Annotated in this window: 60 protein-coding genes and 1 rRNA gene (1 of these 61 only partly in view); 33 read left to right on the forward strand and 28 right to left on the reverse strand. The window is 71.5% G+C overall.

What is annotated here, in order from left to right; genetic code table 11:
- Nucleotides 1–85, forward strand: a 5S ribosomal RNA gene (gene rrf, locus PV410_RS37670); the annotation flags it as partial.
- A gap of 68 nt (nt 86–153) precedes the next feature.
- A complete protein-coding gene (locus tag PV410_RS37675; protein ID WP_500330695.1) occupies nt 154–663 on the forward strand; it encodes a GNAT family N-acetyltransferase in 510 nt (169 codons plus the stop codon).
- Between the two features lie 8 nt (nt 664–671).
- Here the strand turns inward: PV410_RS37675 and PV410_RS37680 are convergent, their stop codons facing one another.
- The 6 genes from PV410_RS37680 to PV410_RS37705 all read right to left on the reverse strand — a co-directional run bounded on the left by PV410_RS37680 (nt 672) and on the right by PV410_RS37705 (nt 7,878).
- Nucleotides 672–2,240: a type IV secretory system conjugative DNA transfer family protein gene (locus PV410_RS37680; RefSeq protein WP_500330697.1), complete on the reverse strand. Its 1,569-nt coding sequence runs from the start codon at nt 2,238–2,240 to the stop codon at nt 672–674.
- A 14-nt stretch (nt 2,241–2,254) separates the two neighbouring features.
- Entirely contained in the window at nt 2,255–3,640 is a 1,386-nt protein-coding gene (locus PV410_RS37685) for an ATP-binding protein (RefSeq protein WP_500330819.1), read from the reverse strand.
- Between the two features lie 157 nt (nt 3,641–3,797).
- Nucleotides 3,798–5,348 (reverse strand): SCO6880 family protein, encoded by a 1,551-nt coding sequence (locus PV410_RS37690; RefSeq protein ID WP_500330699.1) that lies wholly within the window; start codon nt 5,346–5,348, stop codon nt 3,798–3,800.
- The gene (locus PV410_RS37695; RefSeq protein WP_500330701.1) at nt 5,345–6,628 is read right to left on the reverse strand and encodes a hypothetical protein; all 1,284 of its coding nucleotides are present in this window, start codon (nt 6,626–6,628) and stop codon (nt 5,345–5,347) included. The genes PV410_RS37690 and PV410_RS37695 overlap by 4 nt, the downstream gene beginning before the upstream one ends.
- A complete protein-coding gene (locus PV410_RS37700) occupies nt 6,618–7,439 on the reverse strand; it encodes a DUF8175 domain-containg protein (protein ID WP_500330703.1) in 822 nt (273 codons plus the stop codon). The genes PV410_RS37695 and PV410_RS37700 overlap by 11 nt, the downstream gene beginning before the upstream one ends.
- A 130-nt stretch (nt 7,440–7,569) precedes the next feature.
- On the reverse strand, nt 7,570–7,878 hold the full coding sequence (locus tag PV410_RS37705; RefSeq protein WP_319140882.1) for a DUF8827 family protein: 309 nt from the start codon (nt 7,876–7,878) through the stop codon (nt 7,570–7,572).
- Between the two features lie 391 nt (nt 7,879–8,269).
- On the opposite strand from PV410_RS37705, the gene PV410_RS37710 reads away from it, so the two are divergent.
- Both PV410_RS37710 and PV410_RS37715 read left to right on the forward strand, forming a co-directional pair.
- Nucleotides 8,270–9,208, forward strand: a complete 939-nt coding sequence (locus PV410_RS37710; RefSeq protein WP_500330705.1) for a C40 family peptidase — start codon at nt 8,270–8,272, stop codon at nt 9,206–9,208.
- 199 nt (nt 9,209–9,407) lie between these two features.
- Nucleotides 9,408–10,103 (forward strand): phosphatase PAP2 family protein, encoded by a 696-nt coding sequence (locus PV410_RS37715; RefSeq protein ID WP_500330706.1) that lies wholly within the window; start codon nt 9,408–9,410, stop codon nt 10,101–10,103.
- A gap of 27 nt (nt 10,104–10,130) precedes the next feature.
- On the opposite strand, the gene PV410_RS37720 is transcribed toward PV410_RS37715, so the two are convergent.
- Nucleotides 10,131–11,690, reverse strand: coding sequence for an FAD-binding oxidoreductase (locus PV410_RS37720; RefSeq protein WP_500330708.1), 1,560 nt, complete (start codon nt 11,688–11,690; stop codon nt 10,131–10,133).
- Between the two features lie 103 nt (nt 11,691–11,793).
- A complete protein-coding gene (locus PV410_RS37725; RefSeq protein ID WP_500330710.1) occupies nt 11,794–11,949 on the reverse strand; it encodes a hypothetical protein in 156 nt (51 codons plus the stop codon).
- An 87-nt stretch (nt 11,950–12,036) separates the two neighbouring features.
- On the opposite strand from PV410_RS37725, the gene PV410_RS37730 reads away from it, so the two are divergent.
- Both PV410_RS37730 and PV410_RS37735 read left to right on the forward strand, forming a co-directional pair.
- Nucleotides 12,037–12,891: an SCO4651 family lipoprotein gene (locus PV410_RS37730; RefSeq protein WP_500330712.1), complete on the forward strand. Its 855-nt coding sequence runs from the start codon at nt 12,037–12,039 to the stop codon at nt 12,889–12,891.
- A 71-nt stretch (nt 12,892–12,962) separates the two neighbouring features.
- Nucleotides 12,963–13,169 (forward strand): hypothetical protein, encoded by a 207-nt coding sequence (locus tag PV410_RS37735; protein WP_499513101.1) that lies wholly within the window; start codon nt 12,963–12,965, stop codon nt 13,167–13,169.
- On the opposite strand, the gene PV410_RS37740 is transcribed toward PV410_RS37735, so the two are convergent.
- On the reverse strand, nt 13,166–13,540 hold the full coding sequence (locus PV410_RS37740) for a metal-sensitive transcriptional regulator (protein ID WP_500330714.1): 375 nt from the start codon (nt 13,538–13,540) through the stop codon (nt 13,166–13,168). The two genes, PV410_RS37735 and PV410_RS37740, sit on opposite strands and share 4 nt — an antisense overlap.
- A gap of 194 nt (nt 13,541–13,734) precedes the next feature.
- On the opposite strand from PV410_RS37740, the gene PV410_RS37745 reads away from it, so the two are divergent.
- Together PV410_RS37745 and PV410_RS37750 are read left to right on the forward strand one after the other, a co-directional pair.
- Complete coding sequence (locus tag PV410_RS37745; protein WP_026251102.1) at nt 13,735–14,355, forward strand: DUF47 domain-containing protein; 621 nt, start codon at nt 13,735–13,737, stop codon at nt 14,353–14,355.
- A 5-nt stretch (nt 14,356–14,360) separates the two neighbouring features.
- Nucleotides 14,361–15,359 carry an inorganic phosphate transporter gene (locus PV410_RS37750; protein ID WP_499513103.1) on the forward strand — a complete coding sequence of 333 codons (999 nt, stop codon included), beginning with the start codon at nt 14,361–14,363 and terminating at the stop codon, nt 15,357–15,359.
- A gap of 142 nt (nt 15,360–15,501) precedes the next feature.
- On the opposite strand, the gene pstB is transcribed toward PV410_RS37750, so the two are convergent.
- The 9 genes from pstB to PV410_RS37795 form a co-directional block, all read right to left on the reverse strand.
- Nucleotides 15,502–16,278, reverse strand: coding sequence for a phosphate ABC transporter ATP-binding protein PstB (gene pstB, locus PV410_RS37755; RefSeq protein ID WP_500330717.1), 777 nt, complete (start codon nt 16,276–16,278; stop codon nt 15,502–15,504).
- Nucleotides 16,279–16,321: 43 nt separating this feature from the next.
- Nucleotides 16,322–17,395: a phosphate ABC transporter permease PstA gene (gene pstA, locus PV410_RS37760; protein WP_500330719.1), complete on the reverse strand. Its 1,074-nt coding sequence runs from the start codon at nt 17,393–17,395 to the stop codon at nt 16,322–16,324.
- Nucleotides 17,392–18,381: a phosphate ABC transporter permease subunit PstC gene (gene pstC, locus PV410_RS37765; RefSeq protein ID WP_500330720.1), complete on the reverse strand. Its 990-nt coding sequence runs from the start codon at nt 18,379–18,381 to the stop codon at nt 17,392–17,394. The genes pstA and pstC overlap by 4 nt, the downstream gene beginning before the upstream one ends.
- 101 nt (nt 18,382–18,482) lie before the next feature.
- On the reverse strand, nt 18,483–19,622 hold the full coding sequence (gene pstS / locus PV410_RS37770; protein WP_500330721.1) for a phosphate ABC transporter substrate-binding protein PstS: 1,140 nt from the start codon (nt 19,620–19,622) through the stop codon (nt 18,483–18,485).
- A 213-nt stretch (nt 19,623–19,835) separates the two neighbouring features.
- Complete coding sequence (locus PV410_RS37775) at nt 19,836–20,273, reverse strand: NUDIX hydrolase (protein ID WP_500330722.1); 438 nt, start codon at nt 20,271–20,273, stop codon at nt 19,836–19,838.
- A 58-nt stretch (nt 20,274–20,331) separates the two neighbouring features.
- Nucleotides 20,332–21,606: a CHAD domain-containing protein gene (locus PV410_RS37780; protein WP_500330724.1), complete on the reverse strand. Its 1,275-nt coding sequence runs from the start codon at nt 21,604–21,606 to the stop codon at nt 20,332–20,334.
- A complete protein-coding gene (locus tag PV410_RS37785) occupies nt 21,569–23,887 on the reverse strand; it encodes an RNA degradosome polyphosphate kinase (protein ID WP_500330725.1) in 2,319 nt (772 codons plus the stop codon). The genes PV410_RS37780 and PV410_RS37785 overlap by 38 nt, the downstream gene beginning before the upstream one ends.
- A gap of 285 nt (nt 23,888–24,172) precedes the next feature.
- On the reverse strand, nt 24,173–25,117 hold the full coding sequence (gene mshD, locus PV410_RS37790) for a mycothiol synthase (protein WP_500330726.1): 945 nt from the start codon (nt 25,115–25,117) through the stop codon (nt 24,173–24,175).
- Nucleotides 25,114–26,310: an MFS transporter gene (locus PV410_RS37795; RefSeq protein WP_500330728.1), complete on the reverse strand. Its 1,197-nt coding sequence runs from the start codon at nt 26,308–26,310 to the stop codon at nt 25,114–25,116. Before PV410_RS37795 ends, mshD begins: the two co-directional genes overlap by 4 nt.
- 217 nt (nt 26,311–26,527) lie before the next feature.
- Here PV410_RS37795 and PV410_RS37800 point away from each other — a divergent pair, with 217 nt between their 5' ends.
- From PV410_RS37800 to PV410_RS37815, 4 genes are all read left to right on the forward strand, one after another.
- Entirely contained in the window at nt 26,528–28,327 is a 1,800-nt protein-coding gene (locus PV410_RS37800; protein ID WP_500330730.1) for a bifunctional metallophosphatase/5'-nucleotidase, read from the forward strand.
- Between the two features lie 143 nt (nt 28,328–28,470).
- Nucleotides 28,471–28,767: a hypothetical protein gene (locus PV410_RS37805; protein ID WP_500330731.1), complete on the forward strand. Its 297-nt coding sequence runs from the start codon at nt 28,471–28,473 to the stop codon at nt 28,765–28,767.
- On the forward strand, nt 28,767–29,951 hold the full coding sequence (locus PV410_RS37810) for a glutathionylspermidine synthase family protein (protein ID WP_500330732.1): 1,185 nt from the start codon (nt 28,767–28,769) through the stop codon (nt 29,949–29,951). The genes PV410_RS37805 and PV410_RS37810 overlap by 1 nt, the downstream gene beginning before the upstream one ends.
- A gap of 178 nt (nt 29,952–30,129) precedes the next feature.
- Nucleotides 30,130–31,785 (forward strand): RICIN domain-containing protein, encoded by a 1,656-nt coding sequence (locus PV410_RS37815; RefSeq protein ID WP_500330734.1) that lies wholly within the window; start codon nt 30,130–30,132, stop codon nt 31,783–31,785.
- Between the two features lie 49 nt (nt 31,786–31,834).
- Here the strand turns inward: PV410_RS37815 and PV410_RS37820 are convergent, their stop codons facing one another.
- From PV410_RS37820 to PV410_RS37845, 6 genes are all read right to left on the reverse strand, one after another.
- Nucleotides 31,835–33,352 carry a sensor histidine kinase gene (locus PV410_RS37820; RefSeq protein ID WP_500330736.1) on the reverse strand — a complete coding sequence of 506 codons (1,518 nt, stop codon included), beginning with the start codon at nt 33,350–33,352 and terminating at the stop codon, nt 31,835–31,837.
- Nucleotides 33,352–34,089 carry a response regulator transcription factor gene (locus PV410_RS37825; protein ID WP_500330737.1) on the reverse strand — a complete coding sequence of 246 codons (738 nt, stop codon included), beginning with the start codon at nt 34,087–34,089 and terminating at the stop codon, nt 33,352–33,354. The genes PV410_RS37820 and PV410_RS37825 overlap by 1 nt, the downstream gene beginning before the upstream one ends.
- Before the next feature lie 73 nt (nt 34,090–34,162).
- The gene (locus tag PV410_RS37830; RefSeq protein ID WP_499513119.1) at nt 34,163–34,348 is read right to left on the reverse strand and encodes a hypothetical protein; all 186 of its coding nucleotides are present in this window, start codon (nt 34,346–34,348) and stop codon (nt 34,163–34,165) included.
- Between the two features lie 29 nt (nt 34,349–34,377).
- The gene (locus PV410_RS37835) at nt 34,378–35,451 is read right to left on the reverse strand and encodes a S1C family serine protease (protein ID WP_500330738.1); all 1,074 of its coding nucleotides are present in this window, start codon (nt 35,449–35,451) and stop codon (nt 34,378–34,380) included.
- A 176-nt stretch (nt 35,452–35,627) separates the two neighbouring features.
- Nucleotides 35,628–36,650 carry a LacI family DNA-binding transcriptional regulator gene (locus PV410_RS37840; RefSeq protein ID WP_500330740.1) on the reverse strand — a complete coding sequence of 341 codons (1,023 nt, stop codon included), beginning with the start codon at nt 36,648–36,650 and terminating at the stop codon, nt 35,628–35,630.
- A 66-nt stretch (nt 36,651–36,716) separates the two neighbouring features.
- Entirely contained in the window at nt 36,717–37,478 is a 762-nt protein-coding gene (locus PV410_RS37845; RefSeq protein WP_500330742.1) for a response regulator transcription factor, read from the reverse strand.
- Nucleotides 37,479–37,656: 178 nt separating this feature from the next.
- Between PV410_RS37845 and PV410_RS37850 the strand changes: the two genes are divergently transcribed.
- The 8 genes from PV410_RS37850 to PV410_RS37885 all read left to right on the forward strand — a co-directional run bounded on the left by PV410_RS37850 (nt 37,657) and on the right by PV410_RS37885 (nt 42,446).
- Nucleotides 37,657–38,499: an alpha/beta hydrolase gene (locus PV410_RS37850; protein ID WP_500330744.1), complete on the forward strand. Its 843-nt coding sequence runs from the start codon at nt 37,657–37,659 to the stop codon at nt 38,497–38,499.
- Nucleotides 38,500–38,611: 112 nt separating this feature from the next.
- Nucleotides 38,612–38,875, forward strand: coding sequence for a MoaD/ThiS family protein (locus PV410_RS37855; protein ID WP_500330746.1), 264 nt, complete (start codon nt 38,612–38,614; stop codon nt 38,873–38,875).
- Between the two features lie 4 nt (nt 38,876–38,879).
- Nucleotides 38,880–39,761 (forward strand): hypothetical protein, encoded by an 882-nt coding sequence (locus PV410_RS37860; RefSeq protein WP_500330748.1) that lies wholly within the window; start codon nt 38,880–38,882, stop codon nt 39,759–39,761.
- 57 nt (nt 39,762–39,818) lie between these two features.
- Nucleotides 39,819–40,532, forward strand: coding sequence for an LmeA family phospholipid-binding protein (locus PV410_RS37865; RefSeq protein WP_500330750.1), 714 nt, complete (start codon nt 39,819–39,821; stop codon nt 40,530–40,532).
- Between the two features lie 160 nt (nt 40,533–40,692).
- Nucleotides 40,693–40,773, forward strand: a complete 81-nt coding sequence (locus tag PV410_RS37870; protein ID WP_360910367.1) for a putative leader peptide — start codon at nt 40,693–40,695, stop codon at nt 40,771–40,773.
- 146 nt (nt 40,774–40,919) lie between these two features.
- Nucleotides 40,920–41,765: a sulfurtransferase gene (locus tag PV410_RS37875; protein WP_500330752.1), complete on the forward strand. Its 846-nt coding sequence runs from the start codon at nt 40,920–40,922 to the stop codon at nt 41,763–41,765.
- A gap of 34 nt (nt 41,766–41,799) precedes the next feature.
- A complete protein-coding gene (locus PV410_RS37880) occupies nt 41,800–42,090 on the forward strand; it encodes a DUF1416 domain-containing protein (RefSeq protein ID WP_500330753.1) in 291 nt (96 codons plus the stop codon).
- A 122-nt stretch (nt 42,091–42,212) separates the two neighbouring features.
- Nucleotides 42,213–42,446, forward strand: coding sequence for a hypothetical protein (locus PV410_RS37885; RefSeq protein WP_499516897.1), 234 nt, complete (start codon nt 42,213–42,215; stop codon nt 42,444–42,446).
- A 54-nt stretch (nt 42,447–42,500) separates the two neighbouring features.
- Here the strand turns inward: PV410_RS37885 and PV410_RS37890 are convergent, their stop codons facing one another.
- Complete coding sequence (locus PV410_RS37890) at nt 42,501–42,863, reverse strand: DsrE family protein (RefSeq protein WP_500330755.1); 363 nt, start codon at nt 42,861–42,863, stop codon at nt 42,501–42,503.
- A 385-nt stretch (nt 42,864–43,248) separates the two neighbouring features.
- Here PV410_RS37890 and PV410_RS37895 point away from each other — a divergent pair, with 385 nt between their 5' ends.
- From PV410_RS37895 to ygfZ, 7 genes are all read left to right on the forward strand, one after another.
- Nucleotides 43,249–43,737, forward strand: a complete 489-nt coding sequence (locus PV410_RS37895; protein WP_500330757.1) for a hypothetical protein — start codon at nt 43,249–43,251, stop codon at nt 43,735–43,737.
- Nucleotides 43,738–43,798: 61 nt separating this feature from the next.
- Nucleotides 43,799–44,605 (forward strand): hypothetical protein, encoded by an 807-nt coding sequence (locus tag PV410_RS37900; RefSeq protein ID WP_500330759.1) that lies wholly within the window; start codon nt 43,799–43,801, stop codon nt 44,603–44,605.
- Nucleotides 44,602–45,528: a hypothetical protein gene (locus tag PV410_RS37905; protein WP_500330761.1), complete on the forward strand. Its 927-nt coding sequence runs from the start codon at nt 44,602–44,604 to the stop codon at nt 45,526–45,528. Before PV410_RS37900 ends, PV410_RS37905 begins: the two co-directional genes overlap by 4 nt.
- Nucleotides 45,525–46,595, forward strand: coding sequence for a hypothetical protein (locus PV410_RS37910; protein WP_500330762.1), 1,071 nt, complete (start codon nt 45,525–45,527; stop codon nt 46,593–46,595). Before PV410_RS37905 ends, PV410_RS37910 begins: the two co-directional genes overlap by 4 nt.
- Before the next feature lie 245 nt (nt 46,596–46,840).
- Entirely contained in the window at nt 46,841–47,404 is a 564-nt protein-coding gene (locus tag PV410_RS37915; protein ID WP_500330764.1) for a heme-binding beta-barrel domain-containing protein, read from the forward strand.
- 77 nt (nt 47,405–47,481) lie between these two features.
- On the forward strand, nt 47,482–47,934 hold the full coding sequence (locus tag PV410_RS37920) for a Fur family transcriptional regulator (RefSeq protein ID WP_500330766.1): 453 nt from the start codon (nt 47,482–47,484) through the stop codon (nt 47,932–47,934).
- A 10-nt stretch (nt 47,935–47,944) separates the two neighbouring features.
- Nucleotides 47,945–48,925: a CAF17-like 4Fe-4S cluster assembly/insertion protein YgfZ gene (ygfZ, locus tag PV410_RS37925; RefSeq protein ID WP_500330768.1), complete on the forward strand. Its 981-nt coding sequence runs from the start codon at nt 47,945–47,947 to the stop codon at nt 48,923–48,925.
- A 10-nt stretch (nt 48,926–48,935) separates the two neighbouring features.
- Here ygfZ and dtd read toward each other — a convergent pair whose 3' ends face one another.
- The gene (gene dtd / locus PV410_RS37930; protein ID WP_500330770.1) at nt 48,936–49,361 is read right to left on the reverse strand and encodes a D-aminoacyl-tRNA deacylase; all 426 of its coding nucleotides are present in this window, start codon (nt 49,359–49,361) and stop codon (nt 48,936–48,938) included.
- A 171-nt stretch (nt 49,362–49,532) separates the two neighbouring features.
- Between dtd and PV410_RS37935 the strand changes: the two genes are divergently transcribed.
- On the forward strand, nt 49,533–50,105 hold the full coding sequence (locus PV410_RS37935) for an RsiG family protein (protein ID WP_500330772.1): 573 nt from the start codon (nt 49,533–49,535) through the stop codon (nt 50,103–50,105).
- Between the two features lie 58 nt (nt 50,106–50,163).
- Nucleotides 50,164–51,405: a GNAT family N-acetyltransferase gene (locus PV410_RS37940; RefSeq protein WP_500330774.1), complete on the forward strand. Its 1,242-nt coding sequence runs from the start codon at nt 50,164–50,166 to the stop codon at nt 51,403–51,405.
- Nucleotides 51,406–51,411: 6 nt separating this feature from the next.
- Here the strand turns inward: PV410_RS37940 and PV410_RS37945 are convergent, their stop codons facing one another.
- Nucleotides 51,412–51,591, reverse strand: a complete 180-nt coding sequence (locus PV410_RS37945) for a hypothetical protein (RefSeq protein ID WP_500330776.1) — start codon at nt 51,589–51,591, stop codon at nt 51,412–51,414.
- A 61-nt stretch (nt 51,592–51,652) separates the two neighbouring features.
- Nucleotides 51,653–51,820, reverse strand: a complete 168-nt coding sequence (locus tag PV410_RS37950; protein ID WP_392614338.1) for a hypothetical protein — start codon at nt 51,818–51,820, stop codon at nt 51,653–51,655.
- Nucleotides 51,821–52,157: 337 nt separating this feature from the next.
- Here PV410_RS37950 and PV410_RS37955 point away from each other — a divergent pair, with 337 nt between their 5' ends.
- From PV410_RS37955 to PV410_RS37970, 4 genes are all read left to right on the forward strand, one after another.
- Complete coding sequence (locus PV410_RS37955) at nt 52,158–53,018, forward strand: winged helix-turn-helix domain-containing protein (protein WP_500330778.1); 861 nt, start codon at nt 52,158–52,160, stop codon at nt 53,016–53,018.
- Entirely contained in the window at nt 52,991–53,683 is a 693-nt protein-coding gene (locus PV410_RS37960; RefSeq protein WP_500330780.1) for an HAD family hydrolase, read from the forward strand. Before PV410_RS37955 ends, PV410_RS37960 begins: the two co-directional genes overlap by 28 nt.
- Before the next feature lie 67 nt (nt 53,684–53,750).
- Nucleotides 53,751–54,521: an HAD family hydrolase gene (locus PV410_RS37965; protein WP_500330782.1), complete on the forward strand. Its 771-nt coding sequence runs from the start codon at nt 53,751–53,753 to the stop codon at nt 54,519–54,521.
- A gap of 228 nt (nt 54,522–54,749) precedes the next feature.
- Nucleotides 54,750–55,464, forward strand: the 5' portion of a protein-coding gene (locus PV410_RS37970; protein WP_500330784.1) for a phosphotransferase. It continues 551 nt past the right edge of the window; the window shows 715 of its 1,266 coding nt (coding positions 1–715); its start codon is at nt 54,750–54,752; its stop codon lies off the right edge, out of view.

Below are 55,464 nucleotides of genomic sequence, written 5' to 3' on the forward strand. Positions count from 1 at the left end.
TTACATTCCGAACCCGGAAGCTAAGCCTTTCAGCGCCGATGGTACTGCAGGGGGGACCCTGTGGGAGAGTAGGACGCCGCCGAACAAATTTTGAGCCCCGGCCCCCGAGTTTAATCACTCGGGGGCCGGGGCTTTTTTGCGTACGATCGCGGTATGACGAGCTACACGATACGTGCATCCCGGCCCGACGAGTGGCGTGCCCAGCGGGCCCTGCGGCTGGAGGCGCTCAAGGACCCCGCCAGCAGCGTGGCCTTCGTCAACACGCACGACACCGAGGCCGCGTTCACCGACGAGGTGTGGCAGCAGCGGGGACGGACGCAGGCGTTCATCGCGGAGGACGAGGCCGGCGAACGCGTCGCGAACGTGGCCGTACTCGTGGAGACGGGCGAGGAGTTCGCCGTGCCCCAGACGCATCTGGTCGGCGTCTACGTACGGCCGGAGTTCCGGGGCGGGGCGTTGGCCGCGGAATTGCTGGGTGCGGCGATCGAGTGGTCGTGGCAGCTGCCGGAGCAGGTGCGGCGCGTGCGGCTGTGGGTGCACGAGGACAACCACCGGGCGCAGGCCTTCTACAAGCGGCTCGGCTTCGTCAGGACGGGGAGGACGATGGCGTTCCCGCTGGACGAGTCGCAGACCGAGTACGAGATGGAGCTGGAGCGCCCTTAGGGAGCGCGCTAGGGCAACCGCACCGCGTCCGGGACCTCTTCGAGGAGCGCGGGGGGCTGGGTGCCGAGGACGAGGCGGGTGTCGGCGCGCTGCCACAACGGCCCTCGCCAGTGGTCGCGGGCCTGTTCGGGGGAGCGGAGCACGGCCAGGGTGGGCAAGCCCGCCGAGGTGCCGGTGGCCAGGAGGTCGGGGAGCTCCGGGATCGGCGCGAGGGCGGCGATGTCGTCCAGCACGAGGGTCATTGGTGGGTCGAGCCGACCGGAGGATGACCCTGCGGCCATGCGCCGGCCGTGCTCGACCACGCTGGAGACGAGTGCGGTGAGCAACGGCATCGCACCCGGGTGGGTTCGCGGATCCTCGTTGGGTTCGCCCACCACATAGAGCGTGCCCAGATCCTTGAGGAATGACTCCAGCTCGAGGCCGTCGGCGCGTCCCGGATTGCAGGCGTCCCGGATGTGGACGGAGTTGAGGGACTCCAGGGCGCGGTGGACGAGGGCCTGGGCGGCGTCGCGGCGGTGGGTGTGGGCGTGGAGGACGGACTCGAGCTCCCCGCTCCAGCCGGAGGCGGCCTTGGAGTGCGTGCGCAGGATGCGGACGGCGTCCTGGCCGGAGGTGCCGCCGGCCCAGCGGTGCACCTGGCGGAAGGGCTGGCCGTCGACGGCGGCGGCGTGCAGCCAGCAGCGCAGGAGGGTCTCGGCGGCGTCGAACATCGCGGCGTCGACCGCGGCGCGCGGCCGTACCGGGAAGAGCAGGGCACGCGCGCGGGTGACGGCCGTGGGGACGTCCTCGCAGCCCGAGTGCGGGGCCCAGCGGAGCCGGGCCGGGGTGTCGACCAGGTGGGCCGGGTCGTAGACGTGGACCGGGCCGAGCTTGGCGCGGTTGCCGACGGTCTGGTGAAAGGTGTCCGGGTCGGCGGTGGTGACGAGGACCGGGCCCGCCGCGTTGAGGACGGACGGCTGGACGAGGCGCTTGCCCTTGTCGCTGCGGAGGGCGGCGAAGGCGGCGTAGGTGCGGGTGAGTTCGCGGTCGATGGTCACCGACGGAGCCGCGGGGCCGGCGGCGGGGACGCCGGTGGCAGGCCCCACCGGTACGGGTTCAGGCTCGGGGGCGGCCGGCTCAGGGGCCTCCACGGGCCGCTGCGCGGCCTGGCGGGTCCGGATGGGGCTCCCCGGCTCCACGGCAGCCTCCGCGGCCTTCTGGACGGCCGTACGGCGTGCCGCGCGGCGCAGCCGGGTGCGGGCGACGACGCCCATCACGAAGACCGTGAGGACGAAGAGCACCATCAACTGCCCGATGAACACGCCCCAGAACAGCCCGGAGCCGGGCAGCCCCGCCGTCGGGGCGGGCCGCCAGGCCCCGGCGATGTCGTGGGGGTCGGCGATGAGGTGGCGCATGGCCACGGGCGTGCGCGTGAAGTGGACCTCGGCCGGCCACGCCCCGTGGGAGACGAGGCCGGCTATCCCCGTGCCCGTCCACACCAGGACGGTCATGCCGAGCAGGAAGCCCATGACGCCGAGGATCAGCCCGTCCGGGATGCCGCCCTCGCGCTCCTGTCCGTGGTGCTGCGCTCTCGCCATGGTCAGGTCCCCGTTCAGGCCACCGCGTCGTCGGCCAGCTGCTTGTCGAGGGAGACCCGGGGCTCGTCGATCCCGTCCGCCCTGTCGTCCTCGTCGGCCGAGGCCTCGGTCATGGCGCGGTCGGTGTAGACCAGCGGCCGTTCGGTCTCCGTGATGAGGTGCTTGACGACCTGCACGTTGCCGTTGACGTCCCAGACGGCGATGCCGGGGGTGAGGGTGGGGATGATCTCCACCGCCCACCGGGGCAGGCCCAGCACCCGGCCGGTCGCGCGCGCCTCGTCGGCCTTCTGGGCGTAGATGGTGCGCGTGGAGGCCATCTTGAGGATCGCCGCGGCCTCCTTGGCGGCGGCGCCGTCCACCACGTCGGACAGGTGGTGGACGACGGCGACGAAGGACAGGCCGAGACGGCGGCCGAACTTCAGCAGTCGCTGGAAGAGCTGCGCGACGAACGGGCTGTTGATGATGTGCCAGGCCTCCTCGACCAGGAAGATGCGTTTCTTCCGGTCGGGGCGGATCCAGGTGTGCTCCAGCCAGACGCCGACGATCGCCATGAGGATCGGCATGGCGATGGAGTTGCGGTCGATGTGGGACAGGTCGAAGACGATGAGCGGGGCGTCGAGGTCGATGCCGGCGGTCGTCGGGCCGTCGAACATGCCCCGCAGGTCGCCGTCGACGAGCCGGTCGAGGACGAGGGCCACGTCCAGGCCCCAGGCGCGGACGTCCTCCAGGTCGACGTTCATCGACTCGGCCGAGTCGGCCATGGGGTGCCGCAGCCGGTCCACGATGTCGGTGAGGATCGGCTGGCGGTCGGTGACCGTGTCGTGGACGTACGCGTGGGCGACCTTCAGCGCGAAGCCGGAACGCTCGTCCAGGCCGCGGCCCATCGCGACCTCGATGATCGTGCGGAGCAGGGCGAGCTGGCCCGTGGTGGTGATCGCCGGGTCGAGCGGGTTGAGCTTGATGCCCCCGTCGAGGGCCGCCATCGGGTCGAGGCGGATGGGCGTTATTCCGAGGGCCTTGGCGATGAGGTTCCACTCGCCGACGCCGTCCTCGCCCTGCGCGTCCAGGACGACGACCTGGCGGTCGCGGAAGCGCAGTTGCCGCAGGACGTACGTCTTCTCCAGGGCGGACTTTCCGTTGCCGGACTCGCCGAGGACCAGCCAGTGGGGGGCGGGGAGTTGCTGCCCGTACAGCTGGAACGGGTCGTAGATGTAGCCCTTGCCGGAGTAGACCTCGCGGCCGATGATCACGCCGGAGTCGCCGAGGCCGGGTGCGGCGGTCGGCATGTAGACGGCCTGGGCCTGGCCCGTGGAGGTGCGGACGGGGAGCCGGGTGGACTCCACCTTGCCGAAGAGGAAGCTGGTGAAGGCGTCGGTGATCGCTGCGAGGGGGTCCAGCATGGCCATGGGTGGAGAGCCTCCTCGGCGTCAGCGGTCGTCGCGCCTGGGGCGCAGGCTCCGGCGTGGCATCGTTGTCCCTGTCGTCCTTCCCATTAGCGCCGTCCCTGGAGACGGTGCGTCAAGTGCGCACAGGCGCATGGTGCTACCTCCCGGCCCCTCAGCGGCGGATGCCGGTCGCGAACGGAAGCGTGTTGACGAACGCCCGGTGGTGTTCGCGGTCGCACCACTCCAGCTTGAGGTACGACTTGCCCGCGGAGGCGCGGATCGTGCGCTTGTCGCGCGCCAGGGCCTCCGGGGAGCGGGAGGAGACCGTGATGTAGCCGACCAGGTTGACGCCCGCGGCTCCGGAGGCGAGGTCCTCGCCGCGCTGGTCGATGCGGGTGTGGTGGGCGAGGTCGCGGGGGTCGACGACGCGGTTCATCTTGGCGGCGCGGCTGGCCTCGGCGTCGTCGTTGGTCTTCTCGGTGAGCATGCGCTCGATGGCGACGTCGGTCGGTTCGAGGTCCATGCAGACGGCGACGGTGCGGATCACGTCCGGGGTGTGGACCAGCAGCGGGGCGAGGAAGTTGACGCCGACGGGGGTCAGCGGCCACTCCTTGATCCAGGCCGTGGAGTGGCACCAGGGGGCGCGGGTGGCCGACTCGCGGGTCTTGGCCTGGAGGAAGGTCGGCTCGGTGGCGTCCAGTTCTGCGGGCCAGGCGTTGCGCCGGGTCATCGCCTGGATGTGGTCGATCGGGTGGTCCGGGTCGTACATGGAGTGGATGAGCGACGCCAGCCGCGCCTGGCCGAGCGGTTGCCGGACCCGGATGTCGGCTTCGGTGAGGCGGGCGCAGATGTCGGTGAGTTCGCGGGCCATGACGGCGGCGATGCCGGCGTCCTTGTCGAGGGACTTGCGGGCGCCGCCCGCGGCGCGGGCGATGGCGTTGCCCTCGGCGGCGAGCTCGCGGCTGTAGTGCATGCACGCGACGAGGTAGGCGCGGTGCTGCTCGGACGAGGTCGACACCATCGACTGCAGCTGGTCGTAGGAGTCCTTGAGCCACTGCTCGGCCCGGTCGTTGCCGCGCTGGGCGACGTCCTTGGCGTGGGCGTCGGGGTCGGCGGGGAGGGTGCGGGCGAGCATCTGCAGCCGGGTGACGAAGCCGTCGCCGTTGGCCACGTGCTTCAGCAGGGTGCCGAAGCGTTCGACCAGGGCCTCCTGGTCCTCGCTGTCGCGCAGGCCGACGCCGGGGCCCTCGATCTCGATGGCGGCGGTCACGGTGCGCCGGTCGACGTGCAGCAGCACGGCGATCTCGTCCGGGCCGAAAGGTGCCGACAGCCAGGTGATGCGGCCGATGCCGGGGGGCGGTCCGATCTCCACCTCGCGGCCGTCGAGCCGGGTGCCGGACTCGGCGGCGGTGGAGCGGTACGTCGCGGCCGACCGCAGTGTGCGGCGGTAGCTGCGGTTGATCTCGAACCAGCGGTAGAAGGTGCGGCGCCGGTAGGGCATGTAGACGGCGGCGAAGGCGAGCAGCGGCCAGCCCGTCAGGCCGAGGATGCGCAGCGGCAGCACGGGGATCAGAAGGCCGCTCATCATGCCGAGGAACGCGCCGACGATGATCAGGGCGATCTCACCGGTCTCGCGGTTCTTGCCGACGATGGCGTTGGGACGTGCCTTGCCGATCAGGTACGTCCGGCGCTGCTGCGGTGCGGCGTAGGGCTGGGACGTCACCGGCTTTCGCCTCCTGCTGTCTTGCTGGTGGTTCCGCCGCCGTTGCCGCGGTCAGGGTTCGTGCGCGGCGCGGGGGCCGGCGCCGGCGCGGTGCCGTTGCGGCTGCTGTGCGCGGCGATGCCGCTGGGCACGGCGTTCGTGGGCTGTGCGCCGCCGCCCGAGGCCTGCTCCTGGGGGCCGCCGCGGGTGCTGTGCGTCTTGATGCCCTGCTTCACCAGCGCGGCCGGGGAGGAGATGACGGCGGCGGCCTGGGACTCGGCGCTCGCCTTGCGGTTGCTGCGGAGGCTGGCCACGTCGTCGCCGAAGCCGGGGACGAAGCGGTAGATCATCGCGCTGGCGAAGATGGCCAGCAGGATGATGGCCAGACCCGATACGACGGCGCCGAACGCGGTGGGCCCGTCGGAGCCGCTGAGCGCGCCCGCGAGGCCCAGCACGACCACGATCACCGGTTTGACGAGGATCACCGCGATCATGATCCCGGCCCAACGGCGCACGTGGTGCCACATGTTCTTGTCGACCAGGCCCGAGTACACGGCGGTGCCGAGCAGCGCGCCGACGTACAGCAGGGCGGCACGGATGACGAGTTCGAGCCACAGGACGCCGGCGGCGAGCACGGACACCAGGGAGACCACGATCAGCATGATCGGGCCGCCGCCGATGTCGGAGTCCTTGGTCAACGCGTCCTGGAACGAGCCGAAGAACGTGTCGGTGCCGGCGGAGGTGCCCGAGGCGATGACCTCCGTGATGCCGTCGGTGGCCGACACGACGGTGTAGAGGATCAGCGGCGTGAAGGCGGAGGCGATCACGGTGAGCCAGAGGAAGCCGACCGCCTCGGTCAGCGCCTCGGTGAGGGGCACCCCGCGCACGGCGCGCTTGGCGACGGCCAGCAGCCACAGGAGGAGCGTGAGGAAGGTGGAGGCGGCGAAGACGACGGCGTACTGGGTGAGGAACGCCTTGTTGGTGAAGTCCACGGCCGCGGTCCTGTTGACGGCCTTGGAGAGGCCGTCGATGACCCAGGCGGCGGCGTCGGCGCAGCCGCGCGCGAGCGAGTCCAGGGGGTCGAGGGGGTCCGCCACGGAGGGGGTGTGGCCGGAGCCGTTGCCGCTCTCGCAGTAGTCGCGGGCGGGGCCGACGATGAGTTCGCACTCGTCCCTGCCGCCCGATGGGGAGGGCGTCGGGGACGGTGCCGCGAAGGCCCGCGCTGAGAGGAGCACCCCCGCCGTCTGCAGGGTGACCAGGGCGGCGCCGATCGTGGTGGCACGGCGCTGGCTACCGGGCATAGGTGAAACCCCCGTACTGCTTCACGGCGTTGGCGATCTCGTCGGCGGTCGATGCGGTTCGGTCGCTGTTGACCGGCGCGGGGCCGTCCTTCTGCGAGAAGCTCTCGACCTTCCAGTCATTGTCCGCCCAGCGCAGCTTGAGCGTCATCGTGAACCAGTCGTTGACGACCGGGTTCGTGGAACCCTCGCCCGCGGTCCCGAACACCCCGGTGCACCAGACCTCCACCGTCGCGGCGTCGCTGCGGAAATCGGTGGTCGTGGTGCCCACGGGGACGGTCCGCGAGACGTAGGTCATGCCCTCCGGAGCGTTGCCGTCCTCGTCGAGGCCGAGCTTGGCGAGGAAGTCCGTCGAGTACGCGTTGTCGAGCTTGGCCTGCAGCTCGTCCACGGTGCCGTCGGTGAAGAGCCGCTGCACGATCTGGTGCCGCCGGTCCGGATTGAGGATGTCGGCGGACACCAGGGCCACCGCGTAGTTGGCCCCCGCGGATTCTGCGCCCTGGTCGGTGCGGGCGTAACCCGTGGGGATGCCCGCGTCCTTGCCGTTGACCGGCTTCGTGCCGGTGGGGGATGTGGGCTGGGAACGGGCGCCGTTGGAGGAGCCGCCGCTCTGGCTGCCGCCGCCGGGGGAGTCGGAGGGGGAGCCGCCGCCGCGGTTGGCGAAGGCGATGGCGGCGATGAGGAGCACGACGACGCCGACGACCGTGACGAGGCTGCGGCTGGAGCGCTGCGGGCGGCGGGAGGGGCCGCCGGTGCCGGGCGGGGGCTCGGGGAGACGGGTACGGGTCGGGGGGCCGTCCTGGCCGAGGCTCATCGGGGGCTCGCCCCCTCGGGGGTCATCGGGTGAGTGGGCATCAGCAGACAGCCTCGGGTGGGGTGCGGGGCCGGGACGGGCCCCTCGGGGACAGTGCGCAGGGGATGGGGCGGAGTCCGACGCGTGGTCGCTAGACCGCCATCCCGTAGACGATGGTGAAGAGCGTGCCGAGGGAGCCGATGATGAACACGCCGGTCAGGCCGGCGATGATCAGTCCCTTGCCCTGCTCCGCACTGAAGGTGTCGCGGAGCGCCGTGGCTCCGATGCGCTGTTTCGCCGCGCCCCAGATCGCGATGGCCAGGCAGAGCAGGATCGCCACTGCCATGACCACCTCGATCATGACGCGTGCTTCGTTCCCCAGGGAACCGAAAGGCCCCCAGTCCGGGGCGATACCACCGATGATGGTGTTGATGTCGCCCTTGTCGGCCGCCAGGAACATGAGAACTCACCACCACGCTAGATCAGTTGGCGTCCTCGACGGGGCGCAAGGAGCCAAGGTCTATCTTGGCGGAGGATGCCGCCGTCGTATGTCGACTCGGCGACTTTCTCAGCCGATTCCCCGGTGTGATCCGGGCCGCAACCGCCAGACTGGACACACTGGCGTGCGATCCGGTGTTCGATGGGACTTTGTTGACTACTCTGTGTATCACGGTGGTGAGCGGAGGGCAACGATTGGCGGCGCTGCGGGTGGGGATGCTCCCCAGGGCCTGGCGCACCGTCACCTTCCGTGCCGGGCAGGGTGATGTGACGAAGGGGTGGGGCGGGTGACGGCGGCTTCACGGACCGCGCGGAAGGCCTGGCTGGTGTCGGGGGTCGTGGGTGGCCTCTTCATGTCGTTCGTCATGCTGCTCGTGGTCGGTACGTACCTGGTGGCGGCGAAGCTGACGGGCGGGGGCGGGGCGGTGACGCTCGCCACGGGGGCGGTGCCGGCGGCGTACCAGGGCCTGGTGCAGAAGTGGGGGAACCTCTGCGGGGCCATCAACCCGGCGCTGCTGGCGGCACAGCTCTACCAGGAGAGCGGCTGGAACCCGAAGGCGCAGAGCGCGGCGCAGGCGCAGGGGATAGCGCAGTTCATCCCCGGGACGTGGGCGACGCACGGCGTGGACGGGGACGGTGACGGGGACCGCGACGTGTGGGACCCGGCGGACGCCATCCCCTCGGCAGCCTCGTACGACTGCGAGCTGGCGGGCTACGTCAAGGACGTGCCGGGGGACCCGACGGAGAACATGCTCGCCGCGTACAACGCGGGTGCGTACCGCGTCATCCAGGCCGGCGGGGTGCCGCGGATCCGGGAGACGCAGAACTACGTCCGGATCATCACGACCCTGCAGAAGAGCTTCGCGGCGCCCGTGGGCCCGGTGGGGCCGTCGCGACAGTCGGCGGGCGCGATCTACTACGCCCAGCAGAAGCTGGGGACGAAGTACCTGTGGGGCGGCAACGGCACGCCGGAGCAGGGCGGCAGGTTCGACTGCTCGGGCCTGACGAAGGCGGCGTACCACTCGGTGGGGATCGAGCTGCCGCGCGTGGCCAACGACCAGTGGAACGCCGGACCGCACCCGAAGCGGGACGAGCTGCTCCCGGGCGACCTGGTCTTCTTCGCGTACGACCTGACCGACCCGCGGTCCATCCACCACGTGGGGATCTACGTCGGCGGCGGCTACATGATCAACGCTCCCTACACGGGCGCGGTGATCCGCTTCGACAAGATCGACACCCCGGACTACATCGGGGCGACGCGCGTGACGGCGGCAGGTGCGGCGGCGGTGTGACCGTCGCGCGCCCGCCGCGGCGTCGCCGTGGGTGAACACCCGGCCCCGGCATGCGGGAACGTGTCTCCCTTCGATAACACCTTGGTGATCATCCGGTGGAGACCGGAACGCGACGTACCGTGCCGTCCGTTGGACGGGGGAGAATCAACTCCCACACGGACGTGCACGGGGGTGCGGCGGAAGAGAGTGAGGGACACCGGTGGCAGAGCTCTCACTGGACGGCTCGAACCCCGACGTCAGTCTGCTCCGCGACATCAACGGGCTCGCGAAGGACGCCCCGCGCTGGTTCGACCGTGTGATGGAGGCCGTCGGCGAGTACGGCCTGATCCTGCTCATGGTGCTGATCGTCGGCTGGTGCTGGTGGCGCGTGGCGCGCCGCAGCGGCACCGAGGCGCCGACGGCCGTGGCGGGTGTGATCTGGGCCGGGCTGGCGGCGTCGATCGCGCTGGCGCTCAACATCCCGCTGCGGAACTTCGTGGACCGGCCCCGGCCCTTCGTGGACCACGAGGGCATCGACGTCCTGGTGAAGGGGAAGACCGACTTCTCCTTCGTCAGCGACCACGCCACCTTGACGATGGCCGTCGCGATGGGGCTGTTCATGGTCAGCCGCAAGTGGGGCCTGGCGGCCATCGCCGTCGCGCTGGCCGAGGGCTTCTGCCGCGTCTACATGGGCGTGCACTACCCCACCGACGTCCTGGGCGGCTTCGCCCTCGGCACGGCCGTCGCGCTGCTGTTGGCCCCGGCGGCGCTGGCCCTGCTGACACCGCTGACGAAGGCCGTTGCGGGGTCCCGCATCGGCGTGCTCGTGCAGGCCTCGCCCGGCCGGTCGCCGGGGGCCCGCCGGGGCGAGCCCTACCCGGAGCCGTCGGCGGTCGACAGGGACCTGGCCGCCTGACGGCCGCCGCCGGCGGACGGGGCCTCGTTACAGGGCCTGCTGGAAGCTGAACAGCCGCGAGGGGTCGTAGCGGGTCTTCAGGCGGGTCAGCTTGTCGGCGGCCGAGCCGTAGTAGGCGGTGCGCCAGTCGGTCAGCGTGGCGTCGGTGTAGTTCTGGTAGGCGGCGCCGGAGGCGTGGCGGCGCATGGCCGTGTGGAGCCCGGTCAGCCAGCCCGTGGTGCCGGGGCTCTCTATGTACTGCGCCAGGAAGCGCGAGCGCCGGTGCACGAAGGCGGTGGCCGTGGGCGAGACACGGTTGACGGCGCCGCCCAGCGCGGTGAGGGAGACGCTGCCGGAGCCGGAGCGGAGCCCCTCCACCTGGGACAGGAGGGTCTGGATGCCGGCGGCGGAGAGCGAGCGGTCGTAGAAGTCCGAGCGGGCCGCGTAGGTCTCCCGGCCGAGCCGGCCGGAGGGGCTGCGACCCGGGGTGGTACCGGGCAGGTGGCACTGGGCGGTGCTCAGGTTCGAGCAGCCCGCGTACGCGAGGGCGGCGTCGAGGTAGGAGCGCGGGTGCAGGGAGACGCTGGTCGCGGGGGCGCCGATGGTGTCGGCGAGCCGGTCGACGGCGTTCGCGAGCCCGTCGCGCGAGGTGATGCCCACGGTGGCGATGCTGATCTGCGGGGATCCGGTGCCCGACTTGTCCAGGTGCAGGGCGGACCAGATCTCGTCGGGCTGGGTGGGCCCCCACTCCTGCCAGGCGCGCAGGACGGCGGCGGCCTTGCTCCAGGGCCAGGTCAGGTAGCCGGTGACGACCTGCGGGGAGGCCTGCGTGTCGAACGTCAGCCGGGTGACCACGCCGAACTGGCCGCCGCCCGCGCCCCGCAGCGCCCAGAACAGCTCCGGGTTCTCGCTGGCGCTGCAGCGCAGCACCCGGCCGCCCGCCGTGACGATCTCGGCGCCGGTGAGGCTGTCGCAGGTCAGCCCGTACGCGCGGCTGAGCACCCCGTGGCCGCCGCCCAGGGTGAGGCCGGATATGCCGACCGTCGGGCACGAGCCGGCCGGCAGGGTGCGGCCGCTCGCGCCGAGCTTGGTGTAGACGTCGATGAGCTTCGCCCCGCCCCCGATGGTCGCGGTGCCGCCGGACAGGCTCACCGAGGCCATGGACGAGACGTCGAGGACGAGCCGGCCCTTGCCGCCGGAGTAGCCGGCGTAGGAGTGCCCGCCGTTGCGGACCGAGACGGGGACGCCGGTGCGGCGGGCGAAGTCCAGGCACGCGCGGATGTCCTCGGTGCCGGAGACGTACGCCACGGCGGCGGGGCGCTGCCCGTCGAAGCGGGTGTTGTACAGCAGGCGTGCGGTGGCGTAGTCCGCGTCGTCGGGCAGGACGAGGCTGCCGTCCAGGGTGCGGCCGAGGGCCTTCCAGTCGGGGCGGGCGGTCGGCGAGGCGCTGGGTGACGCGGAGCCGCCGGCCGTCGTGGTGGTGCCGGGGGTGCCGGGCGCGGCGCTGCCCGCGTGCGCGGGACGGCCGCTCTCGGGGGTGCAGGCCGTGGCCAGCCAGCCCGCCGCGGCGACGCCGGCGCCGCCGCGGATCAAAGTTCGTCGGTTCAAAGTGGGGCCTCCCGCTCCGCTTCCCCCGTGTGGTCGTCCGTGAGGACGGTGGGGAACAGGTGACCGGTTGCGGGTGGGGGATGTGACGTCCGCCGGACCGTCGTCAGCCCTGCTCGTGGTCGGTGGCGTCGCGCCGGGCGCGGTCGCGCGCCCGGCGGGCCGGGCCCCGCCAGCCGCAGACGCAGGTCGCGCGGGAGAAGGCGCCCTTCTCGGTGGTGGTCGCCCGGTGGGCGGGCGGGGGCGGATCGCTGGGAGGCACGGAACAAAGCTACCGGCCGTGACGCGGTGCCCTGACCCTCGTTATGCCCGACGACGTCCGAGGCGCGGGTGCAGGGGGTTGGCGGAGATGGGGCAGCTCGGTCGGGCGACTGTGGCAGCCGTGGGTCTCGGGTTGTGCGCGCTGGCGGTGGCGGGGTGCTCGGCCGCCGGTGAGGCCGTCGAGGTGGACAGCGTCCCGGTCGACGCGGGGGAGACGCTGCGGCAGGCGGTGGACTCCCTGGCCGCCGCGGGCAGCTCGAAGATCGTCACGTCGATGGAGATGGCCAGCGGCGGCACGAAGATCGCCATCAGGGGCACCGGCTCCTTCGACTACGCCGAGCGCCGCGGCCACCTCCAGGTGGTCCTGCCGCCGGACGCGGCCGGGGACGCCGAGCACGAGCCGGTCACGGAGCTGCTGACGCCCGGCGCCCTCTACATGAAGAACCGGGGCGAGGGCGTGCCCGCCGACAAGTGGGTGCGGGTCGACACGACCAGGCTGCCGGACGGCAACCTCGTCACGGGGGGCGCGACCGACCCCTTGGTGGCCGTGGAGCTGCTGCGGGGGGCGCGGGAGGTGCGGCAGACCGGGACGGAGACCCTGGACGGGGTGCGGGTGCGCCACTACCAGGGGGTCACGGACATCGCGGACGCCGCACGCATCGCCTCCCCGCTGGTGCGGGCGGAGCTCGCGGCCGCGGCGGAGGGCTTCACCGTGACCCGGGTCCCGTTCGACGCCTGGCTCGACGAGGACGGCCGGCTGCGCAAGGTGCGGCAGCGGTTCACCTTCAGCAACGGCGGGGGCGCGGGCGTACGGAGCGCGCCGGCGCAGGTCACGGTGATCTCGACGACCGGGATGTACGGATTCGGGGTGCCGGTGCGGGTCATGCTGCCCCGGGAGACCGACATCTACACGGGGAAGATCGTTTCTGCGACCGGCCCCTGAGGGCTTGCCGAAATGGCCCGTCCGTGTCATGCACGGACCGTGCACCAGTCCCTACGCTGGGCGGGGAGGAGGTGGTGCACGTGGCGGTGTGGCTCCTGGACCAGGACGATCAGGTCCACGTGGCCCTCGCGGAGATCGAGCTGTGCTGCGAGCTGATGATCGCGGCGTCGGCGACGACCGAGGAACGGCTGAGTTCCGAGCGCATCGACGAGGTGCTGAACGTGAGCCCCCGCGTGCCCGCGCAGGGGACCCGGTGGTCGGCAGGGGCCGGTCGCTAGCTCCGGAGCAGCCGGGCTATGGCGGCGGTGGCCTCGGCCACCTTGTCGTCGGCCTCCGGTCCGCCCTTCGCCGCGGCGTCCGCGACGCAGTGCCGCAGGTGCTCCTCCAGCAACTGGAGGGCGAAGGACTGCAGAGCCTTCGTACCGGCCGACACCTGGGTGAGGATGTCGATGCAGTACACGTCCTGCTCGACCATCCGCTGCAGACCGCGGATCTGCCCCTCGACGCGGCGCAGCCGCTTGAGGTGCTGGTCCTTCTGTTTGGCGTAGCCGTGCTGGTGCGCCTCGTGCCCGTGCTCCGGAGCGTCCCCGGCGTCGTCCGCCGGCGACTGCGCCTGTTCCTCGGCGCCACCGGTCTCGATGACCGTCATGATGTCCCTCCTGCCCCCTATACCCCGGCAGGGTATATCGTACCGAATTCGCCCCAATGTGCGAGGGTGCGTGCAGAACCCCAGCTAGGGCGCACCCGCGGTGATGAGCGACACTGTAGGACGCCGGTTAGCTGTTGCCGGATGATGCGCCTAGCATCAATGCGACCGAAACCGATGTATTCCGAGGACTTCACGTGCGCTTTCGTCTGACCCCCAGGGAGACGAGCTTCTACGACATGTTCGCCGCATCCGCGGACAACATCGTCACAGGGTCGAAGCTCCTCATGGAACTGCTCGGGGCCGATTCGGCCACCCGCTCGGAGATCGCGGAACGGATGCGTGCCGCGGAGCACGCGGGGGACGACGCCACGCACGCGATCTTCCACCAGCTGAACTCCTCCTTCATCACGCCCTTCGACCGGGAGGACATCTACTCCCTGGCGTCGTCCCTCGACGACATCATGGACTTCATGGAGGAGGCCGTCGACCTGGTGGTGCTGTACCAGGTCGAGGAACTGCCCCGTGGGGTCGAGCAGCAGATCGAGGTGCTGGCCAGGGCGGCCGAACTGACCGCCGAGGCGATGCCGCACCTGCGGACCATGGACAACCTCACCGAGTACTGGATCGAGGTCAACCGGCTGGAGAACCAGGCGGACCAGATCCACCGCAAGCTGCTGGCGCACCTCTTCAACGGCAAGTACGACGCCATCGAGGTGCTCAAGCTCAAGCAGATCGTGGACGTCCTGGAGGAGGCGGCGGACGCCTTCGAACACGTGGCCAACACCGTGGAGACCATCGCGGTCAAGGAGTCCTGACCCCGGTGGAGACCTTCTCTCTGGTCGTGACCATCGGCGTCGCGCTCTTCTTCACGTACACCAACGGCTTCCACGACTCCGCGAACGCCATCGCCACCTCCGTGTCCACCCGGGCGCTGACCCCGCGGGCCGCGCTGGCGATGGCCGCGGTGATGAACCTCGCCGGCGCCTTCCTCGGCACCGGGATCGCCCACACCGTCAGCGAGGGCCTGATCGAGACGCCGCACGGGCAGACCGGCATGGCGATCCTCTTCTCCGGGCTGGTCGGGGCGATCGTCTGGAACCTGATCACCTGGTACTACGGGCTGCCCTCCTCCAGCAGCCACGCGCTCTTCGGTGGTCTGGTGGGGGCGGCGCTGGCCGGCGGCACGGGGGTCATCTGGTCCGGGGTGGTGGACAAGGTCATCCTGCCGATGTTCCTGTCGCCGGTCGTCGGGCTGGTCGTCGGTTACCTGGTGATGCTGGCCATCCTGTGGATCTTCCGCAAGGCCAACCCCCACAAGGCCAAGCGCGGCTTCCGCATCGCGCAGACCGTCTCGGCCGCGGGCATGGCGCTCGGCCACGGCCTGCAGGACGCGCAGAAGACGATGGGCGTCGTGGTGCTCGCGCTGACCATCGCCGACGTCCAGGAGGAGGGCGACGGGATCCCGCTGTGGGTGAAGTTCGCCTGCGCGGCGATGCTCTCGCTCGGTACGTACGCCGGCGGCTGGCGCATCATGCGCACCCTCGGCCGCAAGATCATCGAGCTGGACCCGCCGCAGGGCTTCGCCGCCGAGACCACGGCGGCGTCGATCCTCTACACGACCGCCTACATCTTCAAGGCGCCGATCTCCACGACCCACATCATCACCTCGGCCATCATGGGCGTCGGTGCGACGAAGCGGGTCAACGCGGTCCGCTGGGGCGTCGCGAAGAACATCGTGACCGGCTGGTTCATCACCATGCCGGCCGCGGCGCTGGTGGCCGCGCTGGTCTACGCCGTGGTGCACGTGGCCTTCGGCTGAGCCGGGGACGACCCGCCCCCGGGTACGCGCCCCCGGGTACGACGCAAATGGGCCCGCCCCCCGTACGGGGGGCGGGCCCTTCGCCTTGCGGTGGCACCGCCATGCAGCACCGCAGGACGGCTGTGGCCGGCTGCGGGACGGATCAGCCGAAGCGGCCGGAGATGTAGTCCTCGGTCGCCTGGACGGACGGGTTGGAGAAGATGCGCTCGGTTTCGTCGATCTCGATCAGCTTGCCGGGCTGGCCCACCGCCGACAGGTTGAAGAAGGCGGTGCGGTCGGAGACGCGCGCGGCCTGCTGCATGTTGTGGGTCACGATGACGATGGTGAAACGCTCCTTGAGCTCACCGATCAGGTCCTCGATGGCGAGGGTGGAGATCGGGTCGAGCGCGGAGCAGGGCTCGTCCATGAGCAGGACCTGGGGCTCGACCGCGATGGCGCGGGCGATGCACAGACGCTGCTGCTGACCGCCGGACAGGCCCGAGCCGGGCTTGTTGAGGCGGTCCTTGACCTCGTTCCAGAGGTTGGCGCCGCGCAGCGACTTCTCGACGATCGTGTCGAGGTCGCTCTTCTTCTTGACGCCGTTCAGCTTCAGGCCGGCCGCGACGTTGTCGTAGACCGACATCGTCGGGAACGGGTTGGGGCGCTGGAAGACCATGCCGACCGTGCGGCGCACGGAGACCGGGTCCACGCCGGGGCCGTAGAGGTTCTCGTCGTCCAGGAGCACCTTGCCCTCGACGCGGCCGCCGGGGGTGACCTCGTGCATGCGGTTGAGGGTGCGCAGGAAGGTGGACTTGCCGCAGCCGGACGGGCCGATGAAGGCCGTCACCGTGCGCGGCTCGATGTTCATCGAGATGTCGTCGATCGCCTTGAAGCCGCCGTAGTAGGCGGAGAGTCCGCTGACGTCGATTCGCTTGGCCATGGTGGTGTTGCTCGCAATCCTTGGGTCGCTGATGTTGGCCGCGTCAGCGACCGGTCTTCGGGGCCTTCCAGCGCGCGATGCTGCGCGCCACAAGGTTGAGGATCATGACGAAGGCGATCAGCACGAGTGCCGCCGCCCACGCCCGGTCGTAGCTCGGCTCGTTGCCGTTCTGGTACTGCTGGTAGATGTAGAACGGCAGTGAGGCCTGAGGGCCGTTGAACGGGTCGTTGTTGATCAGGTTGTTGCCGAAGACCAACAGCGCGATGGGGGCGCTCTCACCGGCGATGCGGGCGACCGCGAGCATGACGCCCGTGGTGATGCCGCCGATCGCGGTCGGGATGACCACCTTCACAATGGTGCGCCACTTGGGGACACCGAGCGCCAGCGAGGCCTCGCGCAGCTCGTTCGGGACGAGCTTGAGCATCTCCTCGGTCGAGCGGACGACCACCGGCATCATCAGGATGGCCAGGGCCATGGCGCCGGCGAAGCCCGAGGGGCCGAAGCCCAGCAGCAGGTTCCAGGTCGACAGGATGAACAGACCGGCGACGATCGACGGGATGCCCGTCATGACGTCGACGAAGAAGGTCACCGCCGTGGCGAGCCGGCCCTTGCCGTACTCGACGAGGTAGACGGCGGTCATCATGCCGATCGGGGCCGCGATGGCGGTGGCGATGCCGACCTGCTCCAGGGTGCCGATGATGGCGTGGTAGACACCGCCGCCCTCGCCGATGGTCAGCACGCCGTTCATGGAGTGCGACAGGAAGGCGCCGTCGAGGATCTTGACACCCTTGCTGACCGTGGTCTGGATCAGCGAGTACAGGGGGAGCGCGGCGAGGACGAAGGACGCCCAGATGACGCTGGTGGCGACCCGGTCCTTGGCCTGGCGGCGGCCCTCGACCATCGCGGCGATCGCGTAGGTGCCGAGGACGAACAGCAGGACGGCGATCAGACCCCACTGGATCTTGCTGTCCAGGCTCGCTCCGAGGCCGATGCCGACGGCGAGCACGAGCGCGCCGGCGGCTATGCCCGCGGGAGCCCACTTGGGGAGCCGGCGCTGGGCCAGGGCCCGCTGCGGCACCGCGGGGGCGGAGCGCTTGTCTGCTACTGCGTGGCTCATGCGTTGGCCCCCGAGTATTCCTTGCGCTTGGCGATGATCGCGCGGGCGGCACCGTTGACGAGCAGGGTGATGACGAAGAGCACCAGACCGGAGGCGATCAGTGCGTCACGGCCGAACTCGTTGGCCTCGCCGAACTTGGCGACGATGTTCTGGGAGAAGGTCCCGCCGACCGGGTCCAGGACGTGCACCGACAGGATGGGCGCGGCGGACAGCACCGTGGCGACGGCCATCGTCTCGCCGAGCGCGCGGCCGAGGCCGAGCATCGAGGCGCTGATGATGCCGGACCGGGCGAAGGGGAGCACCGACATGCGGATGGTCTCCCAGCGGGTCGCGCCGAGGGCCAGGGCGGCCTCCTCGTGCATCCGCGGCACCTGGCGGAAGACCTCGCGGCTGACGTTGGTGATGATCGGGAGGATCATGATCGCCAGCAGGATGCCGACGGTGAAGATCGAGCGGGCCGCGCCCTGGGGGTCTTCCTTCTCGAAGACGACGGTCCAGCCGAGGTACTCGTCCAGCCACATGTTCAGGCCGACCAGGTGCGGGACCAGGAAGAGCGCGCCCCACAGGCCGTAGATGATGCTGGGCACGGCGGCGAGCAGGTCGACGATGTACGACAGCGGCGAGGCAATGCGGCGCGGCGCGTAGTGCGAGATGAACAGCGCGATGCCGACGGCGATCGGGACCGCGATGACCATCGCGATGACCGAGCTGACGATCGTGCCGTAGGCGAGCACGGCGATGCCGAAGACCGGCGGGTTCGCGCCGGCGTTCCACTCGAAGGTGGTCAGGAAGTTGCCCTGGTCCTTGGAGATCGCGTTGATCGCGCGGATCGTCAGGAAGATCGCGATCGACGCCATGATCACCAGCAGCAGGATGCCGGAACCACGGGACAGGCCTGAGAAGATCTTGTCGCCGGCGCGCGTGACGGTGGCCCCGGCATGCCTGGCGGACGGTGGCGGGGTGGGCTTCTGTGCGGTTATAGCCATCGGTTTTCTCTCCGGTCTGGGTGGGGGATCACTCCCCCGGCGGCGGTGCACCGGAAGTGCGACCGGCCCCGCGACGTGCGTCGCGGGGCCGGTCGACTGGGTTAGGACAGGGCGTCCACGGTGGAGCGGACCTTCGTGGCGATCTCGGCCGGGAGCGGCGCGTAGCCGGCCTCGGACAGGATCGACTGGCCCTCCTCGGACGCGGTGTAGCCCAGGAAGGACTTCACCAGCGGCAGGGTCTCGGCCTTGTTGCCCTTGTCGCAGGCGATCTCGTAGGTCACCAGGACGATCGGGTAGGCGTTGTCGGCCTTGGTGGTGTAGGCGGCGGACATGTCCAGGGACAGGTCGGCACCGGTGCCCACGACCTTCGCCTGCGCGATGCCGGCGGAGGCGTTGTCGGCGGTGGCCTCGACCGGGGCGGAGGCGCCGGTGTCGATCTTCACCGTCTTGATGCTGTTGGCGGTCGCGTAGGAGAGCTCGAAGTAACCGATCGAGCCGTTGACCTGCTTGACCTGGGCCGCGACACCGGCGGACTTGGCGGCGGACTGGCCGCCCTTGCCCGCCCACGCCTTGGCGTGCTCGTACGGCCACGCGTCCTTGGCGGCACCGTTGAAGTACTTGGTGAGGTTGTCCGTGGTGCCGGACTCGTCCTGGCGGTGGAAGGTCTGGATCTTGGAGCTGGGGAGCTTGGCGTCCGGGTTCAGCTTCTTGATGGCCGCGTCGTCCCAGGTGGTGATCTTCGAGTCGAAGATCTTGGCCAGGGTCGGGGCGTCCAGGACCAGGTTGTCCACGCCGGAGACGTTGTAACCGATGGCGATCGGGCCGCCGACCATCGGGATGCTGATGCCGGTGCCGTCGGTGCAGACCTTCTTGGACGCCTCGACCTCTTCGGGCTTCAGCGGCGAGTCGGATCCGGCGAAGCCGTCCGTGCCGTTGTTGAAGTCGATGATGCCCTCACCGGAGGACGACGCCTTGTAGTTGATCTGGGCGTCGGTGCAGGCCTGCTGGTAGTTCTTGACCCAGGCGTCCATGGCGTTCTGCTGCGCCGAGGAGCCCGAAGCGAGGAGCTGGCCGCCCTTGTCCGCGCACTTGATGCTGCTGGACGACGTGGGTGCCTTGCTGCTGTCGCCGCCCGCGTTTGTGTTGTCGTCCGAACCGCACGCAGTGAGCATGAGGGCACCCGAGACCGCGACCGCGCCGACGGCCAGGGCGCGGAGCCCGCTCTTACGCTGAAGCTTCACCTTTGGTGATTCCTTCCTGAAGCCCGCCGGTGGACGGCGAAGCAGAGGTATGGATTTCTGCATCCACCCGGCGGCTGCTCGCTCACCGGTAAGGCCGAAATTAGGCAGATCAGGTGAAGTGGTCGACGGCCAAGGGTGAACGCAAGGTGAACCTCGCATATCAGTGCGGTGCTGTAGCCCACACCGAGTGGCGTACGTCTCAGCGTGCCACCGTCACATGCGCGTTCCGCGCAGGAACGCGTCGAGCACGGCACGGTCCCGCTCATGGGTGAGCCGGTTGCGCGCGGCGGCCGGCGGAAGCCAGAGCATGCGGTCGACCTCGTGGTTCGGGGCGAAGGAACCCTCGCGCGCCTCGGCGGCCCAGTAACGCACAATCTTCGTGCGCCCTTCCACGAGATAGGTGGAGGACGGGAGCACCCGCCCGGGCACGCAGTCGAGCCCGGTCTCCTCCTTGACCTCGCGGAGCGCGCCGTCCAGCGCCGTCTCCCCGCGCTTCAACTTCCCCTTGGGAAGCGACCAGTCGTCGTACTTGGGGCGGTGGATCAGTGCGATCTCCAGGCCGTCGTCGAACGGGGAGCGGCGCCACAGCACCGCTCCGGCGGCGAGGATCGGGGTGTCGGCGGTTCCGGTGGAGGCGATGGCGGTGCTCATTTCCGGGTTGCGGGTCACGGGCCGCCCCCACGGGCGGGCCGGACGGTCGGCGCGACCGTCAGCGCGACCAAAGGTGGGCGAAGGCGTACCGGGCCGCCTCCACCTCCAGGCGCTGGTCGGCGTGGAGCACGCCCAGCGCGTAGGCGGTGGCGGGGGCGATCCGCGGGGTGCGGGCGGCGGCGGTCACCGCGGTCGCGGCCTCCGAGGCCTCGCGGTGCTGCTCCAGCACCCGCGCCGCGGCGGCCAGCCGGGCGGCGGAGTCCCCGTCGTCGCAGGCCAGCACCTCCTGGGAGTAGCGGCGCAGCCGCAACAGGACGCGGACCCGGTTCCACGCGGCGTCCTGGCGCTCTGCGGGCAGTTCGCCGGCGAGCGCGGCGTGGAGCGTCTCGCCGTTGTACGGGTGCCGTGCGCGCGTCAGCGGCAGTGCGGCCGCGGCCTCGGTGAGCCGGGCGTGGGCCTGCTCCGCCAGCAGCGGCAGCAAGGTGGCGGCGGGTTTGCGCGCCGTGGGGGACAGCGGCACCTCGGAGGCGAGCACCGCCACCGCGTCCACCACCGCGTGGAACCGCGAGGAGCCCATGGCCTGCAGGGCGGCGGAGTGCGCCCGGGTCCGGGCGAGCGTGAGCTGACGTTCCAGCAGGGCACCGGCCCGGGCGGCGCCCACGGCGAGCGGGCCGCCCGCGGCGCCGCCGCGTTCGGCGGCCTGCGGCGGAGCCGGCGAGCGACGGGTCCCGGCGGCGTGGGCCACCGCGGTCAGCGGTTCCGGGACCTCGGCGGGCGCCTGGGGCGCCGCCGTCGTGCCGCGTGGGGTCTCCGCGACGCCGCCCAGGCGCTCGCGGGGCGGTTCGGACGCTGCGGACGCCGGGTCCGGCACGGTGGGCACCGGCAGCCACAGGCCGAGGTCGTCGTCGGCGGGAGCGGCGGGGATGCCCCCCGTGTCCTCCGCGGAGGCCAGCCGCTGCAGTGCGCCGATCAGCCGGCTGAGCCGGGCGGCGTAGCGGTGCTCGCGGCCGAGGGTGTCGGTGAGCCAGCCGAGCTCGGCCCGCAGGGGGTCGGCCCAGCCCGGGTCGGTGAGCGACCCGAAGGTGTGCAGGGTGCCGGCGATGCGGCGGGCCGAGCGGCGCATCTGGCGGCCGCTCTCGGCGGTGTCGTCCTGAGGCCGGCCGGGTTCGCCCTCACGTGGTGCCAGTGCGCGCAGAAAGGCCGTGGCCTCCTCCCGCAGGTACTGTCCGAGGACCGCACCGGCCTCACGGTCGGGGAGCCCGCCGGCGGTCAGGCCGGCGGGCGTCGCTGCCGTGTCAGGGTGTCGCTGGGCCACGCCGGCGCCTCCGCGCATCGATGAGCATCTCCTGGATGTGGGGCAGCGGACGCCCTTCGGCGTCGGTGCTGTGCCGGGTCCAGTCCCCGTCCGGGCCGAGCCACCAGGACGAGGTGGAGTCCGAGGTTCCGGTCTCCAGGAATCGGTTCAGGGAGGCGCGGTGCGCCGGGTCGGCGACCCGGACCAGCGCCTCGATCCGGCGGTCGAGGTTGCGGTGCATCATGTCGGCGCTGCCGAGCCACACCTCGGGGTCGCCTCCGTTGCCGAAGACGAAGACCCGGGAGTGCTCCAGGAAGCGGCCGAGCACGCTGCGCACCCGGATGTTCTCCGACAGGCCCGGCACCCCCGGGCGCAGCGCGCAGATGCCGCGCACCCAGACGTCGACGGGCACGCCGGCCATCGAGGCCCGGTAGAGGGCGTCGACGATCGCCTCGTCGACCATCGAGTTGGCCTTGATCCGGATGTACGCGGGCCGGCCCTCGCGATGGTGGGTGATCTCCGCGAGGATCCGCGAGACCAGCCCGTCGCGCAGGCTGCGCGGGGCCACCAGCAGGCGGTTGTAGGTCTCGCGGCGCGAGTAGCCGGAGAGCCGGTTGAACAGGTGGGACAGGTCGGCGCCGACCTGCGCGTCGGCGGTCAGCAGCCCGAGGTCCTCGTAGAGCCGGGCGGTCTTCGGGTGGTAGTTGCCGGTGCCGACGTGGCTGTAGCGGCGCAGCGTGTCGCCCTCCTGGCGGACCACGAGCGACAGCTTGCAGTGCGTCTTCAGCCCGACCAGGCCGTAGACGACGTGGCAGCCGGCCTCCTCCAGCTTGCGGGCCCACTTGATGTTGGCCTGCTCGTCGAAGCGCGCCTTGATCTCGACCAGCACCAGCACCTGCTTGCCGGCCTCGGCGGCGTCGATCAGGGCGTCCACGATCGGGGAGTCGCCGGAGGTGCGGTACAGCGTCTGCTTGATGGCCAGGACGTCCGGGTCCTGCGCGGCCTGCTCCAGGAAGCGCTGCACGGAGGTGGAGAAGGAGTTGTACGGGTGGTGCAGCAGCACGTCGCGCTCGCGCAGCGCCGCGAAGACGTCGGTGGCGTGCGCGGACTCGACCTCGGCCAGGTCCGGGTGGGTGCCGCCGACGAACTTCGGGTACTTCAGCTCCGGACGGTCCTGCCCGGCGATCGCGAACAGCCCGGTCAGGTCGAGCGGTCCGGGCAGCGGGTAGACCTCGGCGTCCTCTATGTTCAGTTCCTGGACCAGGGTGTCCAGGGCCTGCGGGGAGATCGACTCCTCGACCTCCAGGCGGACCGGGGGACCGAAGCGGCGCCGCAGCAGCTCCTTCTCCAGGGCCTGGAGCAGGTTCTCCGCGTCGTCCTCCTCCACCTCCAGGTCCTCGTTCCGGGTCACCCGGAACATGTGGCTGTCCAGCACCTCCATGCCGGGGAACAACTCCTCCAGGTGCGCGGCGATGACGTCCTCCAGCGGGACGAAGCGCTGCGGGCCGGCCTCGAGGAACCGGGACAGGATCGGCGGGACCTTCACACGGGCGAAGTGGTCGTGACCGGAGACCGGGTTGCGCACGGTGACGGCCAGGTTCAGGGACAGGCCGGAGATGTACGGGAACGGGTGCGCCGGGTCGACGGCCAGCGGGGTCAGGACCGGGAAGATCTTGTTGCGGAAGAGCGTGAAGAGCCGGGCCTGCTCCTTCTCGGTGAGGTCGCTCCACCGGATGATGTGGATGTCCTCCTCGGCGAGCGCCGGGGCCACGTCGTTCTGGAAGCAGGCGGCGTGCCGGGCCATGAGCTCGCGGGCGCGGGTGAGGATGTTCTCCAGCACCTTGGTGGGCGACAGGCCCGAGGCCGAGCGCTGGGCGACGCCGGTGGTGATGCGGCGCTTCAGGCCGGCGACGCGGACCATGAAGAACTCGTCCAGGTTGCTGGCGAAGATCGCGAGGAAGTTGGCCCGTTCGAGGAGGGGGGTGCCCGGATCCTCGGCGAGTTCCAGCACGCGCTCGTTGAAGGCCAGCCAGCTCTGCTCGCGGTCAAGGAAACGGTTCATCGGGAGCTCTTCGTCCGTGCCCTCGTCCACCGCCGCGTCGGCCGCAAGGGCCTCGCCCGACTTCTCCGCGGGCCGCGGCACGGTCGCGAGGCCGTCCAGGCGCTTGAGTTCGGGGTGCAGGGGCGGGACGACGTGCGGGCGGCCGTAGGCCGGGGACTGCTCCGCCGGGGGCTGTTCCGCCGGGGTCTCGGACGCGGTGGGCGCACCGGAGCCGGACCGCTCGGTCCGGGCGTTCGTCGGGAAATTCATCGAGGCCATGGGTGCGAGCCCTCCTCCGGATCCGGCACGTCGTTCACGTGGACGGCGGCGCACGGAACCCGGCCACCGACCATGCCCCCATTGTCCCCGGCGCGCCGGGATACCGGCAGGTCGAGAGGGGGGAAGTGGGTCGCGGCGGGCGTCTGCATTCACAGATGCTCGCAAGCGAGTTTGAATCGCCGGTAACGGGCAGGTGGCGGTCAGGAAATCGCCGTACGTACCGGCCGTGTCCGGACGATCACCCGGAAGGCTCCGCCGGGGTCCGGTCGCCCGCCCGCGGGAGCCTCAGGTCTCCGTCCGGTACATCAGGTCGACCTCGTGCGTGGTGAAGCCGAGACGTTCGTAGACGGCGAGGGCGGGGGCGTTGTCCGCGTCGACGTAGAGCATCGCGGTGGGCAGGCCGCGGTCGTGCGCGAGGTACCGCAGCCCGATGAGGGTGAGCGCCCGGCCCAGGCCGCCGCCCTGCTCCTCGGGATGGATGCCCAGGACGTAGACCTCGCCGAGGCGCTCGCGCTCGTGCACCTTCGTCCAGTGGAAGCCGGCCAGCCGGTCGCCGCGGAAGGCGAGGAAGAAGCCGGCCGGGTCGAACCAGGGCTCGGCCTTGCGGTCGTCGAGGTCGCGCTGGGTGAGGCTGCCCTGCTCGGGGTGGTGCGCGAAGGCGGCGGCGTTGACCGCCAGCCAGGCGGCGTCGTCCTGCCCGGGGACGAAGGCGCGCACGGTGACGTCGGCGGGGAGCACGGGCCCGCCCAGCGGGGGCGCGCCGGCGCCCTCCTCCAGGGGGCGGCGCAGCTGCCGCAGCTCGCGGAAGAGGGCGAGGCCGAGCAGCCCGGCCAGGTGGCGGGCGGCGGGGTGGCCGCCGTGCGCCCACACGCGCAGCCGTTTGCCGGAGGCGGCGAGCAGTGCGTGGCCGAGGGCGCGGCCGTGACCCTGCGCGCGGTACGCGGGGTGGATGACCATCTCGGCGGCGGGGGCCTCGACCGGGTCGGTGTCCTCCAGTTGGGCGTACCCGACGAGCACGCCGTCGCTCTCGACCACCAGGTGGCGCACGCCCTCACGGGCACCGCCGCGCAGGTTCAGCCGGCCCTGCTCGGAGACCGCGGCCTGGCCGTCGACCGCCGCGGCCGCCTCGATCAGGGCCAGGACCGCCTCGGCGCGGCCGGGGCTCAGCGCGTCGAGGGTCTCGATCCTGCGGGGGCCCACGGCGGTCTGCTGCGCTGCTGCGTCGGTCATGGGACCGAGCTTACGGCCGTGGGGGTGCGGGAGGTGTCCATCGGCACCAGTGCCGCCGCACCGCAGGCCACGGCCGCCGCGGCGGCGAGGGCGGGCCAGTAGCCGGTGGCCGAGATGAGGGCGGCGCTCAGCGGCGGGACGACGGCGGCGGTCAGGTTCTGTCCGGTGTTGTGGACGCCGAGGGCACGGCCGGACCAGGACGGGCCGGCGCGTTCGGCCGTGGCGGTGAAGGACAGGCCGTTGGTGCTGGCGGTGATCCCTATGGACAGGACGAGGGCGGCGGCGGTCACCGCGGAGGGGAAGGCCGCGGTCACCGCCGCCGCGGCGACCACCACGGCGGTGCCGACGGCGAGTTGCCGCATCGGCCGCAGCCGGCTGCCGACCCGGTCCGACCAGCGCCCGGCGGCGATCCGGAAGCAGGCCCCCAGCACCTGTGCGACGGCGATCAGCCGGCCGGCGCCGACCGGCGACCAGCCCCGGGTGTCCACCAGCAGCACCAGGGCGAAGGCCCCCGCCGTGAACTGCGGTACGACCAGCAGCGCGCCCGCGCCGTGGATCCGCCACAAGGTCGCCGAGCCCCGGTAGGGGTTGGCGGCCGGTGCCGCGCCGGGACCGGTCCGCGGGCGTATCGGGTCGGCGGCGAACAGTGCGACCAGGCTGGCGACGACCCCGCACACGGCGGCCAGGAAGCCGAAGGCGCCGTGCACCCCGTACGCGGCGGCGAGCGGCGGCATGGTCAGTGCGGCCACGCCCATGCCCAGCGGGGTGGCGGTCTGCCGGATGCCCATGGCCAGCCCGCGTTCCCCGGCGGAGAACCAGCCCATGACGAGGCGTCCGCTCGCGGAGTACACCGAGGCCCCCGCCGCTCCCGCCAGGGCGAGCAGCGCGCCCAGTGCCGTCGTGCCGCCTCCGGCGCGCACCGCGCCGGCCGCGACGGCGAGCAGCGCGGCGGCGCCGCCCAGCCCGGTGGCGATGACGACGCGTTCGCCGTACCGGTCGGCGGCGGCGCCCCACACGACGAGGGCCGCGACCAGCCCGGTGGTGGGGCAGGCGATGAGCAGTCCGATCTGCGGCAGCGTCAGGTGCGCGGTGTCCCGCAACGTGGCGGCCAGATAGGGGACTCCGTAGACGAAGGCGCAGGCGGCGGTCTGTGCGGCGGTGCCCAGGGCGAGCATCAGCCAGCGACGGGGCATGGGTGCACCTCCTCGGTCGGTGGTGGATCCAACTATGTCGCTTGTTTGAATGGCGAGACAGATCGTTCCGGTGAGTGAGACGGAATGCCCGGCTGCCCGTCATGTACCGATCAGTCGAAACCTGCCCGTAACCGCAAAGCCACTGACAACTACGCGCGTTGACAATAGGCTGCGGCCGTCCTCCGCCTCCATCCATCGTTCACGTCCAAGGGGACCCATGTCAGTGACCCACCCGCGTCGCCGTGCCGCACGCCGCGTCGCCGCCGCGACCGCCGGCCTCGCGGCGGTCGGTGTGCTCGCGATAGCGAGCCCGGCCGCCCAGGCCCACGAGACCCACCACGGGGGTCACGGCCACGGCAGCCGTACCGTCGACCTCCAGCTCCTCGCCGTCAACGACTTCCACGGCAACCTGGAGCCCCCGGCCGGTTCCTCCGGCCGCGTCACCGAGCTCCAGGCGGACGGCACCACCAAGACCGTCGACGCCGGCGGCGTCGAGTACCTGGCCTCCAGCCTGCGCACCGCCCGCAAGGGGCAGGAGCGTTCGCTCACCGTCGCCGCCGGCGACATCGTGGGCGCCAGCCCGCTGCTGTCGGGCCTGTTCCACGACGAGCCCACCGTCGAGGCCATGAACAAGCTGGGCCTGGACGTCACCGGCGTCGGCAACCACGAGTTCGACGAGGGCAAGGACGAGCTGCTCCGTCTGCAGAACGGCGGCTGCCACCCGGTCGAGGGCTGCTACGAGAAGGGCCGCACGTTCACGGGCGCGGACTACCCGATCCTCTCGGCGAACGTCGTCAACGAGAAGACCGGCCGCCCGCTGCTCAAGCCCTACACCATCGAGAACGTCAAGGGCGTCCGCGTCGGCTTCATCGGCGTCACGCTCGAGGGCACCCCGAACATCGTCACCGCCGAGGGCGTCAAGGGCCTGAAGTTCCTCGACGAGGTCGAGACGATCAACAAGTACACCAAGGAGCTCAAGCGCAAGGGCGTCAACGCCGTCGTCGCGCTCGTGCACGAGGGCGGCTTCCCCGCCTCCTCCGCGTACAACTACGACTGCGACGCCGGCGGTGCGGGCACCGGTCTGTCCGGCCCGATCGTCGACATCGCCAAGAACACCTCGGCGGACGTCGACGCGCTGGTCACCGGCCACACCCACAACGCGTACGTCTGCACCATCCCCGACCCCAAGGGCAACGACCGTCTGGTCACCAGCGCGGCGTCCTTCGGCCGGCTCTTCACCGAGCTCGACATGAAGTACGACCTGCGCACGCACGACATCGTGCGCGCCTCGGTCGAGGGCTCCAACCACGTCGTGGACCGCACCCAGACCAAGGCCGCGGACATGACCTCGCTGATCAGCCGCTGGCAGACGCTGGCCGCCCCGGTCGCGGGCCGCACCGTCGGCTACATCTCGCAGGACATCACCCGGGCCGGCAACGAGTCCGCCCTCGGCGACCTCATCGCCGACGCGCAGCTCGCGTACGCCAGGACCCTCGACCCGTCGGCCACGATCGCGCTGATGAACCCCGGCGGGATCCGCACCGACCTGGTGCACAAGGCCTCCGGCAGCGAGGGCGACGGCGTCGTCACCTACGCCGAGGGCTTCGCGGTCCAGCCGTTCAGCAACACGGTCAACCTGCGGACGCTGACCGGCGCCCAGCTGGTCACCGTGCTCCAGCAGCAGGTCAGCGGCAGCAACGAGGCCGCCCCGAAGATCCTGCAGATCTCCAGCGGCCTGACCTACACGCTGGACCTCACCAAGACCGGTGCCGCCCGTGTCGTGACCGACTCGATCCGTCTCGGTGGCGCCCCGATCGACCCGGCGGGCAGCTACCGCGTCGCGATGAACTCCTTCCTGTCCGGCGGCGGTGACGGCTTCGGCGAGCTGGCCAAGGGCACCAACGAGCTCGTCGGCGGCGACGACCTGGCCGCGCTCAACGCCTACCTGACCGCCAACTCCTCGGCCTCCGCGCCGCTGGCGGCCCCGGCGGCGAACCGCATCACGATCGTCCAGTAGTACGCGGCACGAGCGGGCAGGTCCCGCGACCGTGCTCCGCCCCGGGGGCGGCCGTCGAGACCGACGGCCGCCCCCGTCCTTCGTGGCGGGCCGCCCGCGACCCCGCTCTCGTGGCGCCGGCCCCCGCTGCCTACGCTGTGGACATGACGACTACGGAGCGACGGCGGTTCAGGTCCGGCACGGTGATCCTCGGCGGCATGGGCGTGCTGGCCGCCGCGCTGACCGCGTGCGGCTCCGACCCCGACAAGCGCTGCGTGGACCCGGACACGTACCGGACGCTCCCGGTCAAGGAGTGCGACGACGACGGCGGCCACGGCCGCTACTACTACGGGGGCAGCGTCCGCAGCGGGAAGGCCAAGGGCGGCAGCTTCGACAAGTCGTCGGTGAAGACCGGGGGCTTCGGCGGCCACGGCTCGGGCCACGGGTCCGGCGGCGGCTGATGCGCCGGTACGCCGTCGAGCCGCGCCCGGGCTGGCAGCGGATCGTGGAGGACCAGGGCGTCGTCTACCCGCTGACCCGTCACCCCGACGGCTCCCTGCGGCCGTACTGGGACGAGAGCGGGTACTACGCGTTCTCGCTCCCGGAGGTCGAGGCCCTGGAGGAGACCGTCGCGGAACTGCACGCGATGTGCCTCGCCGCCGCGGAGCACATCGTGGCCGAGGACCGGTTCGCCGAGCTCGGCGTCCACGACCCGCGCCTGGCCGGGCGGATCGCCGAGTCCTGGCGGCGGCGCACCGAACTCCCCTCCCTCTACGGCCGCTTCGACCTGCGCTACGACGGGACCGGCCCGGCGAAGCTGCTGGAGTACAACGCCGACACCCCCACCTCGCTGGTGGAGGCGGCCAGCGCGCAGTGGTTCTGGATGGAGGACCGTTTCCCCGGCGCCGACCAGTGGAACTCCCTCCACGAGCGCCTCGTCGACGCGTGGCGGCGCCAGGCCCCGCTGCTGCCGCCCGGACCGGTGCACTTCGCCCACACCGAGGCCGACGAGCTCGGCGAGGACCTGATGACGGTGGCCTACCTGCGGGAGACCGCCGAACAGGCCGGGCTCGACACCCACGCCCTGTCCGTCGAGGCGATCGGCTGGGACGAGCTGTCCGGACGCTTCGTCGACGACCGGATGCGCTTCATCCGCAGCTGCTTCAAGCTCTACCCCTGGGAATGGCTGGCAGGCGACCCGTTCGGCGGCCACGTCCTGGACACCCTCGACAACGGCGGCGGCACCGGCACCACCTGCTGGATCGAGCCCGCCTGGAAGATGCTGCTGTCCAACAAGGCGCTGCTGGCCGTCCTGTGGGAGCTCTACCCGGGCCACCCCAACCTCCTCGCCGCCCACCTCGACGGTCCCCGCGACCTCGCCCGGACCACCGGCTGGGTCGCCAAGCCGCTGCTCGGCCGCGAGGGCGCGGGCGTCACCGTGCACCGCGCGGGAGAAGCCGCCGTGCCGCGCGCCGACGAACCCTGCTGCTACCAGGAACTGGCCCCGCTGCCGGTGTTCGACGGCAACCACGTGGTGCTCGGCGCATGGGTCGTGGTGGACGAGCCGGCCGGGCTCGGCATACGCGAGTCGGCCGGCCTGGTCACCGACACGTACGCGCGCTTCCTGCCGCACGTCATCCGCTGAGGGGGCACGACCTCGGCGGCACAGGGTGACCCGTCGGCCGCAGTGCGTGGGCTGAAGGCGCTTACTCCTTGCCGCACAGGGGAGTTACCAGCGGAAACACTTTCCTCGGCAGTAACTTGTGGCCCACCATGGGCAACCCTGTCCCTCCAGACCCATCGACGTGTCCGGGTGGTCCGCCGTGTCCCAAACGCACCTAGAGCCCGTCTACGACGAGTTGTCCGACGCCGCTCTCACCGAGCGGGTACGGGCCGGCGCACCGACCGCCTACCCGGCGACCGAGGAACTGCGCCGCCGTCACCTCCCGGCCGTCCTGTGCTACGCACGGCTGTGCGCCCGCGGACAGTCCGCCGCCGACCAACTCGCCGCGCAGGCCTTCGCGCTGGCCTGGCAGGAGGTGCACCGGGGGGTCGACCCGCGCGGTCCCTGGCGGCACCGGCTGCTGATGCTCGTCCACCAGGCCGCCGCCGTGTGGGCGGGCGGCAGCCGCCGCGAACGGCTCGGTGACGAGTACGCCGCCTTCATCGACGACATCCGCGGCGCCGAGCAGCGCGTGCCCGGGCTCCCGGGCCTGCCCGTCAACCCTCGGCTCCACCTTGCCGAACGCTCCGTGCTGTGCGGCGCCTTCGCCGTGCTGCCCCAGCACACCCAGGGCGTGCTGTGGCACGCGGTCGTCGAGCGGGAGGCCGACGCCGACGTCGCCCGCTGGACCGGCGACAGGGCCCCGGAGCTGCCCGACCTGACCGCCAGGGCCCGGGACGCGCTGCGCGAGGCCTACCTGCGGACGTACCTGGAGCGCAGTGAGGACCCCCGGTGCAAGGGCTTCGGCCGCCTCCTCGACGCCGCCGCCCGCCGTGACGACGCCCGGCAGAACGAGGACGTGGAGCGGCACCTCGCGCACTGCCAGGGCTGTGCCGGTGCGCTTCAGACGCTGATCGTCCTCGAACGCGACCCCCGGCCGCTGCTCGCCACGGCCCTGCTCGGATGGGCGGGCCCCGCCTACCTGGCGGCCCGGTCCGCCCCCGCGCTGCCCGCCACCGCACCCGCCCCGCCGGCTCCGCCCCCGACGTCCCGCCGGCGCAGGCGTCCCGGACCGCTGGAGCGGCTGCTGAACCTGCGCGCCCGCCACCCCTCGCCCCTGGTCTCCCTGGTGCTGGTCGTCGCCGCCAGCCTGGCGGTCACCGGCCTGGTGTACGCGACGGGCGACGACCCCGCACCGACCGGCAGCGACAGGGCACTGCCCCAGCCGCCCACGGGCTCGGTCACGGTCACCGCGACCGCCACCGCCACCGCGACGCAGACCTTCACCCCGAGCCCCGCGGGGACCCCGAGCGCCTCGGCGACCCGGTCGCCCACGCGGCCCGGCGCCGGGGCCACCCAACACGTCCCGGCGACGCGCACGCCGAGCGCCGGCCCGCCGCGGAGGGTGCCGGGCAGCAGCTACGCCCAGATCGTCAACGACGCGTCCGGCCTCTGCCTGGACGTGCGGGACGAGGAGTTCGACAAGGGCGACGACGTCATCGTCGCGGGCTGCGACTCCGGCTCCGCCTCCCAACAGTGGCGGGTGGACTCCCGCGGCCTGCTGGTCAACGGCGCGGACTCCTCGTTCTGCCTGGACTCACGCGGTGACACCGATCGCGGCCTCGGCATCTGGGCCTGCTCGTCGGTCGAGGGCAGGAACGCGCGGAACCTGCAGTTCCTGGTGGACTCCCTGGGCCGGATCCGCCCGCAGATCGACCTCGGCACCGCGATGCAGCCGGACGGCTCGACCCCCGGCTCCACCCTCTCCTTCGCTTCCGCCGGCAGCGGCGACGCGCAGCGCTGGCACGCCGGGTAGCCGGCCCGGACGGGCGGGCCACCCGGCGTGCCAGCGGTCTCAGACGGCCTCAGACGGTCTCGGGTGTCCCGGGCATCTCCGGTGTCCCGGGTGTCCCGGGAGTCACCGGTGTCCCGGGTGTCCCGGGCGTCCGGGGCGGCGGGGTCTGCGCCCCGGGCAGTCGTACGAGTGCCACGGTGCCGCCGCCCTGCGCGGGGTGGAGGGCGATGGTGCCGCCGAGCTGCTGCACCGTACGGGCCACGATCGACAGGCCGAGGCCCGAGCCGGGCAGGCTGCGGGCGGAGGCCGAACGCCAGAAGCGCTCGAACACGTGCGGCAGGTCCTCCGGTGGGATGCCCGGGCCGTGGTCCCTGACCGTGAGCTCGCCGCCGTGCAGGTCGACCTCGATCGTGCCGGCCGGCGGGCTGAACTTCACGGCGTTGTCCAGGAGGTTGATCACCGCCCGTTCCAGGGCGGACGGTTCGGCCCGCAGGTACCAGGGGGCCAGCTCGGTGGTGATCTTCAGGTCGGGACCGGTACGGCGCCGCGCCCGCTCCAGCGCCGCCTCCACGACCTCGTGGAACGCCACGGTCTGCGAGGGCGACCCGCCGGGTGCCCCGTCCGGACGGGACAGCTCCTGCAGATCGCCGATGAGCGTGGCCAGTTCGCTTATCTGGGCCTTCACCGACAGCATCAGCTCCCGGCGGTCCTCCGGGGGCAGTTCCCGGCCGGTCAGCTCGCTGCGTTCCAGCAGTTCGATGTTGGTGCGCAGGGAGGTGAGCGGGGTGCGCAGTTCATGACCGGCGTCCGCGATCAGCTGCTGCTGCAGCTCGCGGGAGGAGGACAGCGCGGCCGTCATGGAGTTGAAGGAGGCCGAGAGCCGGGCGATCTCATCGCGGCCCTCGACGGGGATGCGGACGCTCAGGTCCTCGGTGCGGGCGACGTGCTCCACGGTGTCGGTGAGCCGGTCCACCGGCTTCAGCCCCGCGCGGGCCACCCCGAGTCCGGCGACGCTGGCGCCGACCACCCCTATCCCGCTGACGGCCAGCAGGATCACGGCCAGGGTGTTCAGCGGTCCGGTCACCTCGCTGAGCGGGCGGCCCACGGAGATCGCGGCCCGCTCGGTCTGATGGCGGGAGTACTCGATCTGGGCGGGCCGCGTCAGCACCCGCATCTCCGTGCCGTCCTTCGTGGTCACGGTCTGCAGCGACTCCGACGCGTCACCCCGGACCACGGCCAGGTCGGCCTCGCTCACCGGGAGCATCTCGTCGCCGAGCACCCAGCACCCCGTGCCGTCCTCGGTGACGAGCAGCACGGACGAGTGGTTGGGGTTGAAGGCGAGCGCCCCGTCGGACGTGTCGTTCTGGGGCTTGCTCAGGCATCCGTAGTCCACGAGCACGCTCCGGGCGGCGGGGGCCGCGTTGCCCGGCGCGCGCAGCGACTCGTCCAGCTGGTCCATCAGCTGCTTCTGCACGATGAACCAGCAGGCCAGCGCGCACGCGGCCACGGCGGCCGCCACGGCGGCCGCGGTGAGGATCGCCAGCCGGGACCGCAGCGGCAGGGAACGGAAGCGCGGGATGCGCGGCATCAGCCCTTGCCCTCCGTGGAGCGCAGCACGTAGCCGACGCCCCGCACGGTGTGGACCAGGCGGGGCAGGCTGCCGGACTCGGTCTTGCGCCGCAGGTACATGACGTACACGTCCAGGGAGTTGGAGCTCGGCTCGAAGTCGAAGCCCCAGACCGCCTTGAGGATCTGCTCCCGGGTGAGCACCTGGCGCGGGTGCGCGAGGAACATCTCCAGCAGGGTGTACTCGGTGCGGGTCAGCTCGACCGGCACGCCGGCCCGGGTGACCTCGCGGGTCGAGGTGTCCATCCGCAGGTCCCCGAAGGACAGCACGCCCTCCTCGCCGTGGTCGCCGCCCGGCACCGTCGCGTACGCGCTTCGCCGCAGTAGCGCCCGCAGCCGGGCCAGCAGTTCGTCCAGCTCGAAGGGCTTGACGAGGTAGTCGTCGGCGCCCGCGTCGAGACCGGTGACCCGGTCGCCCACCGTGTCGCGGGCGGTGAGCATGAGGATCGGTGTGGTGGTGCCGCCGGACCGGAGCCTGCGGGCGGTGGTGAGGCCGTCCATGCGCGGCATGAGGACGTCGAGGACGATCGCGTCGGGCCGGTAGGAGGCGACCTGGTCCAGGGCGGCCAGGCCGTCCTCCGCCAGCTCGGTCTCGTATCCCTCGAAGGCGAGGCTGCGCCGGAGTGCTTCGCGGACCGCGGGCTCGTCGTCCACGATCAGGATGCGGGCGGGGGCCTCGCCGTTCTCGCCGGGGCTCAAGGGTCTTCCACCTCGCGGGATGGGGGTCGGGGGCGGTGGGTGCCGCCGGGGGTGCGGTGGGGTGCTCCGGTTCTTAGCCTCGCACGGCGGCGAGGCGGTGGGCCGCAATCGCCCGGCGGGCGTAGCGGCGCGCGTACCGGCGGGTGGTCGCGATCTCCGGCTCGCGGGCGGCCGGCTCCCGGTAGGGGATCAGCGCGCGGTCGGAGGGGCCGGACGGGACTCCGGCGGGGTGGAGGGAGGTGCTCAGGAAGACGTTCATGGTGCCCACGTCCCTTCGGTGCGGTGCGGTCAGCTGTCGCCGCCGCCGTTGCGCAGGGTGTCGAGGTCTGCCTTGAGGGTGTTCACGGGGATGGCGAAGCCGAGGCCGACGCTGCCGGCCTGGCCGGAGGAGGAGGAAGCGGCGGAGTACATGGCCGAGTTGATGCCGATGATCTCGCCGTTCATGTTGATCAGGGCGCCACCGGAGTTCCCGGGGTTGAGCGAGGCGTCGGTCTGGATCGCCTTGTACGTGGTCGTGGACGGGCCGACGTCGCCGTTGTACTGGCCGCCGCCGAACTCGAACGGCCACCGGCCGGTGCCGCCGCCGGGTCGCTGTCCCTGGCCCTGGCCGGTGGAGATGGTCACGTCGCGGTCGAGCGCGGAGACGATGCCGCTGGTGACCGTGCCCGTCAGGCCCTCGGGCGAGCCGATGGCGACGACCTGGTCGCCGACCGAGACCCGGCTGGAGTCGCCCAGCGACGCGACCGGCAGGCCGCTCACGCCCTCGGCCTTCACCAGCGCGAGGTCCTTGCCGCCGTCGGTGCCGACGACGGCCGCGGTGACCGACTTGCCGGAGCTGAAGGTGACCTTGACCGAGTCTGCTCCGGAGACGACGTGGTTGTTGGTGACGATCTCACCGTCACCGGTGACGACCACGCCCGAGCCGGTCGACTGCCCGGCGCCGGACGTCGCGCTGATCTCCACGATGCTCGGGCTGACGGCGGCGGCCACGGCCGCGACGCCGGTGCTGCCCGAACTGCTGGTGCCGATCACCTTGGTCGTGGTGCCCGCCACGGCCGGCGAGGTGGTCGCCCGCCCCACCAGGGCGGCCGTCCCGCCGCCGATCAGCGCGGACACCAGCGCCACGGAGGCGACCAGGGCCACGGGCCGTCGCCTGCGTTGCCTGGGGATCCCGGTCGCGGGCGCCGGCATCGGCGTGGGCTGCGGCTGGGGCTGGGGCTGGGGCTGCGAGGCGTAGGGCGCCGGGTGTCCGTACGGGACGTGCGGCTCGTACGGCGGCCGGGACGGGTACCCGCCGGCGCCGGGGGACTGCTGCGGCTGCCGCGGGTCGTAGGCGTCGTCGTGACGGGTGCTCTCGTTCATGCCTATGACTGTGCTCGCCGAACATGAGAGCTTCCTGAGCGTGACCTGAGAACCGGGGCAGAGTTCCGTATGCCCGATATAAAGAACGAAGCGCCAGGTCAGGGCCTACGCTTACACGGCCCGTAGACAGGTCGCCGGTCGCGGCGGGCGGAGGCCCGCCGCGACCGGCGGAACGGTCAGTGGCAGCCGCAGCTGCGCCGCACGACCAGCCGGGACGGGAACTGCCGCAGCCGCTCCCGCCGCGAGCCGGAGACCCGCAGCCCGTCGTCCAGCACCAGGTCCACCGCCGCACGGGCCATCGCCTCGCGGTCCGAGGCCACCGTCGTCAGCGGCGGGTCGGTGAGCGCCGCCTCCTTGACGTCGTCGAAGCCGGCCACGGCCAGCTCGCCCGGCACGTCGATCCGCAGTTCGCGGGCCGCCCGCAGCACGCCGATGGCCTGGTCGTCGGTGGCGCACACGATCGCCGTCGGCCGGCCCGGCCGGGAGAGCAGCTCCAGGCCGACCTTGTAGGCGTCGTAGCGGTTGTACGGGGTGGAGTACAGGCGGCCCTCGACGGAGCGCCCGGCCTCCTGCATCGCACGGCGCCAGCCCTCGACGTGGTCGGTGACGGGGTCGCCGGACTTCGGGGTGGCCTCGGTGCCGCCGAGGCAGGCCACGAACTCGTGACCGTGCTCCAGCAGGTGCCGGGTGGCGAGCTGGGCGCCGCCGACGTCGTCCGTCACGACCGCGACGTCGTCGATCGCCTCGGGCCGCCGGTGCATCAGCACGACCCTCGCGTCCCAGGCGTCGATCTCCGTCGCCGCGTGCTCGCTGAGGCCCTGGCTGATGAGGATCAGCCCGGAGACCCGCATGCCGAGGAAGGCACGCAGGTAGTGCACTTCGCGCTCGTCGAGGTAGTCCGAGTTGCCGACCAGCACCATCTTGCCGCGCTCGGCGGCCGCCCTCTCGACGGCGTGCGCCATCTCCGCGAAGAACGGCTGCCGGGCGTCCGGCACGATCAGGCCTATGAGGTCCGTGCGACGGCTCGCCATCGCCTGGGCCACCCGGTCGGGGCGGTAGCCCAGTTGTTTGATCGCCGCGAGGACACGCTCGCGGGTGGCCGGTGCGACCGGCCGGGGTCCGTTGTTGATGACGTAGCTGACGACTGCGGTCGAGGTTCCCGCAAGCCTTGCCACATCGTCACGCGTCACCTTTGCCACGGGCCGAGTCTACGCGGGTACACCCGCGCGTCCCACCGTCTGTCCACAGGCGTGACCACCGCGTGATCAGCCGTTCCGGGAGGCGGTGACGGCCGTCCCCTGCCCGGGTGCCTCCTCGGCCGGCGACGGCGCCGGCTCCTCCGCCGTCCGCTCGCCCTTCTCCGGGGTGACGAAGCGGTAGCCGACGTTGCGGACGGTGCCGATCAGGGACTCGTGCTCGGGACCGAGCTTGGCGCGCAGCCGCCGTACGTGCACGTCCACGGTGCGCGTGCCGCCGAAGTAGTCGTAGCCCCAGACCTCCTGCAGGAGCTGGGCGCGGGTGAAGACCCGGCCCGGGTGCTGCGCGAGGTACTTGAGCAGCTCGAACTCCTTGAAGGTCAGGTCCAGGACCCGGCCCTTGAGCTTCGCGCTGTACGTGGCCTCGTCGACCGACAGGTCCCCGTTGCGGATCTCCATCGGGCTGTCGTCGACGCTGATCTGCTGCCGGCCCATCGCCAGCCGCAGCCGCGCCTCGACCTCGGCGGGCCCCGCGGTGTCCAGCAGGACGTCGTCGATGCCCCAGTCCGCGGTGACGGCCGCCAGGCCGCCCTCGGTGACCACCAGGACCAGCGGGCAGCCGGGTCCGGTGGAGCGCAGCAGCTGGCACAGCGAGCGGACCTGCGGCAGGTCGCGGCGGCCGTCGATGAGGATCACGTCGGCGCCGGGGGTGTCCACCAGCGCGGGGCCCTCGGCCGGGGCCACCCGTACGTTGTGCAGCAGCAGTCCGAGCGCGGGGAGCACCTCGGTGGACGGCTGGAGTGCGTTGGTCAGGAGGAGGAGAGAGCTCACCGGCCGCTCCCATCGTTCATCGTCCGGTCATGCGTGTTCCGCTTGCCCATTGCGACCCTCCTCGGTCCCTGCGAGGACGTGTGCGTCCGCCGACGTGTGCGCTCCGGTCGCCCGGAAAGCACGAAAGGACCCGGGGGCGACGCTGCCCGGATCCTCTTGACCCAAGAGAATAGCCCACATGGAGTCGGTAAGTGAGTCCGCGGTTGCGCGGTCGTGTGTCCCGTCGATCATTTCCGGTGGGTTGCGAGCGGTGCTGACGGCCGAGGACCGGGTGCCGATCGACGCCGCGTACCTGCCCGGAGCGACGCCCGGAGGGCTCGCGATCGTGGTCGCGCACGGCTTCACCGGCGCCCTGGAGCGGCCGGCCGTGCGTCGCGCGGCGGAGATCTTCGCGCGGGTGGACGGCGTCGGCGGTGTGGTGACCTTCTCCTTCCGGGGGCACGGCCGCTCGGGCGGGCGCTCCACGGTCGGCGACCGCGAGGTCTGGGACCTGGACGCCGCGGTGCGCTGGGCACGGCGGCTGGGCCACCCCGCGGTGGCCTCGGTGGGCTTCTCCATGGGCGGTTCCGTCGTCCTGCGGCATGCGGGGCGCAAACCGGCGCACGATGGGGCGCACGTTGACGCCGTGGTCTCGGTGAGTGCGCCCGCGCGCTGGTACTACCGGGGTACGGCGCCGATGCGCCGGGTCCACTGGGCCATCACCCGCCCCGCCGGACGCCTGGTCTCCCGGGGGCTGCTGCACACGCGCATCCACGACAAGGACTGGGACCCCGTGCCCGTGCCCCCGGTCGAGGCGGTGCGGTCCATCGCGCCCACCCCGCTGCTCATCGTGCACGGCGACCGGGACGGCTACTTCCCGCTCGACCACCCGCTCTCCCTCGCCGACGCCGCGGGCGACGCAGCCGAGCTGTGGATCGAGCCCGGATTCGGCCACGCCGAGAACGCCGCGGCGCCCGCCCTCCTGCACCGCGTCGCGGTGTGGGCGGCCGAACGGGTCCGCCCCACTGGCACGCCCGGCTGACCCCGCGGCCCGCACACCCGGGCCCGCACACCCGGGCCCGGCCACCTCGCGGCGCCATCGCTGCGCCATCATGGACGGCGGCAGGACCCGCACGGCGAACGGAAGGACCGCTATGGCGGCACACGGAACCATCCGGTACTGGGCCGCGGCCAAGGCCGCCGCCGGCGCCGCGGAGGAGCCGTACCGGGAGGGCACCCTCGCCGAGGCGCTGGACGCGGCGCGCGAGCGCCACGCGTCGCGCCCCGAGTTCGCCCGCGTACTGGCGAACTGTTCGTTCCTGGTCGACGGGAACCCCGTCGGCACCCGGGACCACACCGGGGTGCGGCTGGCCGATGGCGGCACCGTCGAGGTGCTCCCGCCGTTCGCGGGAGGATGAGCACGTGACCGACAACCACGACTGGTACGACCGCGGCGCGGGCGCTATGCCCGCGCACGACGCCACCGCCGTCCTCCCGCCCGTCGGGGGCGCCCCGCAGCCGCCCCCGGACGGTGGCCGCGCCGCCCGGCGCCGGCAGGCGTCCCGCACCGGCTCGCCGATCATCGCCCCCGGCATGCAGCCCGCCCTCGTCACGGCCGTCCTGGCGCTGCTGCTGGCCGGCGGGGCGCTGCTGGGCCGCCCCGCGCTCGCCGCCGCGGGCGTGGTGCTGCAGGCGGTCACCGCGGCCGGCTGGTTCCGGCTGAACGGCATGTGGCCGGCGAGGCAGGGCATCGTGCTGGCCTTCCTCGCGGGCGTCACCGCCGAGGCCGCGGTGCTGATCGACGGGGCGGACAACGCCCCGGCCGTGATCGTCGGCACCCTCGGCGTCTGGCTGCTGCTCGTCCTCGTCCTGCAGCTGCGCCACCGCGGCAGTCCCGAGGAGCGGCTCTCCTCGCTGACCGCGACCACCGCCTCGACGCTCATCACGATCCTGGCCACCGGGTTCCTGGCGACCACGGCGGTCCCGCGGGGCACCGACGCCGTGGTGACCGCGGTGATCGCGGTCGCCGTCGCGACGCTCGCCCGGGCGATCCCGCTGCCCGGCGTCGTCTCCGTGGTCGTGGCGCTCGCCGCCGCCACTGGCAGCGGCATCGCGCTCGGACAGCTGGAGACCTCCGACGCGGCCCTGGTCGCGCTGGCCGCCGGGGTGTGCGCGCTGATCGGCCTGCGGGTGGCCAGCTACGACTTCCCGTCCCGGTTCGTCCACTTCACGGCGGGTGTGGCGCTGCCGCTGACCGCCGCGGCGCCGGGCGTCTACGTCATGGCCCGGGCACTGCTGGGCTGACACATGGACTGACACACCGACTAGGGTCGGTCCGAACACCGACTCGGGGGTTGTCTCATGCGTGCTCTGAAGGTCCTGCTCGTCCTCGTCGTGCTCCTCGGCGGCCTGTTCGTCGCGGCGGACCGGATCGCCGTGCACTTCGCGGAGTCCGAGGCGGCGGACCGGGCGCAGACCACGCTGGGGCTGACCTCCCCGCCGGGGATCGACATCAAGGGTTTCCCGTTCCTCACGCAGGTGCTGGCCAAGAAGCTGGACGACGTCGCGGTGACGGCGGACGGCGTGCAGGCCGCCGGCACCGGCGGGCAGACGCTGCGCGTCACCCGCTTCCAGGCCGACCTGCACGGGCTGGACCTGGGCAGCGGCTTCAGCAGCGCGGTCGCCGACACCGCCGAGGGCACCGCCCTCGTCAGCTACGAGGACCTCGCCAAGGCCGCCCCGAGCGGCGTGACCATCGGTTACGGGGGCACCTCGGCGGACGGCAAGGGCCAGATCAAGGTGGGGGTCGAGGTCTCCACCCCGGTCGGCTCGATCAAGCGCAGCGTGGTGAGCGGGATCAGCCTGGCCGGCAAGGACAGCATCAAGCTGAGCGCGGGCAAGATACCGGACCTGGACTCGCTTCCCCCGGTCGTGGAGGAGCTGGTCCGCGAGCGGATCGACTTCACCCGCGAACTGTCGGGCCTGCCGGAGGGCATCGAGCTCACGTCGGTGAGCGTGAACGCCGACGGCATCAGCATCGCGGCGACGGGCAAGAAGGTCGTTCTCGCCCAGTGAGACGAGGGTGTCCGCTCCGCAGTCGGGGCGGTACCAGGCAGGGGCGGGGCGGCCGCGCGGCAGCCAGGCACCTGATGTTCATCTCGCAGTACGGACAATCTTATCTCGGGATACGGACCGCCGGTGACACCGGCCGGTCCCCTTCCCTACGATCGAGCCCATGAAGCGACAGGCGGATCTCACGAAGCGGCGGGCAGTCGACCTGTGCCGTGTCGCCGCCATGCTCTGTCGCATCCCGTAGGGGCCCCCGCGCCGTCTTCCGGCGCCGCACGCGGCCCCGCCCTTCCCCGCGCAAAAGCCGCGACGCGCCCGTGCAGCGCAGCCCGGCACCTGTGCGCACCCGTCCGTGCGCCGAGACATCCGCAACTGCCCCGGAGGAGAACAGCAATGAGCCGCAGTGACGTCCTGGTGGACGCCGACTGGGTCCAGGCCCGGATCGACGACCCGAAGGTGGTCATCGTCGAGGTCGACGAGGACACGTCGGCGTACGACAAGAACCACATCAAGAACGCCGTCCGGATCGACTGGAAGACCGACCTCCAGGACCCGGTGCGCCGTGACTTCGTCGACCAGGCCGGCTTCGAGAAGCTGCTGTCGGAGAAGGGCATCGCCAACGACGACACCGTCGTGCTCTACGGCGGCAACAACAACTGGTTCGCGTCCTACGCCTACTGGTACTTCAAGCTCTACGGCCACCAGGACGTCAAGCTCCTCGACGGCGGCCGCAAGAAGTGGGAGCTGGACTCCCGCGACCTGGTCGACGGCTCCGAGGTGCCCGTCCGCCCGGCCACGCAGTACACGGCCCAGGCCCAGGACGCCTCGATCCGCGCCTTCCGCGACGACGTGATCGCCGCCATCGGCAGCCTCAACCTCGTCGACGTCCGCTCGCCCGACGAGTTCTCCGGCAAGCTGCTCGCCCCGGCGCACCTGCCGCAGGAGCAGTCGCAGCGCCCGGGCCACGTCCCGACCGCCCGCAACATCCCGTGGTCGAAGTCGGCCAACGACGACGGCACCTTCAAGTCGGACGACGAGCTGAAGGAGCTGTACGAGGGCGAGGGCGTGGACCTGGCCAGGGACACCATCGCCTACTGCCGCATCGGCGAGCGCTCCGCGCACACCTGGTTCGTGCTGCACGAGCTGCTCGGCCAGCCCAACGTCAAGAACTACGACGGTTCCTGGACCGAGTACGGCTCCCTCGTCGGCGTGCCGATCGAGCTCGGCGCCGCCAAGTAAGCCCCCCAGACCCCCGACCCGGAGGAACAGCACCATGTGTGGAGCGAAGACCGGCGGCCCGGACCTGGCCGGCATCGACGTGGCGACCGAGACGATCATCCAGGGTTCCGTGACCCGCGACGGCGAGCCGGTGACCGGCTACGTCCGGCTGCTGGACGGCGGCGGCGAGTTCACGGCCGAGGTCCCGACCTCGGCGACCGGCCAGTTCCGCTTCTTCGCGGCCCCGGGCTCGTGGACGCTGCGCGCCCTCGTGCCGGGCGCGACGGTGGACCGTTCCGTCGTGGCCCGGCAGGGCGACCTCACCGAGGTCGCCATCGCCGTCTGACCCGGCGACCGCGCGGACGGAGAAGGGCCGCAATCCCACCGGGCCACCGAGTGGGAGTGCGGCCCTTCGGGTCGTACCGTGGAAGGGTGTCCACGAGGCGGCGTCGTCGCTGGTATTACGCCATGATGGGCAGTTGCGTGCTGCTCTTCGTCCTGGCGTGGAGCCTCGTGCGCCTGTGGTCGGTGCCGGTGGCCGTCGGGATGTGCGTGGTGGCCATGGTCATCCCGCCGATCGCCGCCGTCGTGGCGAACCGCAGGGGCCCGGACGAACACTGGTGGGACGAGACCGGCGACCCCAAGTCCGACGAGTGGTGGCGCGAGCTGGACCGCCGCGACGACCACCGCGACCAGCGCTGACGCCCGGGGGAGCCGCGCCCGCGCGCCCCGCCGCGTTCCACCCGGCCCGGCGGCTCAGTAGACGAGCGCCTGCGTGCCGTCGGCCATGGCCTCGCTGACGAAGACCTGCGCACCGGCGATCCGGATGCCCTCCAGCACGTCCTTCTCCGTGATGTCCCGGCGCGCCGCGCACTGCGTGCACAGCGTGATCCGGCCGCCCGCCAGGATCCCCTCGACCAGCTCGGGCAGCGGCGCGGCGTGCGGCAGCTCGAACTCCGCGGCCCGTCCCGGCAGCGCGAACCACGAGGACTCGCCGGTCAGCCAGAGCGACACCTCGACGCCGCTGGCGACCGCCACCGCCGCCACCGTGAACGCCTGGGAGCAGCGTTCGGGAGCGTCCGCACCTGCGGTTACCTTGATCACGAGCTTCTTCGCCATGGTCATACCCTAGGGTGGCCCCTCTCACAGGAAAAACACTGGGAGCGTTTACCAGCGCTCGGCATAATGCGTTCGCCGCGTAGGTGCGATCAGCGCGCCGGCCGCGGATTTCTGCCCGGGGGGGCTTGTGGAAGCGCGTACCGATTCGCGTACCGGCGTCGTGATCGCCACGATCGTCGGACTTGTTGTGCTCGCGACATTGACTGCGGGGGCCGTCGTGGCGTTCGGCTCCTCTTCGTCGTCGTCCGCGTCCGCGTCGCCGGGCGGGGCCGAGCCGAGCAGCCGGGGTCCGGAGACGGCGGACCCCGCGACGCCGTCCCCGACGGCGTCCCCGAGCCGCCGAGCGACAGCGACGCCCTCGCCCGCCGGCACCCTCAAGGGCTCCGTGGACGACGGGAAGCACCGCGGCGACCTGCGCTACTTCCTGCTCGTCCCGCCGGCGGACGCCGAGGTCTACGGCGACGAGGAGGGCACCGAGCTCTCCCGTTCCGAGGTCGCCGACTCCGCCGAGGTGAAGCAGGCCCTGGCCACCTACGGCTTCAAGGCGGCGGCCCAGCGGACCTACCTCACCGGCGACGGCGAGTACGAGGTCTCCGCGCAGCTCGTCCGCTTCGCGAGCGCCGGCTCCGCCGCCGGCTACTACAACGCCTTCTACTACCAGGGCACGCGGCTCACGCTCCCCGCGTCGGGCAGCCCCGCCAAGGCCTACCGGCTGTCGTCCTCCTCCGCCGAGAGCACCGGCTCGGTGATCGTCCTGTCCCACCAGGGCGACGTGCACGTCACCCTCTCGGTCACCGGGGCGAAGACCCCCGGCAAGGCCCTGCTCGCCCGGCTCCTCGACCAGCAGTACCGGCGCCTGAAGACCGGCCGCTGAGCCGCACACCGAAGTCACCGGCCGGCCCGCGCGCCGGCCGCATCCAACCACGGACACACCAGTGGAGAACCTTTTGTCCCAGGACACCCCCGTACCGGAACAGGACGCCCCTGTTCCGGACGGGCCCCCCGTCCGCCCGCCGCGCAGACGTGGCCGGACCACCCTGCTGATCGCCTGTGCGGCGGTCCTCGGCGTCCTCGCGGGCGCCGGCGCCGGGTACCAGATCCAGTACGACCGCCCCGAGACGCCGCTCCCCCCGCTCGCCCAGCCGAAGCTCCCGCAGCCCAAGGGCGCCGCCCCCGCGGCGAAGCCGCTCGCGGCGGCCGAGGACACGCTGCCCAAGTACGACGGGGACCTGCGCAAGCTGCTGGTGAAGAAGCCGAAGGGCGCCAAGGACCTCGACGGCACGTTCGGCGAGGACCACTGGCTCTCGCTGTACGACTACGCCGACACCTACGAGGAACCGGACAGCATGTTCAGCGAGCTGAACAGCAACGACTTCCGGAGGGCGGCCGTCTCCATCTGGCGGACCGGTGGCTACGCCACGTCCGTCACCACCGAGGTCCACCTGATCCAGTTCCGCGACGAGGCGGACACCTACACCGACGAGATGCTCGCGGGTCAGCAGGGCTACATGGCCGGGAAGAAGTACGCGGGCAACAAGGGGACGGCCATCCCCGGCGCCTTCGACGGCAGGGCGTGGGTGTACTCCAAGCCCTGGACGAAGGCGGGCTACCTGCCCATCTACACGGCGCGCGCCCTGGCCCGCAAGGGCACGGTCATGATGGACATCTGGGTGCACTCGGACCGGCCGATCAAGAAGTCCACCATCATGTCCCTGGCCGAGCGGCAGTGGGAGCGGCTGTGAGCGACGAGAACACCCCTGTCCCGGCGGAGCCGCAGCAGCCGCAGCCCGAGGCCCCGGCGGCCCGGCCCGAGCCGCAGCCGGACCAGCCGGAGGGCCAGTCGGCCGGGCCCGAGGCCCAGCCGGCACCGCTCGCCGGGCTTCCGCCCGCGGACGGGACCACCGGGCCGGAGGCCGCCCCCGCGCCCCGCCGCGGCCGCCGTGGCCTCGCCCTGGGCATCGCGGCCGCGCTGGTCGCCGTCGTCGCGGGCGGTGGCATCGGCGTCGCCGTGCTGCAGCACCAGAAGGACGACGGCAAGCAGGCGAGCCCGCGGACCTGGAAGGCACCCGAGCCGAAGAAGACCGGCGAGTACGGCAGCCAGTCCGGCGGCAGCCACTACGGCGCGCTCGGCAAGCTGCTGCTGCCCGTGCCCGATGCGTACCTGCCGGGCCCGGACGTCGGCGAGTACGGCAACGACGCGGAGTTCACCGGCAAGGAGGCCGTGGCCGTCTTCGAGGGCGACCTCGCCGGGCTGCCGAAGAAGCAGCGGGACCGTCTGCACAAGGCCGTGGCGGGGCTGCACATCCAGGGCGTGGGTCTGCGGACGTACCGCGAGGTGTCGGGCGAGGACGTCTTCGAGACGCAGATCGTCCAGATGAAGAACAAGCGCGCGGCGCGCGCCGGCACCGAGTTCTTCACCGAGTTCACCAAGGCGCTCGGAGTCTTCAGGAACGGGCCGAAGATCGAGGGCCACGCCAAGGCGCGCTGCGTCCTGCCGCCCAAGAAGCCCGGCGCGAAGCTCGACGCCATGATCTGCGAGGCGACCGAGGGCGACCTGACCATCCGCATGTCCGTCTCGGGCGCCTCGCCGCTGAAGAAGGACGACGCCGCGGATCTGTTCAAGCAGCAGCTCGACCGCGTACAGGACCCGGGAGAGGCCGCATGACCGAGCAGACCCAGAGCGACGACGTGACGATCCCCGCGCAGGCCGCCGCCCCGGCGGAGGAGACCCTCACGGACGCCGCCCCCGCGGCGGCTCCCTCCGGGGACGACGCGGCGGAGGCCGTGCCTGCGGAGGCCGCCGGGCCCGTCGTCGCCGAAGCCACGACGGAGCCCGCGTCGACGGAGAACGCCCCGGTGCAGCCCTCGCCGGTGGACGCCACCTCCGCGGCGGACGCCCCGGTGGAGCCCGTGCCCGCCGAGGCGGTCTCCGAGGTGGTCTCCGCGGAGCCTGCCGCACCCCGCCCGCGGAAGCGGCTGCGGGAGCGCAGGGGGCTGCGCGCCGCCGTGCGGTGGACCGCCGCCGTCGTGGCGTTCGCGGCCCTCGGCGGGGCCGCGGCGTACGCCGTCACGCAGCCCGAGCGGACCGAGATCCCGGGTCTGCGGACCCCGGACGACGGCCGGTGGACCTACCCCGCCCTGAAGCTGCCCAAGCTGCCGCCCGGGGCGCCCCGGCCGCTGGACGGGGACCACAACCCGCCCCGCCGGCACTACGCGGACATCCGCACCCTGCTGCTGCCGGCGCCCGCCGGGGCCAAGGTCGACAAGACCTTCCCGGGCGCCACGGGGTGGCTGCCGACCCGCGACTTCCTGGAGGTCTTCCGCGAGGACGACCGCAAGAAGCTGACCGGGAAGCTCGAGCAGAACACCCTCCGGCACATCGCCGCCCGCGCCTGGACCATGGGCGACGGCACCCGCGCGGAGGTCTACCTGCTGCAGTTCGCGACCTGGGGGTACTCGAGCGACGTCAAGGACGCGCTCATCGACGACGGCACCCTCGCCAAGGCCGAGGCGGCCGACTACGACACGGACTGGGATTCGACGTCGCTCGACGACTCCGACCTGCACCTGTCCCTCTACGACGAGGACAAGCCGCGCGGCGCCGAGCACGTCCGGTACGGCTACGTCCAGTCCGGCGACGTCGTGGCCATGGTCGTGCTCTCCAAGGCCGGGACCCAGCCGGCCGTCCCGTTCCACCAGGCCGTGCTGCTGCAGGCGCAGCTGCTCGGCTGACGAGGGCACCGGGACATCGGGGGCGGGCGCGGCGCGTGGGGCGGACCTCACGCGGCCGCGCCCGCACCCGCCCACTAGACTCGTAGCTGGCCCACCGGGCCGCCGACCGTCCGCGCCTGCCCGAGGAGCACGCTCGTGAGCGCCATTGAGTTCTTCTTCGACACCCTGCTCGTCCTGGTCTGCCTTGGCGTCATCGCGTTCTCCGCTCTGGCCGTGAAGAAGCTCTACCAGGGACAGCGCTGAACATGATCGAGATCCCCTCCGACCTGCATCCCGACCTGGTCCCGCTCGCCTTCCTCCTGGGCACCTGGGAGGGCGCGGGCGTCTTCGACTTCCCCGGCGCCGAGAAGTGCAACTTCGGGCAGGAAGTGATCTTCAGCCACGACGGGCGGCCGTTCCTGGAGTACACCTCCAAGTCCTGGGTGCTGGACGCCGAGGGCAAGCCGGTGAAGCCGCTGGAGAGCGAGTCGGGCTTCTGGCGGATCGACGAGGACCGCAAGGTCGAGATCACCATGACCCGCGACGACGGCGTGATCGAGATCTGGTACGGCGAGCTCGCCGAGGGCAAGCCGCAGATCGACCTGGTCACCGACGCCGTGGCCCGGCTCGGCGACGCGCCCCCGTACAGCGGCGGCAAGCGCCTGTACGGCTACGTCAAGAGCGACCTGATGTGGGTGGGCGAGAAGGCCACCCCCGAGGTGCCGCTGCGCCCCTACATGTCGGCGCACCTGAAGAAGGTCGTCAACCCCAGCGAGTGGGCGAAGGACCTCAAGGACCTCCCGGACGACGGCATCGCCTTCTTCCGCTGAGCCGCCCCGCGGGCCCCGCGCGACCCCCGAGGGGGATCACGACTCCGTGATCCCCTTCCCTTGCCTAGACTGTCCTCGTGGTCACCACGGACTGGAAGAGCGACCTGAGGCAGCGCGGCTACCGGCTGACGCCGCAGCGGCAGCTTGTCCTGGAGGCGGTCGACACGCTGGAGCACGCGACGCCGGACGACATCCTGACCGAGGTGCGCAGGACCGCCTCGGGCGTCAACATCTCCACGGTCTACCGCACCCTGGAGCTCCTGGAGGAACTGGGCCTGGTCAGCCACGCCCACCTCGGGCACGGCGCTCCCACCTACCACCTCGCCGACCGGCACCACCACATGCACCTGGTCTGCCGGGACTGCGAGTCGGTCATCGAGGCCGACGTGTCCGTCGCCGAGCCGCTGACCGCGCGGCTGCGCGAGACGTACGGCTTCGAGACCGACATGAAGCACTTCGCGATCTTCGGCCGGTGCGCGGACTGCGCGGGGAGGCCCCGAACGCCTGAGGGTTCAAGTAACCGGACGTAGGCTGGTGGGCATGCAGCGACAAACAACGACCAGTCCCCTGCTGTCGCTCCCCGGCGCCGTTCCCGCGGAAGGCCCCGACGAGGGAGTCGCCGCGCACTACGGAGACCTCTTCCGCGAGCAGCGCGCCCTGGCGGACGGCAACGGATTCGTCGACCTCTCCCACCGTGGCGTCGTCGCCGTCACCGGCCAGGACCGCCTCGCGTGGCTCCACCTGCTGCTCACCCAGCACGTCAGCGACCTCCCGCCCGGCCGGGCCACCGAGGCGCTGGTCCTCTCCGCCCACGGCCACATCGAGCACGCCCTCTACCTCGTCGACGACGGCACGGCCACCTGGATGCACGTCGAGCCCGGCACGCAGGCCGAGCTGATCGCGTATCTGGAGAGCATGAAGTTCTTCTACCAGGTCGACGTCTCGGACCGGACCGGCGAATACGCCGTCGTGCACCTGCCGGCGGGCAGCATCGCCGCCGTCCCCGGGGACTGGCCGGTGCGCGAGGTCCCCTACGGCCGCGACGTGTTCGTGCCGCGCGGCGAACTGGAGGCCTTTGCCCGGCAGGTCGGCACCCCCGTCGGCGTGCTGGCCCTGGAGGCCCTGCGGATCGAAGGGCACCGGCCGCGGCTCGGTCTGGAGACCGACCACCGCACCATCCCGCACGAGCTGGGCTGGCTGGACACCGCCGTCCACCTGGACAAGGGCTGCTACCGCGGCCAGGAGACCGTCGCCCGGGTGCACAACCTCGGCCGGCCGCCGCGCCGCCTGGTCTTCCTCCACCTGGACGGCAGCGAGGTCAAGCTGCCCGGCCACGGCGCGCCCGTACGGCTCGCCGCGGACGGACCGGACGGCCGCCCGGTCGGCACCGTCACCTCCTCCGCCCGGCACTGGGAACTCGGCCCGATCGCCCTCGCCGTGATCAAGCGCAACACCCCGGTGGACGCGGTGCTGCTCGCGGACGGGACGGCGGCGAACCAGGAGACGGTCGTCGAGCCCTGAGGGACGCGCCTCACATCTCCAGCACGACCGTGAACGGGCCGTCGTTCGTGAGCGAGACCTTCATCTCCGCTCCGAAGCGGCCCGTCTCCACGTGCGCACCCAGCGCCCGCAGTTGTGCCACCACTTCGTCCACCAGCGGCTCGGCGACCGGCCCGGGCGCCGCCGCGTTCCAGGTGGGGCGGCGCCCCTTGCGGGCGTCACCGTAGAGGGTGAACTGGGAGATCACGAGCAGCGGCGCGGCCATGTCCGAGCAGGACTTCTCCCCGGGCAGGATGCGCAGCCCCCACAGCTTCCGCGCCAGCTGGGCCGCCTTCTCCGCGGTGTCGTCGTGCGTCACCCCCACCAGCACGCACAGGCCGGGACCGACGATCTCGCCGACCGTCTCGCCGTCCACCACGACACTCGCTTCGCTCACCCGCTGGGCCACCGCACGCATGTCGCCATTGTCCCGGGTCGGTGGGGGCGCGCGGCACCCGGGCCGTACGCCCGCTTGGACTCACGCACAACTGTCCGGAGCCGCCGTTCGGGTGCAGGTGCCTGCGCGACGCAGTTACTCGGTGGCACGATCGAGATCTGCCCGACGTGGGGGACGAGGGGACGGACAGCGATGAAGCACAGCATCACGACCGGCACGGCGGAAGGCGATCGCATGCTCAAGGCACCGGGCCCGCGCTCCCCCCTCACCGCCGGTACCCCCCAGCCCGACTTCGCCGACCTCACCCTCGAAGGGCTGCGCACCGCGCGCCGCGAGGCCCAGCTGGAGGAGGCCGACCTCTCCTACCTGCGGCGGCTCCTCCAGGGCCGGATCGACATCCTCCGCGCCGAACTCGCCCGGCGCACCGCCCCGGACGCCCCCGTGCTCGACCGGCTCTCCGAGATCCTCACCGACACCCCGTCCCGGCACCGCACCTCCGCCCGCCACGTCACCCTGGGCACCCCGCACAGCGAGCGCTACCGGCAGCTCGCCGAGGAGATGCTCGCCGAGGTCCAGCTCTCCGACCTCGAGGCCCGCACCGACCAGGAACTCCACGACGCGATGGGCCGGCTGGTCCGGCACGAGCAGCAGGTCTCCCGCTGCCGGCAGTCCCTGCAGCGGACGGTCGACGGCTGCAGCACCGAGATCGCCCGCCGCTACCGCGAGGGCGAGGCCCGGGTCGAGGACCTGCTGGCGGGGGACTGACGGCGACGCGGCGAAAACGGGATGCGACCGGGCCGCGGGTCCGCCTACCGTGCGGGGCATGAGCCTTGAGGTCCGTACGATCGGCGAGTCCGACTTCCCCGGCTGGCTGCGCGCCGTCAACACCGGCTTCCACCGGCCGCCGTCGGTGACCGAGGAGGAGATCGCCCTCCGCCGCTCCCAGACGGACCTGGACCGCACCCAGGGCGCGTTCGACGAGGGCCGCTGCGTGGCCACCTTCCGCAGCATGCCCCGTGAACTCACCGTGCCCGGCGGCGCGGTGCTGCCCGCCTCGGCGATCACCAACGTCTCCGTCACCGCCACGCACCGCCGCCGCGGCCTCGCCTCCCGCATGATGGCCGCGGAACTCGACGCCTCCGTGCGCCGCGGCGAGCCGGTCGCGATCCTCGTCGCCGCCGAGTACCGGATCTACGGCCGCTTCGGCTTCGGCCCCGCCGCGGGGGTCACCGAGTGGGAGGTCGACACCGCCCGTGCGGGCCGCCCCCAGGGAGCGCCGTCCGACAGCGGCCGCATCGACCTGGCGGACCCGTCCGAGGTCCTCAAGCTCGGCCCCCAGCTGCACGACCGGGTGCGACTGCGCCATCCCGGCGCGATCAACCGCACCGAGCGCTTCTGGGAGTACGCCACGGGGACGGTGGTCAACCCTGCCTTCCCCTGGAAGGAACCGATCTTCGTCCTCTACCGCGACGCCTCCGGGCGCGTCGACGGCCTGGCCGCGTACACGGCCGAGGACACCTGGCACGGGATGTTCCCGAAGGTCCCGCTCACCGTGCGGGAGTTGCTCGCCGCCACCCCCGAGGCCGAACGCGCCCTGTGGCGCTACCTGCTCGCCATCGACTGGGTCGCCACCGTACGCACCGGTTTCCGCGGCCCTGACGACGTCCTGCCGTTGCTGCTCGGTGACCCGCGCGCCGCCCACGTCCACTCCACCAGCGACTTCCTGTGGCTGCGCCTGCTGGACGTCCCCCGCGCACTGTCCGCCCGCACCTACGCGGCCCCGGGCTCCGTCGTCCTCGACGTCGCCGACCCCGACGGCCACGCCGCCGGCCGCTTCCGCCTCGAAGCCGCCGCCGACGGCACCGCCACCGCCGAGGCGGCCCCCTCCGCCGCCCCGGACGTCACCCTCACCGCCGCCGCCCTCGCCTCCCTCTACCTCGGCGACGAGTCCGCGGCCCGCCTGACCATCACCGGCGGCGCCGCGGAATCCCGTCCGGGCGGCGTGGCCCGCCTCGACGCCCTGTTCCGCACCGCGCGCAGGCCGTGGCCGATCGACACGTTCTAGCCGTTGTCAGTGGTGTCCGTAGGACACCAGCACCAGGAGGACGAGTACCCCGCCGACGCACATCGCATAGCTGGAACGGGCCTTGAACCCGGCACCCACCAGCAGTACGCCCAGCCCCATCAACGGCCCGTACTGCCACGCCAGGTACTGCTCCAGCAGTGCCGTTGTCACATGGCTCCACAGCATGACCCACCACCCCCTTCCCAGGTGGCCGACCGCAAGGCACGGGCCCGCTGCCGCCCTGGCCCTACTGGGCCAGGAGCAGCGCGATCACCGCGAGTCCGACGCACGTGAACGTCGTGTTCCGGGCCTTGTGGCCCACCGTGAACAGTCCGACGGCGAAGGCGCCGGCCGCGCCGTACCGCCACTGGACGAGCTGCTCGAACGCGAAGGCACACAGAGCGATAGCTGGCATAGCGATTCACTCCTTCGAGGCGCGTGGGATCGGTCCCTCCGCGCGGAGAGCGCGGAGGGGGCAGATTTGACCCGTGGGTCGGCATGTGGCTGAGCGGAAGCGTGGTGCTGCTGACGCGTGCGAAGCGGCGTGGCGCTGCACTCTCAGCCGCGGTCATCCCCGGCGCGTCGTCGAGACGGAGAGGCTGCGGCCCCCGATGGCGTCAACTGGTCCAACTTGACTGGCGGCCGGACCAGTTGACTGCATTCCTCTACGGTCATGTTGCCGCTGACTGCAGATCACTAAACTCCATGCAGTCAACTCCACTTGCCTGGCGTGAAGCTGTAGTGTGGGTCACGTGAGCAACGACCGCACTGCCGGTGGGCCCAGGCGCGAGTACGAGCGTGTGGCCGATGCGTTGCGTCACGAAATCGAGGGCGGCGACATCGCCACGGGTGAGCAACTCCCCACGCATGCCGAGCTGGTGGATCGCTTCGACGTCTCCCGCGCCACCGTCCAGAAGGCGATCAAGGCGCTCGAGGGCAAGGGCTACGTGGAGTCGGCCCAGGGCAAGGGGGTCTTCGCGCGCGACTGGCGTAAGTCCGCCGTTGCTGCCCATGCCAACGGGACCGCCACGGCGACGGTGGAAGCCGGCAGCGTGGAACTGGACGACGCCATCGCGGGGGCTTTCGAGGCGGAGCACGTCACGATCGATGCGTACTGCCTGACGGCCGAGTCGCTCAACGCGGCCATCGTGCCGCAGGTCAAACGGATCATCCGCGGCGAAATCCGGCCGTCCTCGATCCACCTGCGCCTGCTGCTGCCGCGCACCGACGTACGGCTGGCCGTTCCGCGCAACGTCGAGGACCCCGACGACGAGCGCCCCATGGCGCGGCTCACAGATCTGTCCGCGGCCCACACTCGAGCCCTGAGGAACCTGGAGAACCTGGCCGGTCAGGGCGCCGTACCCGAGGTGAAGGTCGAGGTACGCCTGGTTCCGGTCACACCTCTGCACAAGCTCTACCTGATCAATGGAGACCTGGCCCTCGACGGCATGTACGTCGTCACGGACAACGTCATCAACGTCGACGATGCGACCATCAAAATCCATGACGTCCTGGGTGTCGGGGCCAAGCTTTACCCGCAGCCACGGGAACGTGTGGAACTCTCTCAGGAGTGGTTCGACTCTCTGTGGACGAGGCTAGCCAAGCCCGCCTGACATCCGTCGGCATCGAATGCGTCCTGCTGGACTTCGATGGCCCGATCTGCCGGCTCTTCGCCGGGCATCCCGCCTCCGTCGCCGCCTCGCGGCTCAAGGACCGGCTCGGCGACATGTCGCTGCTCCCGTCCGAACTGGCCGGCACGGATGATCCGCACGGGCTGCTGTGGGCGATCGCCACGGGGCCCGGCCGCAACGCGCACGAGGTGAGCGCCGAATTGAACTCCCTCCTGGCGAAGGAGGAGGTCGTGGCGGCCGCATCCGCGACGATCACGCCTGGTGCGGTGGACCTCGTCCGCGGCCTGCGAGCCCGGGGCCTCCACCTCGGAGTGGTCAGCAACAACGGATACGAGGCGATTCGCAACGTCCTCCTCGCGACGCACCTGCTGGAGTTGTTCGACGGGCCGATCATCGGCCGCCCCGATGATGCCCGGCTCATGAAGCCCGATGCCTTCATGCTGCGAGAAGCGGTGAAACGGCTCGGCGCGAAGCCCGAACACTGCCTGTTCGTGGGGGATTCCTGGCGGGACGCCGAGGCTTCACGACGAGCCGACGTCAATTTTGTCGGCTATGCGAAGAGTGCACGCAAGGGACGTGAGATGACGAAGGCAAATGCCAAGTGGGTCGTTTCGCGGATGCAGGACGTGATGGGTTTGTTGCCGTGAGTCGCCGAAGCGGTGTCGTCGTCACGGCCCTCTGGTCAAGTCCCCTGCGGGCACTCAAACTCACTGGGTGACTTCTGATCGCGAGTGGCCGAGGAAAAGCGGCCTCCGGGCCCTGCTGGCCGGCCTCGAGGGAGTGCTGTTCGACTTCGACGGCCCACTCTGCCACCTTTTCGCGCCGAAGGGGGCGGACTGGGTCGCGGAGCAATTGTACGAATTCATCAAAGACAAGAAGCTGCCGACCGTACGTCCCGAAAAGGAGCACAGCCCCATAGATATCCTCCGCGAGGCGGCACGCACGTGGCCGGACTTCGCGGACGTCGCTCACCTCGAAGGCAAACTCACGTCGCTGGAGGAGGGGTGCGCCGAGGATCCGGTGATGACGACTGGTGCCCAGGCGCTGGTGGAAGCCATCAAGGATGATGGAATACCGGTCGCCATAACCACGAACAATTCCGAGGAAGCAGTTCGGGCCTGCCTGGCCAACTGCGGTCTGGGTCCGTTGTTCGGCAGGCATGTGTACGGCCGGCGGAACATGGCCGAAGGGCACCCGCTGTTGCTGAAGCCCGACCCCGCATGCATCGAGCGTGCGATCGGGGGCCTTCGACTGGTCCGCCCCGAGCGCTGCCTGTTGATCGGTGATTCGCCCGCGGACGTGCTGGCCGCGAACAGCGCGGACGTGCGGTTCCTCGGTTTCGAGAACCCTCACGTTGACGACAACCAGGAACTGCGCCACGTCTTCCCCGGGACGATCGTCGAGCGTCTGGACGAGATCCGGACGGAGTGGGGCGAAGTCCATGGGCGATGCCGGACGCACTCGGCGAGTGGCGAGACCCACTGACCGCAGTCGTTCCGTGCGGGAAGTCCCGGTTCACCCATTTCGATGGGTTCCATCGTTCGGGCTAGCTCGGGGTGGAATATTTATGCGGCGTCTCGCCTCGCGCGACGTGCGGTTTGCATAGCTCAGTGGGGTTGGAGGGCTCAAAAATGAATAAAGATGCGGTGGAGTTCAGCCCCATGCGGGTCGAGGGAGGGATACGCTTCCTTTTTCTGATCCTCGAGGAATCCGGTGACCAGCCCTACCTACGAGTTCGCGTCGCGAATCGCCACCGAGGTGGTAGGCCCACTCAAAGGGCACCATCACGAGGCATATGCCGTCCGCCTGATCCCCGGCACACCGCTCGGTGACAAGTTCAGGTGGCTGAAGCTGCGCGAACCCCGGGAACACGCCGTCTGGTACGACCACAGGTGCTTCGCGTCGGAGGAGCAACTTGTCCTGGAATTGGGCGGTCGAATTCCGCGCATTCCCAAGGTCGTCGACGTGAGTGAGCTCGTGGACGTTCCCGCCGGAGTGACTTTTGTCGAATTCATCGAAGGCCGGACTCTCGGAGATCTGACATCTCCCGGAAGGTCGGTTCCCCGGCGCTACAGAAGAAGATTGATCCAATTCTTCGGTTCCTTGGTGTCGGTCGACGCGTCGCGTGTCCGCGCGGATCGCGTCTGCGGGAACGAGCCGGGGCATCTCCCTTTCAACGGTAACGACAGCACGAGTTTCCTGGGAAACCTGATCGGCCACACTCGCGGGGTGTTTGACAAGAGAAGGACGGTACTCGATCCGCTTTTTGATGCACTGGCGATCCCCGATGGCCTCTTGGAAACACTCCCCGACGCATTGGGAAACCTCACCAGGCGCCCGTTCGCCCTCCTGCACGGTGACCTGCACCGCGAAAACCTCGTGGTCGACGGCGACCGGGAACTGTGGACGATCGACTGGGAGCTCGCCC

Origin of the sequence: Streptomyces sp. PA03-5A (assembly GCF_033792725.1) — a bacterium.
In the GTDB taxonomy this organism is placed as follows: Bacteria; Actinomycetota; Actinomycetes; order Streptomycetales; family Streptomycetaceae; genus Actinacidiphila.

Bases quoted from the DNA above. Each gene is read 5' to 3' on its own strand.
- PV410_RS37675 (WP_500330695.1), top strand. From the start codon at position 154: ATGACGAGCTACACGATACGTGCATCCCGGCCCGACGAGTGGCGTGCC.
- PV410_RS37680 (WP_500330697.1), bottom strand. From the start codon at position 2,240: ATGGCGAGAGCGCAGCACCACGGACAGGAGCGCGAGGGCGGCATCCCG.
- PV410_RS37685 (WP_500330819.1), bottom strand. From the start codon at position 3,640: ATGCTGGACCCCCTCGCAGCGATCACCGACGCCTTCACCAGCTTCCTC.
- PV410_RS37695 (WP_500330701.1), bottom strand. From the start codon at position 6,628: ATGCCCGGTAGCCAGCGCCGTGCCACCACGATCGGCGCCGCCCTGGTC.
- PV410_RS37700 (WP_500330703.1), bottom strand. From the start codon at position 7,439: ATGAGCCTCGGCCAGGACGGCCCCCCGACCCGTACCCGTCTCCCCGAG.
- PV410_RS37705 (WP_319140882.1), bottom strand. From the start codon at position 7,878: ATGTTCCTGGCGGCCGACAAGGGCGACATCAACACCATCATCGGTGGT.
- PV410_RS37710 (WP_500330705.1), top strand. From the start codon at position 8,270: ATGTCGTTCGTCATGCTGCTCGTGGTCGGTACGTACCTGGTGGCGGCG.
- PV410_RS37730 (WP_500330712.1), top strand. From the start codon at position 12,037: ATGGGGCAGCTCGGTCGGGCGACTGTGGCAGCCGTGGGTCTCGGGTTG.
- PV410_RS37740 (WP_500330714.1), bottom strand. From the start codon at position 13,540: ATGACGGTCATCGAGACCGGTGGCGCCGAGGAACAGGCGCAGTCGCCG.
- pstB (WP_500330717.1), bottom strand. From the start codon at position 16,278: ATGGCCAAGCGAATCGACGTCAGCGGACTCTCCGCCTACTACGGCGGC.
- pstA (WP_500330719.1), bottom strand. From the start codon at position 17,395: ATGAGCCACGCAGTAGCAGACAAGCGCTCCGCCCCCGCGGTGCCGCAG.
- pstC (WP_500330720.1), bottom strand. From the start codon at position 18,381: ATGGCTATAACCGCACAGAAGCCCACCCCGCCACCGTCCGCCAGGCAT.
- PV410_RS37775 (WP_500330722.1), bottom strand. From the start codon at position 20,273: ATGAGCACCGCCATCGCCTCCACCGGAACCGCCGACACCCCGATCCTC.
- PV410_RS37780 (WP_500330724.1), bottom strand. From the start codon at position 21,606: ATGCGCGGAGGCGCCGGCGTGGCCCAGCGACACCCTGACACGGCAGCG.
- PV410_RS37785 (WP_500330725.1), bottom strand. From the start codon at position 23,887: ATGGCCTCGATGAATTTCCCGACGAACGCCCGGACCGAGCGGTCCGGC.
- mshD (WP_500330726.1), bottom strand. From the start codon at position 25,117: ATGACCGACGCAGCAGCGCAGCAGACCGCCGTGGGCCCCCGCAGGATC.
- PV410_RS37795 (WP_500330728.1), bottom strand. From the start codon at position 26,310: ATGCCCCGTCGCTGGCTGATGCTCGCCCTGGGCACCGCCGCACAGACC.
- PV410_RS37800 (WP_500330730.1), top strand. From the start codon at position 26,528: ATGTCAGTGACCCACCCGCGTCGCCGTGCCGCACGCCGCGTCGCCGCC.
- PV410_RS37805 (WP_500330731.1), top strand. From the start codon at position 28,471: ATGACGACTACGGAGCGACGGCGGTTCAGGTCCGGCACGGTGATCCTC.
- PV410_RS37810 (WP_500330732.1), top strand. From the start codon at position 28,767: ATGCGCCGGTACGCCGTCGAGCCGCGCCCGGGCTGGCAGCGGATCGTG.
- PV410_RS37820 (WP_500330736.1), bottom strand. From the start codon at position 33,352: ATGCCGCGCATCCCGCGCTTCCGTTCCCTGCCGCTGCGGTCCCGGCTG.
- PV410_RS37830 (WP_499513119.1), bottom strand. From the start codon at position 34,348: ATGAACGTCTTCCTGAGCACCTCCCTCCACCCCGCCGGAGTCCCGTCC.
- PV410_RS37835 (WP_500330738.1), bottom strand. From the start codon at position 35,451: ATGAACGAGAGCACCCGTCACGACGACGCCTACGACCCGCGGCAGCCG.
- PV410_RS37850 (WP_500330744.1), top strand. From the start codon at position 37,657: ATGGAGTCGGTAAGTGAGTCCGCGGTTGCGCGGTCGTGTGTCCCGTCG.
- PV410_RS37855 (WP_500330746.1), top strand. From the start codon at position 38,612: ATGGCGGCACACGGAACCATCCGGTACTGGGCCGCGGCCAAGGCCGCC.
- PV410_RS37865 (WP_500330750.1), top strand. From the start codon at position 39,819: ATGCGTGCTCTGAAGGTCCTGCTCGTCCTCGTCGTGCTCCTCGGCGGC.
- PV410_RS37870 (WP_360910367.1), top strand. From the start codon at position 40,693: ATGAAGCGACAGGCGGATCTCACGAAGCGGCGGGCAGTCGACCTGTGC.
- PV410_RS37875 (WP_500330752.1), top strand. From the start codon at position 40,920: ATGAGCCGCAGTGACGTCCTGGTGGACGCCGACTGGGTCCAGGCCCGG.
- PV410_RS37880 (WP_500330753.1), top strand. From the start codon at position 41,800: ATGTGTGGAGCGAAGACCGGCGGCCCGGACCTGGCCGGCATCGACGTG.
- PV410_RS37885 (WP_499516897.1), top strand. From the start codon at position 42,213: ATGATGGGCAGTTGCGTGCTGCTCTTCGTCCTGGCGTGGAGCCTCGTG.
- PV410_RS37890 (WP_500330755.1), bottom strand. From the start codon at position 42,863: ATGGCGAAGAAGCTCGTGATCAAGGTAACCGCAGGTGCGGACGCTCCC.
- PV410_RS37910 (WP_500330762.1), top strand. From the start codon at position 45,525: ATGACCGAGCAGACCCAGAGCGACGACGTGACGATCCCCGCGCAGGCC.
- PV410_RS37915 (WP_500330764.1), top strand. From the start codon at position 46,841: ATGATCGAGATCCCCTCCGACCTGCATCCCGACCTGGTCCCGCTCGCC.
- ygfZ (WP_500330768.1), top strand. From the start codon at position 47,945: ATGCAGCGACAAACAACGACCAGTCCCCTGCTGTCGCTCCCCGGCGCC.
- dtd (WP_500330770.1), bottom strand. From the start codon at position 49,361: ATGCGTGCGGTGGCCCAGCGGGTGAGCGAAGCGAGTGTCGTGGTGGAC.
- PV410_RS37935 (WP_500330772.1), top strand. From the start codon at position 49,533: ATGAAGCACAGCATCACGACCGGCACGGCGGAAGGCGATCGCATGCTC.
- PV410_RS37940 (WP_500330774.1), top strand. From the start codon at position 50,164: ATGAGCCTTGAGGTCCGTACGATCGGCGAGTCCGACTTCCCCGGCTGG.
- PV410_RS37945 (WP_500330776.1), bottom strand. From the start codon at position 51,591: ATGCTGTGGAGCCATGTGACAACGGCACTGCTGGAGCAGTACCTGGCG.
- PV410_RS37950 (WP_392614338.1), bottom strand. From the start codon at position 51,820: ATGCCAGCTATCGCTCTGTGTGCCTTCGCGTTCGAGCAGCTCGTCCAG.